The sequence below is a fragment of the Sphingomonas citri genome, from assembly GCF_019429485.1.
Taxonomy (GTDB): domain Bacteria; phylum Pseudomonadota; class Alphaproteobacteria; order Sphingomonadales; family Sphingomonadaceae; genus Sphingomonas; species Sphingomonas citri.
Window position 1 is genome coordinate 1 of record NZ_JAHXZN010000013.1, and the last position, 56944, is coordinate 56944.

At 70.7% G+C, this 56944-nt stretch carries 49 protein-coding genes and 1 pseudogene (1 of these 50 cut by a window edge); 16 read left to right on the plus strand and 34 right to left on the minus strand.

The features are described from left to right. Positions 1-409: 409 nt before the first annotated feature. The 5 genes from KZ820_RS20010 to hisS form a co-directional block, all read right to left on the minus strand. On the minus strand, positions 410-838 hold the full coding sequence (locus KZ820_RS20010) for a CBS domain-containing protein (protein WP_219750580.1): 429 nt from the start codon (positions 836-838) through the stop codon (positions 410-412). A 209-nt stretch (positions 839-1047) separates the two neighbouring features. Continuing rightward, positions 1048-1875, minus strand: a complete 828-nt coding sequence (locus KZ820_RS20015; protein WP_219750581.1) for a DUF4167 domain-containing protein — start codon at positions 1873-1875, stop codon at positions 1048-1050. Between the two features lie 249 nt (positions 1876-2124). Next, positions 2125-2943, minus strand: coding sequence for a peptide chain release factor N(5)-glutamine methyltransferase (prmC, locus tag KZ820_RS20020; RefSeq protein ID WP_219750582.1), 819 nt, complete (start codon positions 2941-2943; stop codon positions 2125-2127). Positions 2944-2982: 39 nt separating this feature from the next. Continuing rightward, positions 2983-4062: a peptide chain release factor 1 gene (gene prfA, locus KZ820_RS20025; protein WP_219750583.1), complete on the minus strand. Its 1080-nt coding sequence runs from the start codon at positions 4060-4062 to the stop codon at positions 2983-2985. Further along, positions 4059-5309, minus strand: coding sequence for a histidine--tRNA ligase (gene hisS, locus KZ820_RS20030; protein WP_219750584.1), 1251 nt, complete (start codon positions 5307-5309; stop codon positions 4059-4061). Before hisS ends, prfA begins: the two co-directional genes overlap by 4 nt. 53 nt (positions 5310-5362) lie before the next feature. On the opposite strand from hisS, the gene KZ820_RS20035 reads away from it, so the two are divergent. The 5 genes from KZ820_RS20035 (at position 5363) to ppa (ending at position 11164) form a co-directional block, all read left to right on the plus strand. Beyond that, entirely contained in the window at positions 5363-6046 is a 684-nt protein-coding gene (locus tag KZ820_RS20035; RefSeq protein ID WP_219750585.1) for a DUF1345 domain-containing protein, read from the plus strand. A gap of 141 nt (positions 6047-6187) precedes the next feature. Beyond that, positions 6188-6745 (plus strand): gluconate 2-dehydrogenase subunit 3 family protein, encoded by a 558-nt coding sequence (locus KZ820_RS20040; RefSeq protein WP_183922900.1) that lies wholly within the window; start codon positions 6188-6190, stop codon positions 6743-6745. A 62-nt stretch (positions 6746-6807) separates the two neighbouring features. Beyond that, positions 6808-8484 carry a GMC oxidoreductase gene (locus tag KZ820_RS20045; protein WP_219750586.1) on the plus strand — a complete coding sequence of 559 codons (1677 nt, stop codon included), beginning with the start codon at positions 6808-6810 and terminating at the stop codon, positions 8482-8484. Positions 8485-8622: 138 nt separating this feature from the next. Further along, a complete protein-coding gene (locus KZ820_RS20050; RefSeq protein WP_219750587.1) occupies positions 8623-10551 on the plus strand; it encodes a M61 family metallopeptidase in 1929 nt (642 codons plus the stop codon). Between the two features lie 34 nt (positions 10552-10585). After that, complete coding sequence (ppa, locus tag KZ820_RS20055) at positions 10586-11164, plus strand: inorganic diphosphatase (protein ID WP_132908226.1); 579 nt, start codon at positions 10586-10588, stop codon at positions 11162-11164. Between the two features lie 260 nt (positions 11165-11424). Here ppa and KZ820_RS20060 read toward each other — a convergent pair whose 3' ends face one another. Genes KZ820_RS20060 through KZ820_RS20080 form a run of 5 tightly spaced genes read right to left on the minus strand, consistent with a single transcriptional unit; the run spans position 11425 to position 13753 of the window. Next, positions 11425-11760 carry a TfoX/Sxy family protein gene (locus KZ820_RS20060; RefSeq protein ID WP_219750588.1) on the minus strand — a complete coding sequence of 112 codons (336 nt, stop codon included), beginning with the start codon at positions 11758-11760 and terminating at the stop codon, positions 11425-11427. After that, positions 11757-12080, minus strand: coding sequence for a DMT family transporter (locus KZ820_RS20065; RefSeq protein WP_219750589.1), 324 nt, complete (start codon positions 12078-12080; stop codon positions 11757-11759). The genes KZ820_RS20060 and KZ820_RS20065 overlap by 4 nt, the downstream gene beginning before the upstream one ends. Position 12081: 1 nt before the next feature. Continuing rightward, on the minus strand, positions 12082-12564 hold the full coding sequence (locus tag KZ820_RS20070; protein WP_219750590.1) for a GNAT family N-acetyltransferase: 483 nt from the start codon (positions 12562-12564) through the stop codon (positions 12082-12084). Next, positions 12561-13463 carry a DMT family transporter gene (locus tag KZ820_RS20075; protein ID WP_219750591.1) on the minus strand — a complete coding sequence of 301 codons (903 nt, stop codon included), beginning with the start codon at positions 13461-13463 and terminating at the stop codon, positions 12561-12563. The genes KZ820_RS20070 and KZ820_RS20075 overlap by 4 nt, the downstream gene beginning before the upstream one ends. Beyond that, positions 13460-13753 (minus strand): PIN domain-containing protein, encoded by a 294-nt coding sequence (locus KZ820_RS20080; RefSeq protein WP_219750592.1) that lies wholly within the window; start codon positions 13751-13753, stop codon positions 13460-13462. The genes KZ820_RS20075 and KZ820_RS20080 overlap by 4 nt, the downstream gene beginning before the upstream one ends. A gap of 127 nt (positions 13754-13880) precedes the next feature. Between KZ820_RS20080 and KZ820_RS20085 the strand changes: the two genes are divergently transcribed. Beyond that, positions 13881-14078, plus strand: coding sequence for a hypothetical protein (locus KZ820_RS20085; protein WP_219750593.1), 198 nt, complete (start codon positions 13881-13883; stop codon positions 14076-14078). Positions 14079-14122: 44 nt separating this feature from the next. Here the strand turns inward: KZ820_RS20085 and ispG are convergent, their stop codons facing one another. Further along, positions 14123-15247 (minus strand): flavodoxin-dependent (E)-4-hydroxy-3-methylbut-2-enyl-diphosphate synthase, encoded by a 1125-nt coding sequence (gene ispG, locus KZ820_RS20090; protein WP_219750594.1) that lies wholly within the window; start codon positions 15245-15247, stop codon positions 14123-14125. 119 nt (positions 15248-15366) lie between these two features. On the opposite strand from ispG, the gene KZ820_RS20095 reads away from it, so the two are divergent. Further along, the gene (locus KZ820_RS20095; protein ID WP_219750595.1) at positions 15367-16533 is read left to right on the plus strand and encodes an acyltransferase family protein; all 1167 of its coding nucleotides are present in this window, start codon (positions 15367-15369) and stop codon (positions 16531-16533) included. A gap of 6 nt (positions 16534-16539) precedes the next feature. On the opposite strand, the gene KZ820_RS20100 is transcribed toward KZ820_RS20095, so the two are convergent. Both KZ820_RS20100 and KZ820_RS20105 read right to left on the minus strand, forming a co-directional pair. Next, a complete protein-coding gene (locus KZ820_RS20100) occupies positions 16540-18114 on the minus strand; it encodes an N-acyl-D-amino-acid deacylase family protein (RefSeq protein WP_219750596.1) in 1575 nt (524 codons plus the stop codon). Beyond that, a complete protein-coding gene (locus KZ820_RS20105; RefSeq protein ID WP_219750597.1) occupies positions 18111-20465 on the minus strand; it encodes a penicillin acylase family protein in 2355 nt (784 codons plus the stop codon). The genes KZ820_RS20100 and KZ820_RS20105 overlap by 4 nt, the downstream gene beginning before the upstream one ends. 492 nt (positions 20466-20957) lie before the next feature. Between KZ820_RS20105 and KZ820_RS20110 the strand changes: the two genes are divergently transcribed. From KZ820_RS20110 to KZ820_RS20120, 3 genes are all read left to right on the plus strand, one after another. Then, positions 20958-23927 (plus strand): TonB-dependent receptor plug domain-containing protein, encoded by a 2970-nt coding sequence (locus tag KZ820_RS20110; protein WP_219750598.1) that lies wholly within the window; start codon positions 20958-20960, stop codon positions 23925-23927. Between the two features lie 85 nt (positions 23928-24012). Next, positions 24013-24903 (plus strand): dienelactone hydrolase family protein, encoded by an 891-nt coding sequence (locus tag KZ820_RS20115; protein ID WP_219750599.1) that lies wholly within the window; start codon positions 24013-24015, stop codon positions 24901-24903. 3 nt (positions 24904-24906) lie between these two features. Continuing rightward, the gene (locus tag KZ820_RS20120) at positions 24907-25512 is read left to right on the plus strand and encodes a glutathione S-transferase family protein (RefSeq protein WP_219750600.1); all 606 of its coding nucleotides are present in this window, start codon (positions 24907-24909) and stop codon (positions 25510-25512) included. Positions 25513-25747: 235 nt separating this feature from the next. Here KZ820_RS20120 and KZ820_RS20125 read toward each other — a convergent pair whose 3' ends face one another. From KZ820_RS20125 to KZ820_RS22270, 10 genes are all read right to left on the minus strand, one after another. Further along, the gene (locus KZ820_RS20125) at positions 25748-26071 is read right to left on the minus strand and encodes a hypothetical protein (protein WP_132908631.1); all 324 of its coding nucleotides are present in this window, start codon (positions 26069-26071) and stop codon (positions 25748-25750) included. A 129-nt stretch (positions 26072-26200) separates the two neighbouring features. Next, positions 26201-27580 carry a D-alanyl-D-alanine carboxypeptidase/D-alanyl-D-alanine endopeptidase gene (gene dacB, locus KZ820_RS20130; protein WP_219750601.1) on the minus strand — a complete coding sequence of 460 codons (1380 nt, stop codon included), beginning with the start codon at positions 27578-27580 and terminating at the stop codon, positions 26201-26203. Next, complete coding sequence (locus KZ820_RS20135) at positions 27577-28461, minus strand: LysR family transcriptional regulator (protein ID WP_132908869.1); 885 nt, start codon at positions 28459-28461, stop codon at positions 27577-27579. The genes dacB and KZ820_RS20135 overlap by 4 nt, the downstream gene beginning before the upstream one ends. A gap of 11 nt (positions 28462-28472) precedes the next feature. After that, a complete protein-coding gene (locus tag KZ820_RS20140; protein WP_373369042.1) occupies positions 28473-29708 on the minus strand; it encodes a dicarboxylate/amino acid:cation symporter in 1236 nt (411 codons plus the stop codon). Positions 29709-29776: 68 nt separating this feature from the next. After that, on the minus strand, positions 29777-30766 hold the full coding sequence (gene dgcA, locus KZ820_RS20145; protein ID WP_219750603.1) for an N-acetyl-D-Glu racemase DgcA: 990 nt from the start codon (positions 30764-30766) through the stop codon (positions 29777-29779). Next, the gene (gene dgcN, locus KZ820_RS20150; RefSeq protein ID WP_219750604.1) at positions 30751-31761 is read right to left on the minus strand and encodes an N-acetyltransferase DgcN; all 1011 of its coding nucleotides are present in this window, start codon (positions 31759-31761) and stop codon (positions 30751-30753) included. Before dgcN ends, dgcA begins: the two co-directional genes overlap by 16 nt. A gap of 122 nt (positions 31762-31883) precedes the next feature. Continuing rightward, a complete protein-coding gene (locus KZ820_RS20155) occupies positions 31884-32789 on the minus strand; it encodes a flagellar motor protein MotB (protein ID WP_219750605.1) in 906 nt (301 codons plus the stop codon). Between the two features lie 19 nt (positions 32790-32808). Beyond that, positions 32809-33672, minus strand: coding sequence for a flagellar motor stator protein MotA (gene motA / locus KZ820_RS20160; protein ID WP_183922857.1), 864 nt, complete (start codon positions 33670-33672; stop codon positions 32809-32811). A gap of 151 nt (positions 33673-33823) precedes the next feature. Next, positions 33824-34171, minus strand: a complete 348-nt coding sequence (clpS, locus tag KZ820_RS20165; RefSeq protein WP_258048384.1) for an ATP-dependent Clp protease adapter ClpS — start codon at positions 34169-34171, stop codon at positions 33824-33826. A gap of 170 nt (positions 34172-34341) precedes the next feature. Next, positions 34342-35037, minus strand: a complete 696-nt coding sequence (locus KZ820_RS22270; protein ID WP_219750606.1) for a phasin family protein — start codon at positions 35035-35037, stop codon at positions 34342-34344. Positions 35038-35203: 166 nt separating this feature from the next. On the opposite strand from KZ820_RS22270, the gene KZ820_RS20175 reads away from it, so the two are divergent. Next, entirely contained in the window at positions 35204-36718 is a 1515-nt protein-coding gene (locus KZ820_RS20175; RefSeq protein ID WP_219750607.1) for a DHA2 family efflux MFS transporter permease subunit, read from the plus strand. 260 nt (positions 36719-36978) lie between these two features. Here KZ820_RS20175 and KZ820_RS20180 read toward each other — a convergent pair whose 3' ends face one another. Continuing rightward, on the minus strand, positions 36979-38052 hold the full coding sequence (locus KZ820_RS20180; RefSeq protein ID WP_219750608.1) for an NAD-dependent epimerase/dehydratase family protein: 1074 nt from the start codon (positions 38050-38052) through the stop codon (positions 36979-36981). Positions 38053-38207: 155 nt separating this feature from the next. Here KZ820_RS20180 and clpB point away from each other — a divergent pair, with 155 nt between their 5' ends. Then, entirely contained in the window at positions 38208-40787 is a 2580-nt protein-coding gene (gene clpB, locus KZ820_RS20185; protein WP_219750609.1) for an ATP-dependent chaperone ClpB, read from the plus strand. Between the two features lie 130 nt (positions 40788-40917). Here the strand turns inward: clpB and KZ820_RS20190 are convergent, their stop codons facing one another. Beyond that, a complete protein-coding gene (locus KZ820_RS20190; protein WP_219750610.1) occupies positions 40918-41724 on the minus strand; it encodes a glycosyltransferase family 2 protein in 807 nt (268 codons plus the stop codon). Further along, positions 41724-42782, minus strand: a complete 1059-nt coding sequence (locus KZ820_RS20195) for a glycosyltransferase family 4 protein (protein ID WP_219750611.1) — start codon at positions 42780-42782, stop codon at positions 41724-41726. The genes KZ820_RS20190 and KZ820_RS20195 overlap by 1 nt, the downstream gene beginning before the upstream one ends. A 56-nt stretch (positions 42783-42838) precedes the next feature. On the opposite strand from KZ820_RS20195, the gene KZ820_RS20200 reads away from it, so the two are divergent. Further along, positions 42839-43645, plus strand: a complete 807-nt coding sequence (locus KZ820_RS20200; RefSeq protein WP_219750612.1) for a glycosyltransferase family A protein — start codon at positions 42839-42841, stop codon at positions 43643-43645. Then, positions 43642-44598 carry a hypothetical protein gene (locus tag KZ820_RS20205; RefSeq protein WP_219750613.1) on the plus strand — a complete coding sequence of 319 codons (957 nt, stop codon included), beginning with the start codon at positions 43642-43644 and terminating at the stop codon, positions 44596-44598. The genes KZ820_RS20200 and KZ820_RS20205 overlap by 4 nt, the downstream gene beginning before the upstream one ends. A gap of 72 nt (positions 44599-44670) precedes the next feature. Here KZ820_RS20205 and KZ820_RS22380 read toward each other — a convergent pair. The 7 genes and pseudogenes from KZ820_RS22380 to dnaK form a co-directional block, all read right to left on the minus strand. After that, positions 44671-44790, minus strand: a pseudogene (locus KZ820_RS22380) (PEPxxWA-CTERM sorting domain-containing protein); the annotation flags it as partial. Between the two features lie 624 nt (positions 44791-45414). Further along, complete coding sequence (locus KZ820_RS20215) at positions 45415-46938, minus strand: efflux transporter outer membrane subunit (RefSeq protein ID WP_219750615.1); 1524 nt, start codon at positions 46936-46938, stop codon at positions 45415-45417. After that, positions 46935-48083 (minus strand): HlyD family secretion protein, encoded by a 1149-nt coding sequence (locus KZ820_RS20220; RefSeq protein ID WP_219750616.1) that lies wholly within the window; start codon positions 48081-48083, stop codon positions 46935-46937. Before KZ820_RS20220 ends, KZ820_RS20215 begins: the two co-directional genes overlap by 4 nt. Then, complete coding sequence (locus KZ820_RS20225) at positions 48080-49732, minus strand: MFS transporter (protein WP_219750617.1); 1653 nt, start codon at positions 49730-49732, stop codon at positions 48080-48082. Before KZ820_RS20225 ends, KZ820_RS20220 begins: the two co-directional genes overlap by 4 nt. Before the next feature lie 295 nt (positions 49733-50027). After that, a complete protein-coding gene (era, locus tag KZ820_RS20230; protein ID WP_308462293.1) occupies positions 50028-50945 on the minus strand; it encodes a GTPase Era in 918 nt (305 codons plus the stop codon). A gap of 23 nt (positions 50946-50968) precedes the next feature. Then, complete coding sequence (gene dnaJ / locus KZ820_RS20235) at positions 50969-52087, minus strand: molecular chaperone DnaJ (protein ID WP_219750619.1); 1119 nt, start codon at positions 52085-52087, stop codon at positions 50969-50971. Positions 52088-52224: 137 nt separating this feature from the next. Continuing rightward, positions 52225-54132 carry a molecular chaperone DnaK gene (gene dnaK / locus KZ820_RS20240; protein WP_219750620.1) on the minus strand — a complete coding sequence of 636 codons (1908 nt, stop codon included), beginning with the start codon at positions 54130-54132 and terminating at the stop codon, positions 52225-52227. Between the two features lie 188 nt (positions 54133-54320). Here dnaK and KZ820_RS20245 point away from each other — a divergent pair, with 188 nt between their 5' ends. Continuing rightward, positions 54321-54602 (plus strand): ETC complex I subunit, encoded by a 282-nt coding sequence (locus KZ820_RS20245; protein WP_219750621.1) that lies wholly within the window; start codon positions 54321-54323, stop codon positions 54600-54602. 343 nt (positions 54603-54945) lie between these two features. Here KZ820_RS20245 and fumC read toward each other — a convergent pair whose 3' ends face one another. Further along, entirely contained in the window at positions 54946-56361 is a 1416-nt protein-coding gene (gene fumC / locus KZ820_RS20250) for a class II fumarate hydratase (protein ID WP_219750622.1), read from the minus strand. Between the two features lie 261 nt (positions 56362-56622). On the opposite strand from fumC, the gene KZ820_RS20255 reads away from it, so the two are divergent. Beyond that, positions 56623-56944, plus strand: partial view of a dicarboxylate/amino acid:cation symporter gene (locus tag KZ820_RS20255; protein ID WP_219750623.1) — the start only. It continues 1001 nt past the right edge of the window; 322 of the gene's 1323 nt are visible here — the first part of the coding sequence; its start codon is at positions 56623-56625; its stop codon lies off the right edge, out of view.

The window sequence follows — 56944 nt, forward strand, 5'->3', positions numbered from 1 at the left end:
ATGGATAACGTGAAGGACACATAGAACAGCTTGTCTGATAACGACGTCCAAGCACCTTGCATGCCCAGACCCCGCAGACCACCGTCCACATGTCCCTTCATCTTTACCTACAATGTCAAAGAGCCGCCGACGAAGAAACCGGACAAACAACCCTCCCCCACCCTTCGATCGGGGAGACCGCTGTCCTTCCTATCTGGCGACCGACCCAGAAGCACCGCCTCAGCAGCAACCCCCGTCCGGTGAAGCGGCATATATGGAGGGCATTCCCACCGGTCAAACACTTTTTGCAATTTTATGTCGCGAAGCACCGCAAATGGCGGAAAACTGCGGTTCTCCGCCACCGCACCGAGCGGCATCCGCGCCGAATCACCGTTCGGTACAGCGCCGCCCGACCATGCCGCTGCCCGAGTCAGGCCTGTTGAATGTAATCGCGCATCGCTGCGGCCTCTGCCTCGATCCGCTCGATGCGATATTTGACCAGGTCGCCGATCGAGACGATCCCGCGCAGCTCGGCGCCGTCGACCACGGGCAGATGACGGATGCGTCGCTGCGTCATGAGCGACAGAGCCGCGAGCACGGGGTCACCTGGCGCCGCGGTGACCGCGGGCGCGGTCATCACCTCACCCACGCGCGCCTGCAGCACGCCGCTGTCGCCACCCGCGAGCAGCCGCACGACATCGCGCTCGGAGAACATGCCGCGCACCGCATTGTCCGCGACGACCGGCAGCGCACCGATGCGGTGCTCAGCGAGCAGCGCGATGGCGCCCGCGACCGTGGTCTCCGGGCTGACCGCGACGAGCGCGACCCCTTTGTCGCGCAGGATGGCTGCGATCGTCATGACCCTCTCCTCCGTCGGGCGGCCCCGACGCGGGTGACCGCTCCTCGCCGCATCATCCTCTCTTCCTGAGGCAATGCAAGCGGCTGGGGTGAAGGAGGCGATCCCGGACGAGCGATGAGCGGCACCTAGACCCCGCCCCGCGCCAACGAAGAAGGGGCCGGCATCCCATCGGATACCGGCCCCTTTCGTTCACCTCGATCGGGCGACAGTCACTCGGCCGGCGAGGCCTCCGCCGCGGCGCGGACGCGTCGGCGGCGCGGCTTGGCAACCGGCTCATCACCCTCCACCGGCTCGGCCGCGGCACCCAGCGCCGGCGGCAGTCGGTCGATGCCGAGCTCGGGCTCGCGTTCCGACTGCGTCGCGGCGCCGCTCACCGCGGCGCCCTCGGCCGCGGCCTCGTCACGCGGCTTGCGCCCGCGGCGTCGGCGCGGTGCGCCCTCCTCGCCCTCGCTCGCGACGACGTCGCTCGCCGGCGCCCCCGTCTCGCGCGGCGCGGCATCGACACTATCCAGGATGTCGCGCTGCGGTCGACGCTCGTCGCGCCGGCCCTCGCGGCGCGGCTCACCCTGGTCGCGCGCCTCGCGGCGCCCCTCATCGCGGCGCCCTTCCTCGCGACGCGGTTCATCGCGGCGGTTGCCGTCGCGCTCGCGCCGCGGCTCCGCCTCGCTGACGCGCTGCTGCTCGTCGGCACGCACCGGCTCGCCCTCGTCGCCGAAATCGTCGCCGTCGTCGAAGCTGTCGAAATCGTCGCGCTGGCGCCGCTGATACGGCTGGTCGTCGGAGCGGCCGCGCTGATCGGCGAGCACCCGGAAATAATGGTCCGCGAACTGGAGGTAATATTCAGTGTTGACGCGGTCGCCGGACATCTGCGCGTCGCGCGCCATGTTGCGGTACTTCTCCAGCAACTGGGCCGCGTTGCCGCGTGCGCGGCTGTCGATCCGGTTACCGCTGTCACGCTGCCCCTGGCCGCCGCCACCCTGACGCTGCTGGCCACCACCACGGCCGCGACGGCGACCGTTCTGACGGTTGTTGATCAAATCACTGTCCTCGTCCTGGAACCAAAACCGGCACTTGCTCCCGATACACGGGTTGCAGTCGTTCCCCGGCGCCGCGCGTGCCGGACACCGCAGGCCTGCCATGCCGCCGGACTGCAGCGGCTGATGACGAAGGGAGGGCCGTGCGCCCATCCAACACAACAAATGTCGTTGAGTTCGCGTGCCCCGACGCAGTCTGTAACGGCTCGGCAGGCGTTCTCAAAGCGAAATATGGGAGGGCAACGCCCCGAATCAAGCCGTGACGACGAGGCAGCGGTCGCGCCCGGCAAGGTCGCGCCGCAACGCCACGCTCAGCCCGGCGGCACGAAACAGCGCGGCGGCGCTCTCGCCCTGATCGGCGCCGATCTCGACGCAGGCGACGCCGCCGTCGGCGAGCAGCGGCGGCAGCTGCGGTGCGATCGCACGATAGTCGTCGAGCCCGTCGGCTCCCGCGAACAGCGCGCCCGCCGGCTCATAATCGCGCACTCCATCGGGAAGATCCGCCCCGACGGCGACATAGGGCGGGTTGGCGAGGACGAGGTCGAAGCGCTCGGCGATCCCGGCGCCCCAATCGCCGTGTCGGAACGCCGCGCGATCCCCGAGCCCGAGCGCGGCGGCGTTGCCACGGGCCTGGTCGAGCGCGGCATCGGAACGGTCGACGCCGAGGCCGGTCGCGCCCGGCCACTCGGCGAGCGCGGCGAGCAACAGCGTGCCGGGACCGGTGCCGAGATCGAGCACGCGGGCCGGGGCTCGATCCGCGAAGTGTGCCAGCGCGGCCTCGAGCAGCGTCTCGCTGTCAGGGCGCGGGATCAGCACGCCGGGGGCGACCGCGAGCTCGATCGTCCAGAAGGCACGCGTGCCGGTGATGTAGGCGACCGGCTCGTGCCGCGCACGTCGCTCGACCAGCGCGGCGAAGTCCGGCGGAACGGTCCAGTCATCGAGCGTGAGCAGCAGCCGCTCGCGCGTGATGCCGAGCGCGTGCGCGAGCAGCAGCTCGGCGTCGAGCCGCGCCGTGTCCGAGAAAGCGAAGCGCGCGGCGGCGTCGCGCAGGGCGCGGCGGGCGGCGATCATCCGCCGCGCCGTGGCATCGCTCCGCCGCGACCCTGCCCGCTACACCGCATCGAGCGTCGCCAGCCGCTCGGCCTCGTCCTCCGCCACCAGCGCGCCGATCAGCTCGTCCATGTCGCCCTGCAGGATCTCGGGCAGGCGGTGGAGCGTCAGGTTGATGCGGTGATCGGTGACGCGCCCCTGCGGGAAATTGTAGGTGCGGATGCGCTCGGAACGGTCGCCCGAGCCGACCATCGCCCTGCGCGTGCCCGAGCGTTCGCTCGCCAGCCGCTCGCGCTCGGCCTCATACAGCCGCGTGCGCAGCACCTTGAGCGCCTTGGCCTTGTTCTTGTGCTGCGACTTCTCGTCCTGCTGGATCACCACCAGCCCGGTGGGCAGGTGCGTGATCCGCACCGCGCTGTCGGTCGTGTTGACCGACTGGCCGCCCGGTCCGGACGAGCGATAGACGTCGATGCGCAGGTCCTTTGCCTCGTCGATCTGTACGTCGACCTCCTCCGCCTCAGGCAGCACCGCCACCGTCGCCGCCGAGGTGTGGATCCGCCCGCCGCTCTCGGTGACGGGGACGCGCTGGACGCGGTGGACCCCACTCTCGAATTTGAGCCGCGCGAACACGCCGGCGCCGGTGACGCTGGCGACCACCTCCTTGTAGCCGCCCGCGTCACTGTCCGACGCCGAGATCAGCTCGACGCGCCAGCCCTGCCGCTCGGCGTAGCGCTGGTACATGCGGAACAGGTCGCCCGCGAACAGCGCCGCCTCGTCGCCCCCGGTCCCGGCGCGCACCTCGAGCATCGCCGAGCGCTGGTCGGCGGCGTCGCGCGGCAGCAGCGCGAGCGCGAGCCGGCGGTCGGCCTCGGCGAGCGCGGCACGGTTCTCGCGCAACTCCTCCTCCGCCATCGCGCGCAGCTCGGCGTCGGCGTCGTCGGTCATGTAGGAGAGGCTCTCGGCCTCCTGGCGCAGGCGGCGCACCTCGCCCGCGGCGAGCGCGACCGGCTCGAGCTCCGCATATTCCTTCGATACCTGGACGAAGCGGTCGCCGTCGAGCGCGCCGCTCGCCATCATCGCGGCGAGCTCGTCGCGCCGCGCCTCGATCTGCCGGATGCGGTCGAGCGAGATCGCGGTCATGCGGCGTCTATGGCGGCGTTCAACACCGCCGCCACCGCGGCCATCTCGTCGTGTTCAGCGCCGGAACCTCGCTGCTGAAAGCTCAGGGTATCGCCGTTCCGCCTCAGCGTGACGACCTGGCGGGGGCTCATCTTCACCGCGCGATCGAACCGCTTCTTCACGCTACCGGTCACCACGGCCTCCGATCGGATGCCGGCCTTACGGAGCGCCGCCGTCGCACTGGACGCGAATGGCTCCAACCCGGCCTCCTCCGCGACCACGACAACGGCCAACGGTTCCGCCGCGGGCTCGTCCAGCAGCATCGCCAGCCGCTCCACGCCCGCGGCCCAGCCCACGCCCGCGGTCGCCGGCCCGCCGAGGCTCTCGACCAGCCCGTCGTAGCGCCCGCCCGCCAGCACCGTGCCCTGCGCGCCGAGCCGGTCAGTGACGAACTCGAACGCGGTGTGGCGGTAATAATCGAGCCCGCGCACCAGCCGCGCGTCGCGCTCCCACTTCACGCCGGCGGCGTCGAGCCCCGCGGTCACCGCGTCGAAGAAGGCGCGCGCCTCCTCCGTCAGATACGCGTCGATGTCCGGCGCGCTGTCGGCGACCGGGCGGTCGCGCGGATCCTTCGAGTCGAGGATCCGCAGCGGGTTCTTCTCCAGCCGCGTCAGGCTGTCCTCACTCAGCTCGCCGCGATGTGCCGCGAAATGCGCCACCAGCGCGGCGCGCCACGCGTCGCGCGTCGCGGCGTCGCCGAGCGTGTTGAGCTTGAGCGTCACGCCCTCGGCGATGCCGAGCTCGTGGAGCAGCTGGTCGGCGAGCGTCAGCAGCTCGACGTCGGCGGCGGGCTCGGGCGCGCCGAGGATCTCGGCGTCGATCTGGTGGAACTGGCGGTAGCGGCCCTTCTGCGGCCGCTCGTAGCGGAACACCGCCCCCGAGGTGACCAGCTTGAGCGGCGCATATTGCTGCCAGCCGTTGCTGATATAGGCACGCGCGATCCCGGCGGTGAACTCGGGGCGCAACGTGAGCATGTCACCCCCCTTGTCGGGGAAGCTGTACATCTCCTTCGACACCACGTCGGTGGTCTCGCCGATCGAGCGCGCGAACACCTGCGTGTCCTCGAACACGGGCACCTCGACACGCTCGAAGCAATAGAGGCGACGGACGCGGTCGAAGGCGTCGAGCACGTGCGCGAAGCGGCGCTGCTCGCCGCGAAAGATGTCCTGGGTGCCGCGGACACGGGCGGGTGGCTGGATACGGCTCATGATGGGTCGGCGTATCTAGGCGAGCGGTCGCGCGAGCGCTAGCCAATCGTCGCATGAGCACCGACCCGTCGCGCGACTCCGCCGCCCACCCGCTGCCGCCACGCTGGTGGGGGATCGGCCGCAAGCTGGCGCCGCCGCGGTTCGTGCTGTTCGTGCTGGTCTTCGCGGGCGCGCTCGCCGCGGCGATCCCGCACCTGGGCAAGGGCCGCGGGGTGATGGCGGCCTTCGACATCGCCGCCCTCACCTTCCTGGTGTCGCTGGTGCCGCTGTTCCGCCACGACACGCCCGCGCAGATGCGCCGCGCCTCGCGCGCCAACGATGCCAATCGCGCGCTGCTGCTCGCGGTCACGGGCGCGGTGACGCTGGCGATCCTGGTCGCGGTCGAGTCGGAGCTGAAGGGCAATGAGAGCGGCGCGGGCAAGCTGTTGGTGATCGGCACACTCGTGCTGGCGTGGCTGTTCTCGAACATGGTCTACGCGCTGCATTATGCGCACCTGTTCTACATGCCGGCCAAGGCGGGCGGCGACTCGAAGGGGATCGACTTTCCCGGGACGAGCGCGCCCGATTACTGGGACTTCCTCTACTTCAGCTACACGCTGGGGATGACCTTCCAGACCTCGGACGTGACGGTCGCCTCGGCCAACGTGCGACGCGTGGTGCTGGGGCAGTGCCTCGCCGGCTTCGTCTTCAACCTCGGAGTGATCGCCTTCAGCATCAACGTCTTGGGTTCGAGCTGAGTCGCCCCATGCTTTGTGGTACCGCTACCGTTAGCGCATTGACGCCGCCGCCCTGACGTGGAAACATCCGCCTCAACAACCTGATGGGGTGGGAGAGGATATGCGCGTCACTCACGGACGCCGCGCGCGCGGAGCGCACGCATGATCGATCGTCGCCAGGCACTCGCGGGCGTGGTCGCGGTTTTCGGCGCGAACCTGTTCGCCCCGCTCGCCCGCGCCGCCGCCTACCAACCCAACCCGGTGATCAACACCGGCCCGCCCGCGCCGGTCTTCACCGCCGCGCAGCGCGCCACGGTCGCGGCGCTCAGCGAGCGCGTGCTGCCCACCACCGACACGCCCGGCGCGATCGCCGCGGGCGTGCCGGAATATATCGAGCATATGATGGGCGACTGGGCGGTCGACGACGACCGCGCCACGATCCTCGGCGGGCTCGCCGCGATCGACGCGCGCAGCATGGCCGACTATAAGGTGCCCGCCGCCAAGGCGACCGCTGCGCAGCAGGACGCTCTGCTGACGCTGGCGATGAACGACCAGCTGACCGGCGGGCTGCCCTTCTTCACCGCGTTCCGGCAGCTCGTGATCTCGGGCTATTACACCTCCGAGGTCGGGATCACGCAGGAGCGGCATTATCTGCCAGTCCCCGGCGACTATGACGGCGCGTATCCGTACGCCAAGGTGAAGCGCATCTTCTCGTCCTGAGCCGCGCGGCGGCAGGTGCCGCCCCGGCCTACCCGACCCTCGATACCGCGGACTAGAACATCATGGCAGCAACTGATCGCTTCGACGCCATCGTCATCGGCTCCGGCGTGAGCGGCGGCTGGGCCGCCAAGGAGCTCACCGAGAAGGGACTGCGCGTCCTGATGGTCGATCGCGGCCGCATGGTCGAGCACGGCGAGGACTATCCGTTCGACGGCAAGCCCGCCTATGAGGTGCCGGCGCGCGACAAGATGCCGGCCGCACTCGCCAAGCGCGACTATTTCGCGCTCAACGGCTGGGTCTCGCCCGCGACCCAGCCCTTCTTCATCAACGACCGGCTCAACCCGTACGACTATGACGCGCCCAACAAGTTCAACTGGGTGCGCCCCTCGGTGGTGGGCGGCAAGTCGCTGACCTGGGGGCGGTGGAGCTTCCGCTGGAGCGACGCCGACTTCACCGCCAACAAGCGCGAGGGCGTCGGCACCGACTGGCCGATCCGCTACGACGACGTCGCGCCGTGGTACGAATATGTCGAGAAGTACATCGGCGTCTCGGGCGGCAAGGAGAACCTGCCCTACCTGCCCGACAGCGAGTTCATGCCGCCCTTCCCGATGAACGTCGCGGAGGTGTGGCTCAAGGAGCGGCTCGAGCGTGAGTTCCCGGGGCGCAAGCTGATCAACGCGCGGCTCAGCAACATCACCCAGGACAAGCCCGAGCAGAACCGCTCGCGCTGCCAGAAGCGCGCGCAGTGCAGCCACGGCTGCAGCTATGGCGCCTATTTCTCGACCCAGGCGGTGACGCTCCCCGCGGCGCGCGCGACCGGGCGGCTGACGCTGCGCTCGGACACCTGGGCGACCAACCTCGAATATGACCCGCAGCGCAAGCGGGTGACCGGCGTGCGGCTGGTCGACGCCAACACCGGGCGCGCCGAGGTGGTGAACGCGCGCATGGTGTTCCTCTGCGCCTCGGCGATGAGCTCGATGCACGTGCTGCTCAACTCGCGCCCGGCGGACAGCGAGCGCAGCTGGTTCCACTCCAACGGCGCGCTCGGCAGCGGCGTGATGGACCATATCTTCCGCGTCGGCGTCTCGGGGGAGATCCCGGGCATGACCGACCTGATCGAGTACGGCCGGCGCCCGGGCGGCGTCTATGTCCCGCGCTTCCGCAACCTCGTCGCGGAGGAGCTGCCGTTCAAGCGCGGCTACGGCTATCAGGGCCAGGCGTTCCGCCAGGCCGCCGCGCCCGAGGGCTTCGGCGCCGGGATGAAGCACGGCATGCGCGAGTACGGCCCGTGGCGCTTCTCGATGGGCGCGTTCGGCGAGTGCCTGCCGTACGACGACAATCGCGTGATGCTCAACTTCAGCAAGACCGATCGCTTCGGCACCCCGCTGCTGCGCTTCGACGTGACGTTCCGCGACAATGAGATCAAGATGATGGACGACGCGCTCGAGCAGGGTCAGCTGATGCTGCGAAAGGCCGGGCTGACCAACGTCACCGGCGGGCGCGGCAAGCACGTCCCCGGCGAGGCGATCCACGAGATGGGCGGCGCGCGCATGGGGCGCGATCCGGGTACGTCGGTGCTCAACGGCTTCAACCAGGCGCATGATGCGCCCAATCTGTTCGTCACCGACGGCGCGCAGATGGCATCGGTGTCGTGCGTCAACCCGTCGCTCACCTTCATGGCGCTGACCGCGCGCGCCGCCGACCATGCGGTCAAGCAGATGAAGGCCGGGATGATCTGATCCGCGCGGGGCAGCGGCGCGCAGCGCTCCGCCGCCCCGAACCGTCACCCTCGCTGACCTTTTTTCTGCCTCGGGGCTGGACGAGCGCCGCGCGTGCTCGCTACGCCCGATGTGACAACAGCACATCGGGACGCCGTCATGATCCGTCGCTATGCCGCAGCCGCGCTGCTGGCCTCCACCGTCCTCGCGCCGCTCGGCGCCGCCGCGCAGGTGCCCGCGGGCAACAGCGCGCCGCAGCCAGTGCCGTTCGAGGACACGATCCCGGCGCCGCGCGATACGCCCTATCCCGGCACGATCCGGCTCAATGTCGACGCGACCGACACCACGCGCGGCATCCTCAGCGTCACGGAGACGATCCCGGTGGCGCAGCCGGGCCATCTCGTCCTGCTCTTCCCCAAGTGGCTGCCCGGCGCGCACAGCCCGCGCGGCGAGATCGAGAAGCTCGCCGGGCTGATCGTCACCGCGAATGGCAAGAGGATCGAGTGGACGCGCGATCCGGTCGACGTCTTCGCCTTCCACCTCGACGTCCCTGCCGGGGCGCGCAGCGTCGAGGCCAAGTTCCAGTTCATCTCCGCGACCGCGGCCAACCAGGGCCGTATCGCGGTGACGCCGACGATGATCTCGCTCCAGCCCAATTCCGTGAGCCTCTATCCGGCGGGCTGGTTCACGCGGCAGATCCCGATCCAGATGACGGTGAAGTACCCGGACGGCTGGACCGCGGCGGGTGCGCTCAGGGCGAAGACGACGGGCTCGACCTACGCCTATGAGACGACCAACTACGAGGTGCTGGTCGACAGCCCGATGCTCGCCGGCCGCTACGGCAAGACCTGGCCGCTCTCGTCCAAGGTCAACCTCAACGTCTTCGCCGACGATCCCGCCGAGCTCGCCGCCACGCCCGAGCAGATCGCGGGGCACCAGCGGCTCGTCGACCAGGCGGTGAAGACCTTCGGCGCGCAGCATTACGATCATTACGAGTTCCTGCTCTCGATCACCGACCAGCTCGGCGGCATCGGACTGGAGCACCACCGCTCGAGCGAGAACGGCGTGTTGCCGGGCTATTTCACCAAGTGGGACGACGGCCCCGGTCGCCGCAACCTGCTGCCGCACGAGTTCACCCACAGCTGGGACGGCAAGTTCCGCCGCGGCGCGGACCTGTGGACGCCCGACTTCCGCACCCCGATGCGCGACTCGCTGCTGTGGGTGTACGAGGGCCAGACGCAATTCTGGGGCTATGTCCTCCAGGCGCGCTCGGGGCTGGTGAGCAAGCAGGACACGCTCGACCAATATGCCGCGATCATGGCGCTGTACGACAGCCAGCCGGCGCGACAGTGGCGCGACCTGGTCGACACCACCAACGACCCGATCATCTCGTCGCGCCGGCCCAAGGGCTGGACCAGCTGGCAGCGTAGCGAGGATTATTACAACGAGGGACTGCTCGTCTGGATGGACGTCGACTCGCTGCTGCGCGAGAAGTCCGGCGGCACCAAGTCGATCGACGATTTCGCCCGTGCCTTCTTCGGCGTGCGCGACGGCGACTGGGGCGAGCTGACCTACACGTTCGACGATGTCGCCAAGACGCTCAACGGCATCGTGCCGTGGGACTGGGCGGGCTATCTCCAGCGCCGCCTCACCGAGCATGCCAAGGGCGCGCCGATCGAGGGATTCGCGCGAAACGGTTATCAACTGACCTATAGCGAGACACCGACGCCCTCGTTCAAGGCCGCCGAGACGAGCGCGCACAGCACCAACCTCACCTACTCGGGCGGGCTGTCGCTCGACGCCACGGGCAATCTCACCGGCGTCACCTGGGGCAGCGCCGCCTTCGACGCGGGGCTCACCGTGGGCGATCAGGTCGTCGCGGTGAACGGCGACGCTTACTCGGCCGACAAGCTCAAGGCCGCGATCACCGCCGCCAAGACCAGCAAGGCGCCGATCCAGCTGATGGTTAAGGCCTCGGATAGATTCCGCAGTGCAGCGCTCGACTATCACGGCGGGCTGCGCTACCCCCGGTTGCAGAAGATCGGCACCGGCGACGGTGGCCTCGATCGTCTCCTGACGCCCCGCTGACCCGCGGGGCGTTGCCGCAAGTAAGGGGAAGCGCATGCGTATCGATCTCATTCCCGTTGGCAAGGATCCGCCCGACGATCTCAACGTCGTGATCGAGGTGCCCACCGGCGGCGAGCCGGTGAAGTACGAGTTCGACAAGGCCTCGGGCGCGCTGTTCGTCGATCGCATCCTGCACACCCCGATGCGCTACCCCGCCAATTACGGCTTTGTGCCGCACACGCTCTCGCCCGACGGTGATCCGCTCGACGCGCTGGTCGTGGCGCGCTCGCCGTTCATCCCGGGCTGTGTCGTGCGCGCGCGCCCGATCGCGGTGCTCAACCTGGAGGACGAGGCCGGCGGCGACGAGAAGTTGGTCTGCGTGCCGGTCGACTCGACCTTCCCTTATTACGCCAACGTCGGCGAGAAGGACGATCTGCCCGAGATCGTCTTCCAGCAGATCGAGCACTTCTTCACCCACTACAAGGACCTGGAGAAGAAGAAGTGGGTGCGCATCGGCACGTGGGGCGGCCGCGAGGAAGCGCGTCGCATCACGCTCGAGGCGATCGCCCGCTACAACGAGGCGAAGGCCGAGGGCGAGGAACCGCACGACCACGACGTGCCCGGCCGCGACTGAGCGGCGGCGAGGAGTAGGCGGGGACGGCGGCCGAACGGTCGCTCAGGGCCGTGCCGCTCTCGTCGGTTCTCTTTCTTCCGCTCGCTGCTCCTCCCGTCATCCCCGCGAAGGCGGGGATTCATAGCCGCTGACGCTGCGGCTCCATCGGAGACCCGAACCGTCATCCCCGCCTTCGCGGGGATGACGGTTCGGGTGCGAGGCGAGAAGGTATCGAGCATACGGCGTCGTCCCGCGCAACGACCGCTTCGCCCGAAGGTGACCTACCCCGCGGCGCGTCGCCCCGCCGCTAGACCCAGCATCGCCCACTGCCGCATCGCATCCGGGTCGTCATGGACGTCCTCGGGCGCGCGGCGATAGTTGATCGACGCGCTCCTGCCCGCACGCGCATAGCGGAAGCGCTCGCACCCTGCCGCGTCCCACGCTGCGTCGCTCGCAGCGTCGGCCTTGAACCACGGCGCGCCGTCTCCCGTGACCAGCGCGAAGATCACGCCGTCGAGGTAGAGCGCCGCCCCACCCATCATCCGCCGGTGCGTCACCTCACCGAGCGGCGCCATCGCCTCCACGACCCAGTCGACCAGGCCGCGGTCGAACGTCATGCCCCCGGTCCGAGCAGCTTCAGCCCGGCGATGCACGACACCGCGCCGAGGATCAGCAGCAGCCGCAGCGGGGTAGCGGCTTCGCCGTACCAGAGGATGCCGATCAGCACGGTGCCGAGCGCGCCGATGCCGGTCCACACCGCATAGGCGGTGCCCATCGGGATCGTCCGCACCGCTCCTTCGAGCAGCAGCATCGACAGCGACACCGATACGAGGAAGCCGAGCGTCCAGCCGAGATGGCGGAAGCCGTCGACGTTGCGAAGGCACGTGGTGAAGCCGACCTCGAAGAGACCGCCCGCGACCAGCCAGATCCAGGCCATCTCAACCGCGCCCCGCGAGCCTCACCAGCGCCTCGCCCTCGACCCGCTGCGTCGTCCACTGATCGAGCGGCGCGGCACCCTTGGCACGGTAGAAGTCGATCGCCGGTGTATTCCAGTCGAGCACGGTCCACTCGAAGCGCGCGCAGTCGCGATCGAGCGCCACGCCCGCGAGCGCGCGCAGCAGCGCCGCGCCAGCCCCGCTGCCGCGCGCCTCGGTGGTGACGTAGAGATCCTCGAGCCACAGCCCGCGCCGGCCGGTCCACGTCGAGTAGGTGAAGAAGTACAAGGCGAAGCCGATGGCCTCGCCGTCGCGCTCGGCGATCAGCGCCGCGGCCGCCGGATCGCTGCCGAACAGCGCCTCCGCCATCATCGGCTCGGTCGCCAAGACCGCATCCGGCTCGCGCTCATAGGTGGCGAGCTCGCGAACGAAGCGCAGCATGGTCGGTACGTCGGCGGGCGTGGCGGGTCGGATCGAGACGGTCATGACGCTCCCTCTAGCGCGCCGCGCGGCACCGCGCGACGTCTCGCGGCGTAGAGACAGGCACCGACGATCACCGCCGCGCCCGCCAGCGTGGTGGTGGCGACCCGCTCGCCGAACACCGCCCAGCCGAGCAGCGCGGCGTAGACGAAGGACGTGTACTCCGTCGTCGCGAGGAAGCCGGTCTCCCCGTGGGCATAGGCCCAGCCGAGCAGGAACAGCGAGCCCGTCGCCAGCGCCGCCGCGACCACGATCTGCCACCAGTGCGTCACCGGCGGCACCGTCGCCAGCCAGGGCGCGGCGAGCCCGAGCAGCGTCGCGAGCACCGCCGACTGGACGAAGGCGATCTCGCGTGCGTCGGCGACCTGGCTCTGCAGCCGCGCGACCACCAGATTGCCGGCATAGAGCACCGCCGAGGCCAGGATCGCACCCGCGCCGCTCAGCCCGTCGGGTCCGAGCGCCAGCCGTGCATGTCCCGCCAGGATCACGCCAACGCCGGCGAGCGCCACCAGCGAGGCCACGACCACGCGCGTGCCGACGCGCTCGTGCAGGAACAGCGCGCCGAGCAGCAACGCGAGTAGCGGTGCCACATAGGTGAGCGCTATCGCCTGTGCCATCGGCACCCGCGCCAGCCCCCAGAAGAACAGCAGCGCCATCGCGGTGGTGATCGCGCCGCGCAGCACATGCAGCCGCAGCGCGCGGGCGGTCGGCCGCCGCCCGCCGCCGAGCCGCCACACCGCGCCGCCGATCAGCGCGGCGACCAGCGCGCGCCACAGCAGCGCGTTGTAGACGCCGAGCGCGAGCGTCAGCGCCTTCATGAAGGCGTCCATGATCGAGAACAGTCCGATCCCCGCCGCGGCCACCGCGAAGGCGAGCGCGGGCGAGAGAGCGCGCGCGGCGGTCAACGGATCAGACGCACGTCGAGGCCGAGCGCGGAATCGATCGCGGCCAGGCGCCGGTCGCCGGTGAGCACGGGAACATGGTGTCGCTGCCCAAGCGCTGGGCACGCGCGATCACCTGACGACGCCCCGATCGACCGGGTCGACGCCCGCGACCACCCCGCGGCGAACGCGTCGTCCAGGTCGAACGACACCACCTCGACGTCGTGGCTGCGAATGATCTCCAGCACCTGCTCCACGCTCGCCTGACGCTCGACGCCGCGCGCGCAGCATTCCGATACGTTCACCGCCGACACCAGGCTCGCCGGACCACCGCGACAACGATCTCTGCGCCGGGTTCGCCGAGCATCAATGCCATGATGGCCGCCCCGTCGACGACGACTCTCATTCCGCGCCCCAGTCGGCGCGACGCTCTCGCAGGGATTGCTCGACGCTGTACTCATCGCCGAAGATCGCCCGCGCGCGCCGCCGCGACTCACGCACCGATTGCTCGAACGTCATGATCGAGAGGCGAACCGACTCGTCCTTGTCCAGGATCGGCGTGTCGCCGTGCTCGATTCCGAACTCTCGACGCAGGCCGGCGGGATGACGATCTTGCCGCCCGCGATCACCTTCGCGTGATAGGTCATGTCAGGCCCTCCAGGACCTGTCCTATAGCATCGGACCTATTCCGCCGCGAGCGCGGCTGCCGCGTCGCGCGCCTCGATCTCGGCCGCCTTGGCCTCGACCAGCCGGACGATATGCTCGACCATCTCGGCGTCCTGGACGTGATGGTCGGTCACGCCGGAGAGATACACCATGTGGCGCCCGTTGCCGCCGCCGGTGATGCCTATATCGGTCTCGCGCGCCTCGCCGGGGCCGTTCACCACGCAGCCGAGCACGCTCAGCGACATTGGCGTGCGGATATGCTGGAGCCGCTCTTCCAGCGTCTGGACGGTGCGAATAACGTCGAAGCCCTGCCGCGCGCAGCTCGGGCAGCTGACCACGCGCACGCCGCGGTTGCGAATGCCGAGCGCCTTGAGGATCTCGAAGCCGACGCGCACCTCCTCCTCGGGCTCGGCCGAGAGCGAGACGCGGATCGTGTCGCCGATGCCGAACCACAGCAGCGAGCCCATGCCGATCGACGACTTCACCGTGCCGCCGATGAGCCCGCCCGCCTCGGTGATGCCGAGGTGGAGCGGGCAGTCGACGGCGTCGGCCAGCTGCTGGTAGGCCGCCACCGCGAGGAACACGTCGGACGCCTTCACCGCCACCTTATATTCGTGGAAGTCGTGGTCCTGGAGCAGCTTGATATGGTCGAGCGCGCTCTCGACCAGCGCCTCGGGGCAGGGCTCGCCATATTTCTCCAGCAGGTCCTTCTCGAGGCTGCCCGCGTTCACGCCGATGCGGATCGCGCAGCCATTGGCCTTGGCGGCGCGCACCACCTCGGCGACCCGCTCGGACGAGCCAATGTTGCCCGGGTTGATCCGCAGGCACGCCGCGCCCGCGTCCGCCGCCTCGAGCGCGCGCTTGTAATGGAAGTGGATGTCCGCGACGATCGGCACCTTGGCGGCGCGCACGATCTGGCGCAGCGCATCGGTCGAGGCGAGGTCGGGGCAGCTGACGCGGACGATGTCGGCGCCGGCGTCCTCGCAGCGGCGGATCTGGTCGACCGTGGCGCGCACGTCCTCGGTGGGCGTGTTGGTCATCGTCTGCACGGTGACCGGTGCGCCACCGCCGACGGGGACGTTGCCGACCATGATCTGGCGGCTCTCTCGGCGCGCGATGTCGCGCCACGGACGAATGGACATGGCGCTCCATATACATGCGCGGCGTGACGGTTGGAAGGCGGGCGCTCGCCCGGCGCTCCGCGGGACGGCCGAACCACCCCGCCTCGCGTAACCGTCACGTTAATGCTAGTCGCGCCGCGATGCAGCGGCATTACGGCCTCGACTGGCTCCGCATCGGGGCGTTCGCGATCCTCATCCTCTACCATGTCGGGATGGTGTTCGTGCCGTGGGACTTCCACGCCAAGCTGCCGGGCGCCTGGTGGGTGGCGGTGCCGATGATGGCGTCCAACCCGTGGCGGCTCGCGCTGCTGTTCCTCGTCTCCGGCTACGCCAGCCGCGCGCTGATGATCCGCAACAAGAAACCGTGGCGGTTCGCGCGGCAGCGCTCGCTGCGGCTGCTGGTGCCGCTCGCCTTCGGGGTGGCCGTCATCGTGCCGGTACAGCCCTGGGTCGAGCTCGGCGAGAAGTTCGGCTATCCGCACGGCTTCCTGTACTTCTACTGGCACGATTACTGGCGCTTCGGGATGCTCGGGCCGCTCCTGCTGCCGACCTGGAACCATCTGTGGTTCGTCGGCTATCTCTGGGTCTACACGCTCGTGCTGGCACTCGCCGCCGGACTGTTGCCCGCCACCGTCACCGCGACGGCGCAGCGCGGCTTCGCCTGGGTGATGCGCGGGCCGGCGCTGCTGGCGTTGCCGATCGCCTGGATGGTGCTGGTCAACTTCGTCCTGTTCCCGGGCGCACGCGAGACCCACGCGCTGGTCGACGATTGGGTCGCGCATGCCAGCTACTTCCCGGCGTTCCTGTTCGGCTACGCGCTCGCCTGCGCCCCGGCCACGCTGGCCGCCTTCGTGCGCCAGTGGAAGCCGGCGGCCGCGCTCGCGCTGGCCGCCTATGCGCTCGTCGCCGGAATCGAGATCCGCTGGCCGGGCAACACCATGCCCGCGCCCTGGGGCAATATCTTCTCGATCGCGCGCGCGGTCGAGGGGTGGAGTGCCGTCACGGCGCTGATCGGCTATGCCGACTCGCACTGGAACCGCGACCAGCGCTGGCGCCCGATGCTGACCGAGGCGGTGTTCCCCTTCTACATCGTCCACCAGTCGATCATCGTGCTCGCCGCCGACTCCTTGCGCCCGCTGGCGCTGCCGGGCTGGGCCGAGTTCGCGCTGCTGGTGGCCGCGACGGTGGCGGGCTGCTGGGCCTTCTACCTGACCGGCCGCGCGATCGGCCCGCTGCGCCCGCTGATCGGGCTGCGTCGCCACGCCTCACGCCGCACCCATGTCGATCCGCGCCCCGCGCTGGTGTGAGCCGGCTCAGCAGCCGCGCGGCGGCGCGCGCAGCAGCACGCGCCCGGCGAGCGCACCCGTCGACCTGCCGTTCACCAGCGCCACGCGCCCGTTGACCAGCACGGCGGCCACGCCCGCGCTCGGCACGCGGGGGTGGAGGTAATCCGCGCGCGGCGCGTAGCGGGCCGGGTCGATCACCGCGATGTCCGCGGCATAACCGGCGCGTAGGTAGCCTCGCCCGGCCAACCGGTAGATATCGGCGGTCGAGCCGGTCGAGCGCCGCACGAAGGCGGCCAGGGTGATCACGCGGCGCTGGCGGACGTAGACCTGGTATTTGCGCGGGAAGGTGGCGAACTGGCGCGGGTGGCCGTCCGACCCGTCCGAACTGGTCACCACCCAGGGTTGGCGCATGATGAGGTCGACGTCGCGGTCGACCATGTTGAAGCTCGCCACCGCCGCCCCCGCGGGGTCGGTCCGCGCGGCATTGGGCATGCGCAGGATGCGGAGCGCGGCGTCGATCGGGTCGACCCGCCACGCCGCCGCCACCTGCGCGAGCGTCCGCCCGGTCCAGGGCTGGCCCGCGCTGGTGAGCAGCAGCGAGGCCGCTCCGCCGCGCCGGCGGAGATTGGCCTGCATCTCGGGCCGGAGCCGCGTCATCGCGGCGGGATCGTCGAAGCGCGCGATCATGGCGCGGTAGCCGCCGTCGAGCGCCCAGCCCGGCACCAGCGCGGCGTCCACCGCCGAGCCCGAGGCGAGCCAGGGATATTGATCCGCGGTGACTTCCTGCCCCGCGCGCCGCGCCGCCTCGATCAGCGCGACCAGGGCGGGCGCCTGGCCCTGCACCGCGACCCCGAGCGCCTTGAGATGCGCGATATGCACCGGCATGGCCGCCTCGCGCCCGATCCGCAGCGCCTCGCGGGTCGAGTTCATCAGGCCGATCGAATAGTCCGACTCGTCGCGCTGGTGCGTGTCGTACACGCCGCCGCGCGATCCCGCCTCGCGCGCCACCGCGATCACCTCCTCGGTGCTGGCGTATCGCTGCGGTGCGTAGAACAATCCGGTCGAGAAGCCGGTCGCGCCCTGGCACATCGCGTCCGCCACCAGCCCGCGCATCTTGGCCAGCTCGTCGGCGTCGGGCGCACGCGCCGACGCGCCTAGCACCCGGCGGCGCACCGCGCCGAAGCCGACGAAGGGCACGGTGTTGGTGCCGATCCCCTTGGCGGCGAGCGCGCGCGCGTCGGAGGCGACGTCGGGCGTGCCATAGCCGTCGACCCCGGTGACGATCGTCGTCACGCCCTGCGCGAGCCAGGCGACGTTGGCCCGCACGCTGGCCTCGGGCGAGCGGAGGTAGGTGTCGGGGTGCGTGTGCGCGTCGATCAGCCCGGGGGTTACCAGCCTGCCACGCGCGTCGATCACGCGCTTCGCCGCGCCGCGCCGCGGCGGGCCGACATAGCTGATCCGGTCACCGGTTACCTCGACGTCACCGCGGAAGGGCGGGGCATCGGCGCCGGTGAAGATCGTGCCGCCGCGGATCGCGACGTCGGGCAGCGCCGACGCGGGAGCCGCGCCGAGCAGCAGCAGTGCCAGCAGCGCGCGCCTCACCGCGGCCCCGCGGGCAACAGCGTCCGCCGCGTCGCGAGCTGCGCGTCGACCGCGGCGCGCCCGAATAGCATCGGCAGCATCCGCCCCGCGATCCAGGGCGCGTATTGGTCGCGATAGTGCGGCGAGGCCGGCGCGTTCGACTGGCCGGGCAAATTGAGCATCAGCGAGCGGTCCCAATCCCCCACGTCGATCACCTGGAGATAGCTCGCCCCGCCGCGGGTGCGCCAGTCCGGCCCGTCGCCGAGCCAGCGCGCCATCACGGTATAGCCGTCCCCGCCCGAGCCGCCGTCCTCGATCGGAGGAAAAGCGGCGGCGATCGCGGGGATGCGCGACAGCGGGTGGCGGATCGTCACGCGGTGGAGCCGGTCCCAGCGCCACGTCCGCGCGTCCGGCCCCATCAGCACGACGGCGCGGTCCCAGGCGCTCGCCAGCGCGGCGGCGAGCAGCGCATCGCGCGCGGCGGCTGGATTCGCGCCGAGCCGCTGGTCGGGGTGCGCGAGCAGGTCGAGCAGCACCGACGGCGCGATCTCGGTGACGAGGTGGCGCGCGCGCGTGGGCACGATCGCGGCGAGCAGGCGCTGGCCGAGCTCGCGCCACAGAATCTCGAACAGCGCGGCCGCGGCGCTGTCGCCCTCGACGCGCGCGTCCCAGCCGCGCAGCAGCGTCGCGGCGGGCGATCCCCCCGCCGGCAGCAGCGTGAGCAGCTCCCGCGCGGGCGCGGAGAACGTGTCGTGCTGGAGCGCGACGCTGTCGGCGAGCGTGTGGCGCGGCTGCGTGGCGAGCACCGCGGCGATCCGCTCGTAGCGATAGGGATCGCGGAAGGAGCGCGCCGGGATGCGGTCGCGCGGCCAGCCGGCGGGCAGATTGTCCTGGTTGGCGGAGGCGAACCAGCCCGCGGGCGGGTTGTAGACGCTCGGCAGCGCGCGATAGTCGCGATAGCCGGTCCAGTCGTAGCGGCCGTCCCCCGGCACCGGCAGCAGCCCGTCGCCGCGCCGGCGCTGCGGCACGAAGCCGATCACCTGCCAGCCGTGATTGCCGGCAATGTCCGCGTAGTGAAAATTGGTCGGCGAGGGATGGAGTTTGAACGCCTTCTTGAGCCCCTGCCAGTCGCCGGCGAGATTGATCGCGATCATCGCGAAGGCGCCGCTCGCACCCGGCTGCATCGCGATCGAGCCGAGCGCGGTGGCGCGGTGCTTCGCCGGATCGTGGCTCACCACCGGGCCGTGGACCGAGTGGCGCAGCGTCGCGCGGTGCGGCGCTGCGCCCTTGACTGGGATCGCCACCGCGCGCGTGTCGAACGCCTTCCACCCGCCGGCGTGGCGGTAGCGCTCGGGGTCGCTCGGGTGGAGCTCGAGGACGAACAGATCCTCCTGGTCGATGTGGAAGTTGGTGCGGCCGAACGCGAACCGGTCGGTATGCCCCTGCATGATACCGGGCAGGCCCGGCGCGCCGCCGCCGATCACGTCGAGGCCGGGCGCGCTGAGATGCGCGACGTGGCGCGGGCCGAAGCCGCCGAGCCCGAGATGCGGATCGTTGGCGAGGATCGCGCGCCCGGTGGCGCTGCGCGAGGGCGCGATCGTCCAGGCGTTGCTGCCCGCGTTGGCGGCGTCGAGCCGCTCGCCGCGCGTCGGCGTCTCGGGGCCGAAGGGCAGGCCGCCGAGGTTGAGCGCGCTGAGATCGTCGTCGCTCACCGCGGCGACGTCGAGCCCCTGGGGCACGCGCAGCACGCCCGCGGGGCGGAGCGGCGCCATGATCGCGTCGAGCTCGATCAGCCCGAGCGCGGCGAGCTGGGCGCGGCGCAGCTCGTCGTCGGTGTTGCCCGCCGAGGCGCCGCGTGCGAGCACGAAGTCGCGAACGTCCCAGCGCAGCGGCGCCACGCCGAGGATGCGGTATTCGGGCGGAAGCAGCGTCGGATCGGCGGTGACCTCGGCGACGCGGGCGTTGACCCCGGCGACATAGGCGCGCGCGCAGGCAAGGATCGCGGGGGGGATCCGCGCCAGCTCGGCGGCGAGGTCGCCGCGATAGTGGAACAGCCGCGCGGTGGCGTCGTGCGGCGCGAAGTCGCCGCCGAACGCCTCGGCGAGCCGGCCGAGCTCGCGGCGATGAGCGAGGTCGATCTGGAAGAGACGGTCGCGCGCGACGACATAGCCTTGGCCGAAGAAGGCGTCGGGGATGGTCTCGGCGCGGATATGCGGAACGCCGTAGACGTCGTCGCCGATCTCGATCGGTGCGGTGAGACCGGCGGCCAGGGTGCGGAACGACGCGGTCGTGGTCTGCGCGCGTGCGCGCCATGTCGGAGCGAGTGCGAGCGTCGCGGCGCTGCGGAGCAGGAAGGAGCGACGGTCGAGCATTGGATCTCCCTGTCGTGCCGGCGGCGAGCGGGCTGACGCTACACGCGCCGGGGAGGGCGCGCGAGCCGAGATCGGTGCCGGGGGCATAGGTCAGGGCTATGGTGGGTCGCGGCGTGCTGCGGGTCCTGTTCGCGTGAGGGGCTGTTTGTGCTTCCGCGCACGCGGGAGCTCAGGGCGTCGCGCGCCACGCGCGGTTGTTCTGCTCGGCCCTGGGTTCCCGCTTCCGCGGGAACACGGTACGCGCGGAACGCTGCCGGCGCCTCGCCCATCCGAGCGTTCCACCTGGGACCCATGCCCCGCGTCTATGCCGCTCACAACGCTGCGAAACGACGCAGCGCTTGACGCTTCCCGCCGCGCCGCTTCACCTTCGGCGCCGATACCCGACACGCCCGGCGCTCGAACGACCGCGGCCGCGGGGGTCGCGCAGGAGGCGACGGCGGGCCGCGCGGCCCGGCCGAACGCAGCGGCCCTGACGGGTCATAGGGGGCAGAGATGACAGAACAGCGGCACATCGGGCGCGGCGCGCTCCTGGCGGGATGGGCCGGCGGCGCGCTGCTGGCGGTGCTCGCGTTCCCCGCCACCGCGCAGACCGTGCCGGCGGAGCAGACGCCGCCCGCGGGCGAGCTCGCCACGGCGCAGACCGAGGCCGCCGCGCTGGAGGGCGGCGCCGACGTGGTCGTCACCGGCTCGCGCGTGCTGCGCAGCGGCTTCGAGGCGCCCACCCCGCTCACCGTGCTGAGCCAGGAGGAGATCCAGAACGGCTCGCCGAGCAACAACATCGCCGACTTCGTCAACCAGCTGCCCGCGCTCGCCGGCTCGACCCGCCCGGCCAACTCGCGGCTCAATCTCAGCAGCGGCCAGGCCGGGATCAATGCGCTCAACCTGCGCAACCTCGGCGAGACGCGCACCCTGGTGCTGCTCGATGGCCGCCGCTCGGTCGCCTCGACCATCACCGGGCTGGTTGACGTCAACACCATCCCGCAGGCGCTGGTGAAGAGCGTCGAGGTCGTCACCGGCGGCGCCTCCGCCGCTTACGGCTCGGACGCGGTGGCGGGCGTCGTCAACTTCGTGCTCGACAAGCAATATGAGGGCATCAAGGTCAGCGCCGACAGCGGCGTGACCGACAAGGGCGACGGCTACAATTACTCGCTCGCGGTCACCGGCGGGCTCAGCTTCGCGGGCGGGCGCGGGCACCTCGTCGTCAATGCCGAGCTGGCGCATCGCGACGGCATCTTCCAGGTCGACCGCGACTGGAACGCGACCGGCTATGTCCGCATCCAGGATCCGAACTGGACCGCGACCAGCACCACCCCGCAGTTCCTGATCCGCCGCCAGGTCGGCGCGGTCAACTCGACCCCGGGCGGGATCGTCACCGCCTCCTCGGGAGGCGCCGCCAACCGGCTGCGCGGCTATTATTTCGGCGCCGGCGGCGCGGTACAGCGGTACAATTACGGCGCGCTCACCTTCCCAGCGCCCGGCGGCAGCGCTGCGCCGACGCTGACTCAGGGCGGCGACTGGCAGGTCAACGACACTGGGCGCCGCATCGGGCTCGACCCGGAGGACGACCGCCACGGCGTGTTCGCGCGCGCCGGCTTCGAGGTGGCGGACGGCGTGGAGCTGTTCGCCGAGGGTTCGTACAACCGCCAGCGCGTCTTTTTCAACGCCGGCCCGAACCTCTCGACCGGCATCACCTACCAGCGCGACAACGCCTTCCTCCAGAACACGCTCGGCCCAGCGCTGCTGAACGGGATCAACACCGTCACGGTCGCGACCTCCTCGGCCGACCTGCCGTTCCGCGCGGTCGACAACCGCCGGGAGGTGCAGCGCTACGTCATCGGGGCGGAGGGCAAGACCGAGGCGTTCGGCCGCCCTGCGACCTGGAACATCTACGGCCAGTACGGTCGCGCCGACCTGCGCGAGCAGCTGCGCAACGTCATGAACCTGGCGCGCATGAACGCCGCGACCGACGCGGTCTTCGCCGGCGGCACGATCGCCTGCCGCGTCAACACCGACGCGAGTCCTACCAATGACGCGCCCGGCTGCGTCCCGCTCAACCGGCTCGGCGTCGGCGTCGCCGATCCCGCCGCGGTGCGCTACGTCCTCGGCGATCCCTATCGCGACGAAGTGGTGGAACAATGGGTGACCGGCGCCAACGTCGCGTTCAACCCGTTCGCGACCTGGGCGGGCGATGTCAGCCTCGCGCTCGGCGCGGAATATCGCCGCGAGAAAATCAGCGGCTACGTCCCCGCCGAGTTCCAGCCGGTAATCACCCAGACCAGCACCGCCAACGCCTGGTCGGTCGGCAACTACCTTCCCACCAACGGCAGCTATGACGTGAAGGAGGCGTATCTCGAGACGGTGGTGCCGCTCGGGCTCGGACTGGAGCTCAACGGCGCGGCGCGCGCGACGCGCTATTCTACCGCCGGGTACGTCACGACCTGGAAGGCGGGGGCGACATGGCGACCGATCGAGGACATCCGCTTCCGCGTCACGCGCTCGCGCGATATCCGCGCGCCCAACCTCAACGAGTTGTTTCAGGCCGGTGCGGCCAACAGCGACTCGGTGCGCAACCCGGCCTATACCGCCGACGGCGCCAACGGCCCGGCCAGCTTCGGCTATTCCGCCACCGCGACCGGCAACCTCGACCTGCGACCGGAGAAGGCCGATTCGTGGAACGCCGGGGTGGTGCTGACGCCGCGCTGGGTGCCGGGCCTCAACCTGTCGGTCGATTATTTCCGCATCGACGTCGATGACGCGATCAGCAGCTTCAGCGCGCAGAACATCATCGACCTGTGCCAGCAGGGCCAGCAGCAGTTCTGCGGCGCCTTCGCGCAGGACCCGGTGCGTTCGACCCCGACCCAGCCGTACCTGCTGTTCCGCACGCAGCCGTTCAACGCCGCCCGTCAGCTCGTCCGCGGGGTCGACATCGACGCGTCCTATCGCACCGCGCTCGATTCGCTCGGCATCTCCGCACCGGGCGCGCTGACGCTGCGCGGCGTGGCGACGCGCTACATCGACAATCTGCTCGACACCGGCGTGCCGGGGCAGGTGGTGCTCAACTCGGTGGGGGTGAACGGCGGGCAGGCGAGCACGCCGACCTGGCTATATCGCGTCAGCGCCGGCTATGACGGGCCGGGCTTCTCGATCACCGGGATCGGCCGCGGGGTGAGCGCCGGCCGCTACGCCGCCAACGGGATCGAGTGCCAGACGAACTGTCCGCTCTCGACGACGCAGTTCCCGACCTATGATGACAATCACGTCTCCGGGCTGTTCTATGCCGACCTCAACCTGACCGCCAAGGTGCCGATGGCGGGCGCCGAGGCGCAGCTCTTCGTCAACGTGACCAACGTCTTCGACCGCTGGCCGCTGCTGCTGCCCGAGACGGGCCTGGCAGCGAACAGCACCTACAGTGACCTGCTCGGTCGCGCCTTCCGTATCGGCATCCGGATGCAGACGCGCTGAGGCGACGCGGGGCCACTCGCGCATGGCCCCGCCGCCCTCGCCTCGCTAGGCTCGCGCGAGAAGCGACGAATCATTGGAGCGGGCGATGGACCGGAACGACCCTGGGCTGCGCGACGCCGCGGTGCGGCTGTACGACGACTTCACCCACGAGCATCGCGATCGCCGCACCCTGCTGCGCCAGATGACCGCGTTGGCGGGCTCGGTCGCGGCGGCGGAGGCGCTGATCCTCGGCATCTCCGCCAGTCCCGCCGCCGCGGCGCAGGTGGACCCCGCCGACAAGCGGCTGATCACGCGCAAGGGCGGCTTCGGGCTCGCCGGTGGGGGCAGCGTCAACGGCTATTTCGCCGCGCCGCGTAAGCCCGGGCGCAAGCTCGGCGCGGTGATGGTGATCCACGAGAACCGCGGGCTCCAGCCGCATATCGAGGACGTCGCGCGTCGCCTGGCGCTCGCCGGCTTCTTCGCGCTCGCGCCCGACTTCCTGTCCAGTGCGGGCGGTACGCCGGCGGACGAGGACAAGGCGCGCGAGCTGATCGGCCGGCTCGACTATGACGCGACGATCGCCACCGCGGTGGCGGTGGTGAAGCGGCTCGGCCAGCGCGCCAACGGCAACGGCAAGGTCGGCATCGTCGGCTTCTGCTGGGGCGGCGCGCTGGTCGACCGGGTCGCGCTCGCCGCCGGGCCGGCATTGGCCGCGGGGGTAAGCTACTACGGTCCTGCCCCGGAACCGGCCGAGGCGGTCAAGCTCCAGGTGCCGCTGCTGCTCCACTACGCCGGCAAAGACACGCGCGTGGCGCAGACCGCCGAGCCCTGGGTCGACGCGCTGCGCGCTGCCGGCAAGCCGTTCGAGGCCTTCACGTACCCGGGGGTCGACCATGCCTTCAACAACGACACGTCGGCAGAGCGCTACGACAAGGCCGCCGCCGATCTCGCCTGGCAGCGTACCATCACCTTCCTCCACCAGCATCTGGACGCCTGATCGATGACGCTCACCTTCTTCACCCACCCGCGGTCGCGCAGCCGCAGCGCGCGCTGGATGCTCGAGGAGATCGGCGCGCCGTACGAGCAGGTGGTTATCGACTTCGACAGGAAGCCGGCCGCGCTGCTCGAGGCCAACCCGCTCGGCAAGGTGCCGGTGATCGTCCATGACGGGCAGGTGGTGAGCGAGGCGGCGGCGATCTGCGCCTATCTCGCCGAGGCCTTCCCCGAGGCGGGACTGGCGCCGCGCGGGAACGAGCGCGCGGCCTACTATCGCTGGCTGTTCTTCACCTCGGGGCCGCTCGAGGCGGCGATGGTCGACAAGGCGCTGGGCGTGCAGGTGCCGCCCGAGCGCGAGGGAATGGTGGGCTATGCCAGCTTCGCGCGCGCGGTCGACGCGTTCGAGCGCGCGCTGGAGGGGCGCGACTATGTCGCGGGCGACCGCTTCACCGCGGCGGACGTGTTCGTGGGCAGCGCGGTGGGCTTCTTCACCGGCTTCGGCCTGCTGGAGCCGCGCGAGACCTTCATGGCCTATCTCGACCGCGTTCGCGCGAGGCCGGCGTGGCAGCGCGCCAACGACATCGACGACGCGCTGCTGAAGGGGAAGTAGGGGGGCGTTGCTTCCTCGGTGTTCCCCGGCGAAAGCCAGGACGGGGGTGGAAAGCCGCTTGTAAGCGCCGACAACAGCCTTTCGTCATCCCGGCCTTGAGCCGGGATCCCTGGCGCCGCACACGCGCCGACGAAGGCGTGCGCGGAAGGATGGATCCCGGGCTAAGGCCGGGATGACGGGCGAGCGGCCCCAGCCGAAAGGCCCGCCGCCTCATTGGGTAGCGGGCCTCGCGTGGTCAGCGATAGCGGCGCCGATCGTGCTTGTCGTAGCGTACACGCGCGCTCAGCGCGTCGAAGCGGCGGTCGAGATCGCGACGCTCCCATTGCGACAGGCCGTCGCGGCGATAGCGCCCCTCCAGCGCGGCGAGCTGACGCGACTCGCGCCGCAGCCCGCGCGCCTCGTTGCGGTTGAGCGCGCCCGATCGGATGCCCTGGTCGATGCGCTGGTCGAGCCGCGCCTGGCGCTGGTTGATCGACTGCCACGGCGCCGCGCTGGCGATCCCCGGCACCACGACGGCGGCGAGCCCGAGCCCGGCGATCACGGTCTTGAGACGGTTCATGTCACGCTCCTTTTCACTCGGCCGCTTCGGCGCGGCCCGGTGATGAGAGAGATAGACGGCGTCCTTCGCGAAACTGTCCCAGCGAACGAGCGAAAGTGTAACCGACTGTCGCGCCGCCGTCCGCTCCGTTCAGTTTCGCGCCGCGATCTCCACCAGCGCGCGGTCGATCGCGCGCGTCGCCGAGGCGTCGTCCGCCATGTCGTTGGCCAGCGCGGAGAAGGTCAGCGTCCGCCCGCTCGCCGCGACGAGGAAGCCGGACAGCGCGTTGGCGGCGTTGAGCGACCCCGTCTTGGCGAACACCTTGCCCGCGAGCGGCGTGCCCGCGAAGCGTCGCGCGAGCGTGCCGTCGACCGCGCCGACCGGCAGCGTGTCGCGGAACGCCGCGCCCCAGGGTTGCGCCTGCGTCCAGCGCAGCAGCGCCACCGCGGCGCGCGGGGTGATGCGGTCGTAGCTGGACATGCCCGAGCCGTCGGCGAACTCGGTCGCGGCGCGCGCCACGCCGGCGCGGTCGAGCATCGCGCGCACCGCGGCCTGCCCGTCCGCCACCGATCCGCTGCCGCGCACCGCGCCGACGCGGCGCAGCAGCAGCTCGGCGTGGAGGTTCTGGCTCGCCTTCATCGTCGCGCGCAGGTCGTCGGCGAGCGGCGGCGGCGTCAGCCGCGCGAGCGCTGCGGGTTCGGGCGTTCGCGCGACGGGCACGCCGCCGCGTCGTGCCGGATCGTCGGCGTCGCTGAGCGATCGGTGCCGCACCGCCACGCGCCCGGTGACGCGCACCCCCGCCGCGCGCAGCAGCGCCGCGAGCCGCCACGCCGCGCGATGCGCCGGATCGTCGACCGCGACCGCCAGCGTCGTCGGCGCGCCCGCCGGGATGGTGCCGACAATCCGGAGCAGGTCGCTGCCCGGAAGGCGCGTCGCGCCGAGCGACGCCCGCGTACCGCCGGTGACGACTCGCGAGTCGAGACGGTAGTAACCGTCGCCGCGCACCGTCGCGGCGGCGCCGTCGCGCGCGCCCGGCGTCACCGTCACCGCGACGACATTGTCGTCCACCGTCAGCGCCGAGATCGCGGTGCCGTAGCGCCCCGCCATGTTGTTCCAGCTCATCCCCGCTGGCCAGCGCTCGTCGGGGAAGGCGGTGTCGTCGCCGATCACGTCGCGCACGACGCGGGTGCGCGCCGCGACCGCGCGCGCCAGCTCGGCGAGGCAGTCGACGCGACAGTCGGGCGCGCTCGACAGCCGCGCGTCGCCGTGCCCCGCCAGCACGACATCGCGCCCCTCGAGCCGCACCGTCGCGCCGCCGGCCGCGTCGGGTGCCGCGAGGTCGAGCGTGGCGAAGGCCGCCGCGGCGGTGAAGAGTTTGGCGTTGGAGGCGGGGACGAAGCGCTCGTCGGCGCGCTCGGCGACCAGCTCGCGCCCGTCGGCGTCGACCACCAGCAGCCCCAGCCGGGTACCCGGCGGCAGTTCGCCGGGCGCGGCGGCGAGCAGTGCCAGCGCGAGCAGCGCGCGCCTCATCGCCCCTCGATCACGTCGGAGAGCAGCGCGAGGAACTCGCCCGCCAGCGCGCTCGGCGGGCGGTCGAGCAGGTGGATGGCATGGACGTCGAAGGTCAGCGGCGGCTTGAGCGAGCGCGTCGCCAGCCCCGGCTGCATCGCCGCGTCGGCGGTGAAATTGTCGACCACGGTCAGCCCCACGCCCGCGCGCACCAGCGCCGCGGCGATGTAGAAGGTGCGCGCCGAGGCGATGTCGTCGAGCTCGAGCCCGAGCCGCTCGAGCTCGTCGGTGAACAGCCGCCCGATCGGCCCGCTCGCCGCCAGCGTGATGAAGGGATGGCCCGCGATCCGCGCCAGCTCGATCCGCGGCGGCGCGGCGGGCAGATCGTGCTCGCGGTACAGCACCACCAGCTCGCCCTCGCCGAGCCAGCTCTGCCCCAGCGGTGCGCCGCGCGGCACCTCGTTGGCGATCGCGATATCGCATTCGCGCTCGTACAGCTTGCGCAGCAGGTCGTCGTGATGGACGGTCTGAAGGTCGAAGCGAGCGCGCGGGTGGCGGCGCAGGAAGCGCGCCACCGCGATCGGCAGCACGCCCAACGCGAGGCTCGGCAGCGCCGAGATGCGCAGCGTCGTCCCCGCGCCGGCGCGCAGGTTGCGTCCCGCCTCGCGCAGCGCGCGGACGCGGTCCTGGATCTCCGCCACGTCGCCGAACAGCGCGTGCGCGTCCTCGGTCGGCACCAGCCGGCCGCTGACCCGCTGGAACAGCTCGAAGCCGAGCAGCGACTCGGCGTGACGCAGCGTCTTCGACACCGAGGGCTGCGACACCGCGAGCGCGCGCGCCGCCGCGCTGACCGAGCCGTTGACATAGACCGCGTGGAAAATCTCGATATGCCGCAGATTCATCGACATGGCGTCTAGCCCGCGGGGGGCGGCGCGGCCAGCGCGGCGCGTTCCTCGGCGCGCGCGACCAAGGCGGTGACGGTGAGATTGGCCGAGGCCGAGGGCACGGTGCGCGTCATGTCGAGGAGCCGGTCGAACGGCAGCACCAGCCCGACCACCAGCGCGGTCTGTTCGGCACTCACGCCCACCGCGGAGAGCATCGCGGCGAGCATGAACAGCGAGGCGGAGGGCACCGGCGCGGTGCCGAACGCGGCGAGCGCGCCGGTCAGCCACATCACCACCAGCATCGTCATGTCGGGCACGACGCCGAGCGACTGGAGCGCGAACTGGCCGAGCAGCCCGACGTAGAGCGCGGTGCCGTCCTTGCCGACGCTCGCGCCGAGCGGCAGCACCGTGCCCGCGATCGCGCGCTCGATCCCGAGCCGGTCGGTGGCGACGCGCAGCGCCACCGGCAGCGTGGCCGACGAGGAGGCGGTGGAGAACGCCACCACCAGCGCGTCGGCGCTGCCGCGGAAGAAACGCGCCACGTCGCGCCGCACCACGAGGCGGAGCAGCGCGGCGTGGAAGGCGATCTGCACCAGCGCGCCGAGCACCACCGCGAGCGCGAGCCAGCCGACATGGACGAACACCGCCGCCCCCCCGCTCGCCACCGCGTTGGCGACCAGCGCGGCGACGCCGAACGGGGTCAGCTCCATCACCCCGCGCACGATCTGGAGCAGCACCGCGGCTAACCCTTGGAGCAAAGCGGTCACCGGCCGCCCCGCCTCGCCCGCGACGACGCTGCCGGTGCCGAGCAGCACCGCGACGAGGATGATCGCGAGCATGTCGCCGCGCGCCAGCGCCTCGACGATGTTGGTCGGCACGATCGCGAGCAGCTGCTCGGCCGGCGTCGGCGGCGTGCCGAGCGCGTGCGGCGCGACCCCGGCGAAGCGCACGCCCGCGCCGGGGCGCAGGATGAGCCCGCACGCCATGCCGAGCGCGACCGCCGCCAAGGTGGTCGCGGCGAACCAGCCGAGCGCGCGCCCGCCGATCGGCCCGAGCCGGCGCGGATCGCCGAGCGCGGCGATCCCCGCGGCGATGGTGACGAGCACGACGGGGACGACGAGCATGCGGATGAGCCGCACGAACAGCTCGCCGACCAGCCGGATCGCGGCCGCGCCCTCGGGCCAGAGCGCGCCGAGCAGCACGCCGAGCGCGAGGCCGCCGAGGACGCGCTGCCACAGCGGGACGGCGAACCAGCGCGCGGTCATGCGCAAGGCTGATCGGAAGCGCGTGCGACGCTCACGCGCGCGGGCGCTCTCATCCTGGCCGCCGCCCCTCACGCGCCACCCCAGAACCCCGCCACGGGCGGCGACAGCACGCCGTCGCGGTCGCTCACTCCGCCGGGATAATCGTCCGCCAGCCACAGCGGCCCGTCGAGGTCGACGAAGGCCGCGCCGCCGGCGAGCAGCAGCGCGGGCGCGATCCCCAGCGACGAGCATACCATGCATCCCACCATCAGCCCGAAGCCGCGCGCCTCGGCCGCATGCGCCAGCGCCAGCGCGGCGGTGAGCCCACCCGCCTTGTCGAGCTTGACGTTGACATGGGTGTAGCGCCCGGCGAGCCGGTCGAGGTCGTCGATCGTGTGGAGCGACTCGTCCGCGCACACCGGCACGCTCGGCCGCCGCGCCGCCAGCACCTCGTCCTCGCCGGCGGGGAGCGGCTGCTCGAGCAGGTCGACCCGCTGCGCCACCAGGAAAGCGTCGAGCCCGGCGAGATCGGCGGCGCCCCAGCTCTCATTGGGGTCGACGATCAGCCGCGCGTCGGGCGCGGCGGCGCGCACCGCGGCGATCTGCGCCTCGGGCGCGGCGCGGTCGACCTTGACCTTGAGCAGCGGCGCGCGCGCGTGCCGCGCCGCCACCGCCGCCATCGCGGCGGGTTCGTCGATCGCGATCGTGATCGCCGAGGCGACCGGCGCCGCCGTCGCGACCCCGGCAAGCGCCGCCACGCTGCTGCCCGCGACGCGCGCCTCCAAGTCCCACAGAGCGGCGTCGAGCGCGTTGCGCGCCGCGCCCGGCGGCAGCGCGCGCGCCAGTTCCTCGCGGCTCGCGCCGCCTTCCACCAGCGGCGCTGCCCGAGCCAGCGCGACGAGCGAGTCGGCGCTCGTCTCGCCGTAACGCGCGTAGGGGACGCCCTCGCCACGGCCCACGTGAGCGCCCTGCGTCACCGTCACCGTCACCACGTCGGCCGCGGTCTTGCTGCCGCGCGCGATGCGGAAGGGTGCGCGCAGCGGGTAGGAGTCGTGGCGGGCGATCAGGGTGCGAAACATGTGAGCATCTCGTCGGCGATCGGCGAAGCGCCGAGACGATAGGGGTCGGTGCACGGCAAGGCCAGCCGTGCCGCGGTCTCCTCGCACAACCGCCGCGCCGCAGCCTCGTCGAGCGCCGCGGTGTTGAGCGCGACCCCGACGGCGCGCACGTCGGGGCTGGTCAGCCGCGCCACGGCGAGGTTGGCGGCGAGACACTCCTCGAGCGTCGGCAGCTCGTAATGGGGCAGGCCGCGCATATGTGCGCGCGACGGATCGTGACACAGCAGCAGCGCGGCGGGCTGCGCGCCGTGGAGCAGCCCGGTCGACACGCCGGCGAACGAGGGGTGGAACAGCGAGCCCTGCCCCTCGATCAGGTCCCAGCCGTCATCCGCGCGAGCGGGCGCCAACGCCTCGATCGCGCCGCTGATGAAGTCCGCCACCACCGCGTCGACCGGCACGCCCTCACCCGCGATCAGGATGCCGGTCTGGCCGGTGGCGCGGAAGTCGGCCGTGATACCGCGTGCGCGCAACTCGTCGCGCAGGCAGAGCGTGGCGTACATCTTGCCGACCGAGCAGTCGGTGCCGACCGTGAGCAGCCGCTTGCCGGCGCGGCGCTTGCCATCGCCGACGCGGAGGTCACGCGGCGGATCGCGCACGTCGTGGAGCTCGACCCCCGCCGCCGCGGCCGCCGCGACCAGCCGCGGGTGGTCGCGCAGCCGCTGGTGGAGTCCGGCGGCGACGTGGAGCCCCGCCGCGATCGCCGCCAGCGCGTCCTCGACCAGGTCGGGCGCGAGCGTGCCGCCGGCGTTGGCGATGCCCAGCACCAGCGTGCGCGCACCCGCCGCGCGGGCCGCCGCCGGGTCGAGCCGCGGCAGCCCGAGCGTCAGCGGACTGTCGTCGTGGCGCCACTCGCCGACGCAATCGTCGCGGCGAAAGGCGGCGAGCCCGCGCGAGGTCTTGATCCCGACGGAATCGTCGGAATGGCCGAGGTACAGCAGATAGGGGGCGGGGATCATCGCGCACCTGCTCGCGGGAAGGGAGCAGCGAGCCTAGCGGCGCCGCGCCGCGCCGCCAGTGACGTGCGCGGCTCGGCCTATAACGCGCGGCTATGCGGCGACGGGGAACGCCCCCGCGCGCCTCAGTCGCCGAAGGTGCCGGCCCGGTACAGCAAGGTGATCGCGACGCGGCGGTTGCGCGGGTCCTGCGGGTTGTCCGCCACCATCGGCTCGCGGTCTGCCACGCCCTCGATCCGGTTGAAGCGTGCCTCGGGCAGCCCCGCCAGCGCGAGCCGGCGACGCGTCGCCTCGGCGCGCCCCGAGGACAGCATCCAGTTGTTCATCGCCCGCGGGTCCCCCCAGGCGAGGCTATCCGTATGCCCGCGGATCATGATCGGGTTGGGCATGTCCTTGATGCCGCGCGCCACCAGCCCGATCAGCTCGGCCGCCTCGGGCTCGAGCGCGGTCGTGCCAAGCGCGAACATCGAGTAATCGGCGTCGTCGACCAGATCGATTCGCAGCCCCTGCGGCGTCATCGTGAAGCGGATGTGCTTGGCCAGCCGCGCCAGCTCCTTGGTCTCGGCGATGCGCTTCATCACCTCGTCGCGGAGCTTGGCGAAGTTCCTGGCATCCTCCTTCGTCGCCTGCGCGGCGCTGCGCAGCGATCCCTTCGGGCCGAAGCCCTTCACCTCGGCGTTCTGCGGCGTCGAGGTGACGATCGCCACCGCGCGGATGTCCGACATGCCCGCCTTCGGGCCCATCTTCATCTTGGAGGTGAGCGACTCGCCGCCGAACAGCCCGTTGCCGCCGATGCCGACGCGCTTCTTGTCGATCAGCGTCGGCGCGAAATAGTCGGCGATGCCCTTGCGCTGCTTCTCGGTGGTGGCACCGAGGAGCCACAGCAGCAGGAAGAAGGCCATCATCGCGGTGACGAAATCGGCGTAGGCGACCTTCCACGCGCCGCCGTGGTGTCCGCCGCCGCCCTCGATGTAGATCTTCTTGTAGATGATCTTCGGCGGGACGTTCGCGCCGTGCGGGGCTTTGGCCATGGCTCAGTCGCTCCCCGCCTTACTTGCCGCGCAGGCCGTCGAACACCTCGGCGAAGCCGGGCTGGTTCTTGTGGTCGATTCCCGAGCGCGCCGCCTCGATCACCAGCGGCTGCGGGTGGCCGTGCAGCGAGGCGATGATGATCTGCTTGACGACATGGTAGATCGCGCCGTCCGCCGCGATCACCTGCTGGAGCCTGCTGGCGAGCGGGTTGACGATGCCATAGGCCAGCAGCACGCCCATGAAGGTGCCGACCAGCGCCGAGCCGATCATCCCGCCGAGCACCGAGGGCGGCTTGTCGATCGAGCCCATCGTCTTCACGATGCCGAGCACCGCGGCGACGATGCCCAGCGCCGGCAGCGCGTCGGCGAGGCTCTGCAGCGTGTGATGCGGTCCCTCGACCTCGTGATGGTGGGTCTTGATGGCGTTGTCCATCACGTCCTCGACCGCGTGAACGTCGAGCGTGCCCGACGACACCACGACCAGGCGCAGCGTGTCGGCGATCAGGTTGACCAGCGTATGATCCTTGAGGAGCTTGGGGTATTCGGCGAAGACGGCGGACGACTTGGGGTCCTCGACGTGCGGCTCGAGCGCGATCGGGCCTTCCATGCGCAGCATCTTCATCAGCTTCGACACCAGGAAGATGACGTCGAGATAGTCCTGCTTCTTGTACTTGGGGCCCTTGAAGACCTTGGCGATGCCGCCGCCCATGGCCTTGAGCTCCTTGCCCGAGTTGCCGATGATCAGCGCGCCGGCGGCGGCGCCGCCGATGATCAGCATCTCGTGCGGGATCGCCTCGAACACGGGGCCGAGCGCACCGCCGGTGATGGCGAAACCGCCGAACACCATGCCGAGAAGGATAACCAGGCCGATACCCGCGAACATGCGATTCCCCGAAGACAGCTAATGTCTGAGGTCGCTGGTTAACCGTGCAGCGGTGGAGAAGTGGTTACCATGCCGGCGCTTCGCGGCAGAGCGGGGGTCAGCGTGGCCGCGGGAACACAGCGCGGCGCGGGGGAGATGGGGAACTAGACGCTCAGGCCTTCTCGAGCGTGCACTGCAGCGGGTGCTGGTTCTGCCGGGCGAAGTCGATCACCTGGCTGACCTTGGTCTCGGCGACCTCGTAGCTGAACACGCCGCAGACGCCGACGCCCTTCTGGTGGACGTGGAGCATCACCTGGGTGGCCTGCTCGGTCGACATGCGGAAGAAGCGCTGCAAGCAGAGGACGACGAACTCCATCGGCGTGTAATCGTCGTTGAGCATCAGCACGCGATAGGGCGTCGGCTTCTTGGTGCGCGCACGCGTGCGAGTCGCGACGCCGAGACCGGTCCCGCCGTTCTCCGCGTCATTGTCCTCACCCACCATGCGCGGGTCGACCGTCATCGAGACATCGTGCTGCTGCATCGCCACGCGGCGGGATATGGCATCGACTCGGGCGAGGGCAAGCCCGCGGCGCAGGGAATCGCCGCCGCGGCGGTGGCAGCCGAACGCGAGCGGGCGGCCGCGTCGCCGCGACCGCCCGTCCGTACCGCTGAACGCGGGATCGTGCCGTGTCAGGCGACCGACTTGATCTTATCGGCCGCGAGCGCGAAGCGGTTCTGCAGCGGCTTGGCGACGTCGCCCGCCAGCTTCAGCGTCGCCTCGGTCGAGCGCGAGGCCTCCTTGACCATCGCGTCGAACGCGCCGCGCCAGTAATCGGCCTGGAGCTGCATCAGCTCGGTGGGCGACTTCACCGAAGCGAACGACTGGACCGTGGTGGCGGTGCTGTCGAAGCGCTCGCGCACGAACGCCGCGGCCTCATGGCCCATCGCCTCGAAGCCCTGCGCCGCGATCCGGCCGGACTCGAGCATCGCCTCGACGTTGCCCTTGCCGAAATCGGCCATGTCCTCGGCCACCTTGCGACCCTTCTCGAAGGTCGAGCGGGCCTGCTCGCCCGTCTTGGCGAACGCCGAGCGGGTCTCTTCCTGTGCCTTGTCGGCGAACGACGTCATCGTGTCGGTCATCTCGCGTTCCTTCGCTGCGATCGGGGCCGCGGCTTCTGCCGACGGCGTCGGGCCGGCGGTCTGCTCTACCGGCGGCTGGGGCTGACCGGCGGTGTCGTCCGCCGGCAGGGTGGCCGCGTCGACGGTCGCCGGCGCGGGTGACGCCGCCACGGCGAGCGCCGGTGCAGCTGTCGAGGAGGCCGCCGCGGCGGCAGGCTGGGAGCGCTTGGGCGCGCGCGCGCGCCGGGCCGACGATGTCTCCGCCACGGCAGGCTCCGAAGCGGAAAGGGTCTCATCCACCATCAGGATCGCTCCTCTTGTTGCACTGCACAATAGTGACGATCGTCACGACAATCAAGCATTTTGTGCGATGCGACAATAGCACCGCCGATGCGGTTGATCGCGGCGGCGGGGAGGCGCACTAGCGTCCGCGATGAACCTCCTGCCACCGCTGCTCCGCCCCCGTCGCCGCGGCATCGCCTCGGTCAACTCGGAGGTGCGCGACGGCATCGTCCCCGCCGGCGACGCGGTGGCGACGACCGCCGATCACGACGGCGGCGAGCCGCACAACCCGCGCTATCGCACCGTCGCGATGATCATCGCCTGCGCGATGTTCATGGAGAATCTCGACGCCACGGTGCTCGCCACCGCGCTGCCGACGATGGCGCGCGACTTCGCGGTGCGCGCGCCCGAGATGAGCGTCGCGCTCACCTCCTACCTCGTCGCACTGGCGATGTTCATCCCAGCCTCGGGCATGGTGGCGGACCGGTACGGCGCCAAGAACGTGTTCCGCGCCGCGATCGGCGTGTTCGTGCTCGGCTCTCTCGCCTGCGGGCTAGCGCCGACGCTGACGACGATGGCGCTGGCGCGCTTCGCCCAGGGGATCGGCGGCGCGATGATGATGCCGGTCGGCCGGCTGGTGCTGCTGCGCTCGGTGGCGAAGCGCGACATGGTGTCGGCGATGTCGTGGCTCATCATGCCCGCGCTGATCGGCCCGATTATCGGGCCGCCGCTGGGCGGGTTCATCGTCGACTATCTCGACTGGCGCTGGATCTTCTGGCTCAACCTGCCGATCGGCGTGATCGGCATCCTGCTGGTCGGGCGCTTCATCGTCGACGTGCGCGAGCCGGCCGTGCACCGCTTCGACTGGCCGGGGTTCGTGCTCTCCGCGGTGGCGCTCGGCTGCCTATTGTTCGGCTTCGAGCTGGCCAGCCGCCAGGGCGAAGGCACGCTCGCCGCGACGCTGATCACGGTCGGCACGGGCGCGGCGTGGCTCTACTGGCGTCACGCGCGGCGCACCGACCATCCGATCCTCGACCTCTCGCTGATGCGCGTGCCGACCTTCCGCCTCTCGGTGCTGGGCGGCTCGCTGACGCGGATCACCCAGGGGGCGCAGCCGTTCCTTCTGCCGTTGCTGCTGCAGCTCGCCTTCGGGCTGAGCGCGGCGCAGAGCGGCTCGATGACGCTCGCCACCGCGATCGGTTCGTTCGGCATGAAGGGGGTGGCGCCGCGGCTGCTGCGCCGCTTCGGCTTTCGCACCAGCCTGGTCTGCCTCGGGCTGCTCGCCACCGCCAGCTACGCGATGTGCGGACTATTTCGCCCGGACTGGCCGCTGCCCGCGATCTTCGCGGTGATGCTGGTGTCGGGCTTCCTGATGTCGTTCCAGTTCACCGCCTACAATACGATTGCCTATGACGAGATCGCCAAGGAGCGGATGAGCGCGGCGACCAGCTTCTACTCGACCTTCCAGCAGCTGATGCTGTCGCTCGGCATCTGCGCGGGGGCGACCGCGCTGCACGTATCGATGGCGGCGGCGGGGCGAATGCGTCCCGACTTCCCGGACTTCACCGCGGCCTTCTGGACGGTGACCGCGATCTCGTTCTGCGCGCTGTTCGTGAACCTGCGCTTCGATCCGAAAGCGGGGGCGGAGATCAGCGGGCGGGGGTGATGGGAGCGGTGCGCCGACCATCCCGAACCACCCCGACCAACGCCGGGGTCGAGGTGGGACAGCGGTCGTGAGATCCACCAACCTTCCCTAACTGGACCCCGGCGTTCGCCGGGGTGGTGCTGATGGCGAGGAGAGGTGCTTCCTCCCGTCTTACCCCGGCGCAGGCCTGGGGCCCAGTTGGGGGCAGCAAGTGAGTCCCACCGCCGCTATCCCAGCTGGCCCCAGCCTGCGCCGGGGCGCAGGAGAGAAGCATGTCTCTCTCACATGTCCGGCTCGATCCCCCGCTCCAGCCGACCGCGCGCATAGTCCAGCGCCCGCCCGATGCCGTCGTCGAGCGCGATCGTCGGGCGCCAGCCGAGCTCGTCGCGGATGCGCGACGAGTCGCTGTAGCGCTCCGCCACGCCGACCGGCTTGCCCGCGGTGCCGATCACCGAAGCGTCATATCCCTCGATCGCCACCATGCGGCCGGCGAGATCGAGGAAGCGCGTCGGCGTGCCGGTGCCGATGTTGAACGCGCGCGCGTCCCTCACCCCGCGGCATACCAGGACGCAGGCGTCGCAGGCATCGTCGATATGGACGAAGTCTCGCGTCTGCTCGCCCGAGCCCCAGACGCGGACCGGGTCGCGCCGCGCCGCCACCCGCAGCGCGATCGCCGGGAAGGGATAGACGACGTCCTGGTCCTCGCCATAGCCCGAGAAGGGGCGGACCACGCCGACGCTCAGGCCATACTTCTCATGCGCGATGCGGCCGAGATACTCGCCGGTCAGCTTGCTCCAGCCATAGGTGTAATCGGGCAGGCCGAGCCGCTTGTCGAAGGAGATGTCGTCCTCGCGCAGCGCGCGGCTCTCGCCGGCCTCCTGCAGGTCGATCGGATAGGCCGCGCTCGACGAGGCGTAGAGGATCCGCTCGGGGCGCGCTTTCTTGGCGGCCCAGAGGAAGAAGCTGCTGTCGACCGCCAGGTCGATGCCGACCGCGAGCGGGTCGTTGTCGATCACGTTGCGCCCGCCGACCACCGAGGCGAGATGGTAGATCTCGTCGAAGCGCGGCAGCGGCGCGAGTCCGAGCGACGGCGTCATCCCCAGCTCGGCCTGCGCCACCGCGACGAAGTCGGCGCGGATCAGCCGCACCTGCTGGTCGAGCCCGACCAGCTCGTGGCGCTGTACCCCACCTTCCTCGCCGAGTGGGCGCAGCCGCGGCACCTCCCACTGGGCCGGCGGCTTGCCGGTGGAGAGATCGTCGATGATCCACAGCTCGTGTCCGCCCTCGCGTGCGAGCCGCGCGACCAGGTGCCGGCCGACGAAGCCGCAGCCGCCGGTGATGAGGATGCGCGCCACGATGGTCTCCTGAGCTGCGGTTCACCACCTCGGCCGTCGCCGAGGTGGCAGCGATGTGGCGCGGCCGTGCCACCCCAGCCCAGCTCCTGCAACCCACCCCCTTGTGTTGCCTGAAAGCCACACCATCTCTCGGGAAAGAACAACAGGGCGTCACGATGAACCTCGAGAAATTCACTGACCGCGCCAAGGGCTTCCTCCAGTCGGCGCAGACCGTCGCGATCCGCATGAGCCACCAGCAGATTGCGCCCGAACACCTCCTCAAGGCGCTGCTCGAGGACGAGCAGGGCATGGCTGCCGGCCTGATCAAGGCCGCCGGCGGCGACGCGCGCCGCGCGGTGAGCGAGACCGACCTCGCGCTGTCCAAGCTGCCGTCGGTCTCCGGCCCGGGCGCGCAATCCTCGCCCGGCCTCTCCAACGATGCGGTGCGCGTGCTCGACCAGGCCGAGCAGATCGCGCAGAAGGCGGGCGACAGCTATGTCACCGTCGAGCGGCTGCTCGTCGCGCTGGCGCTGAGCCTCAACACCGCCGCGGGCAAGGCGCTCCAGGCCGCGGGGGCGAAGCCCGAGGCGCTCAACCAGGCGATCAACCAGCTGCGCGGCGGCCGCACCGCCGACACCGCCGGTGCCGAGGACCGTTACGACGCGCTCAAGAAGTTCGCGCGCGACCTCACCGAGGCGGCGCGCGCGGGCAAGCTCGACCCCGTGATCGGCCGCGACGAGGAGATCCGCCGCACCATCCAGGTGCTGGCGCGCCGCACCAAGAACAACCCGGTGCTGATCGGCGAGCCCGGCGTCGGCAAGACCGCGATCGTCGAGGGGCTCGCGCTGCGCATCGCCAACGGCGACGTGCCCGACGGGCTCAAGGACAAGACGCTGATGGCGCTCGACATGGGCTCGCTGATCGCGGGCGCGAAATATCGCGGCGAATTCGAGGAGCGCCTCAAGGGCGTGATCGACGAGGTGAAGGCGGCCGAGGGCGCGATCATCCTCTTCATCGACGAGATGCACACGCTGATCGGCGCGGGCAAGTCCGAGGGCGCGATGGACGCGGGCAATCTGCTCAAGCCCGCTCTGGCGCGCGGCGAGCTCCACTGCGTCGGCGCCACCACGCTCGACGAATATCGCAAGCACGTCGAGAAGGATCCGGCGTTGCAGCGGCGCTTCCAGCCCGTCTTCGTCGGCGAGCCCACGGTCGAGGACACGATCTCGATCCTGCGCGGGCTCAAGGAGAAATACGAGCTGCACCACGGCGTACGCATCACCGACGGCGCTCTGGTCTCGGCGGCGACCTTGTCGAACCGCTACATCACCGACCGCTTCCTGCCAGACAAGGCGATCGACCTGATGGACGAGGCCGCCAGCCGCATCCGCATGGAGGTGGAGAGCAAGCCCGAGGAGATCGAGTCGCTCGATCGCCGCATCCTGCGGCTCAAGATCGAGCGCGAGGGGCTCAAGCGCGAGACCGACTCCGCCAGCCTCGACCGGCTGGAGACGCTGGAGGACGAGCTCGCCAACCTCGAGCAGCAGTCCGCCGAGCTGACCGCGCGCTGGCAGGCAGAGAAGGACAAGATCGCGGGCGAGGCCAAGCTCAAGGAGCAGCTCGACGCCGCGCGGCTCGAGCTGGAGCAGGCGCAGCGCCAGGGCGATCTCGCCAAGGCGGGCGAGCTCTCCTACGGGCGCATCCCCGCGCTGGAGAAGCAGCTCGCCGAGGCGCAGGGCCAGACGCAGGGCGCGATGCTGCGCGAGGAGGTCACCGCCGACGACATCGCCGGGGTGGTCAGCCGCTGGACCGGCGTGCCGGTCGACCGCATGCTCGAGGGCGAGCGCGAGAAGCTGCTGCGCATGGAGGAGGTGCTCGGGAAACGCGTGATCGGCCAGGCAGAGGCGGTGCGCGCGGTCTCCACCGCGGTGCGGCGCGCGCGCGCGGGCCTGCAGGACCCGAACCGCCCGCTCGGCTCGTTCCTGTTTCTCGGGCCGACGGGTGTCGGCAAGACCGAGCTGACCAAGGCGCTCGCCGAGTTCCTGTTCGACGATCCCAGCGCGATGGTGCGGATCGACATGAGCGAGTTCATGGAGAAGCACGCGGTCGCGCGGCTGATCGGCGCGCCCCCGGGCTATGTCGGCTATGAGGAGGGCGGCGTGCTCACCGAGGCGGTGCGGCGCCGGCCCTATCAGGTCGTGCTGTTCGACGAGGTGGAGAAAGCGCACGGCGACGTGTTCAACGTGCTGCTCCAGGTGCTCGACGACGGCCGGCTCACCGACGGCCAGGGGCGCACGGTCGACTTCTCGAACACGCTGATCATCCTCACCTCGAACCTGGGCAGCCAGTATCTGGCGAACCTCGACGAGGGCCAGCCGGTGGAGGCGGTCGAGCCGCAGGTGATGGAGGTGGTGCGCGCGCACTTCCGGCCCGAGTTCCTCAACCGTCTCGACGAGGTGATCCTGTTCCACCGGCTGGGGCAGGCGCACATGGGGCCGATCGTCGACATCCAGGTCGCGCGCGTCGGCAAGCTGCTGGCCGAGCGCAAGGTGTCGCTGGAGCTGACGGACGCGGCGCGGGCGTGGCTCGGCCGGGTCGGCTATGACCCGGTGTATGGCGCGCGCCCGCTCAAGCGCGCGGTGCAGCGCTACCTCCAGGACCCGCTCGCCGAGGCGATCCTGCGCGGCGAGGTGAGGGACGGGGCGACGGTGCGGATCGACGAGGGCGACGGCAAGCTGGTGCTCGAGATGGCGTGAGCCGCTGATCCTCTCCCCGCGCAGATCCTCCCCGCTCGCGGGGAGGAGGACCGCCGCGTGTCAGCGCGGTCATGGAGGGGGCTCTCCGCTCACGCGCCGGCTCGCGTGGGGATAGCTCCCTCCGTCAGCGCTACACGCTGCCACCTCCCCGTGCCGGGGAGGATCGAGGCTTATCCTCCCATGTCTTCTCGCGCAGGTTGAGGTGGCTCAGCTTCCGCTGCGCCAGTCGCGGGCCCAAGAAGCGGTAGAAATACCAGTTCTTCGCCGCAGCCGGTGTGAGATGGTAGAGTAGCCGCTCCGCCAGCGTCCAGCGCACGCGACGGCGATCGCCGCGGCGATCCGAGGGTATGCACCACAAATCGTAAGGGTAGACCACGCTCCCCTGCTGCACCACGCGCTGCATGATCTCGTGGTCCATCAGCACGTACGGCCAGTACCGCTCGGCATAGCCGCCCGCGGCGACCAGCGCCCGGGTGCGGAAGGTCTGGCCGAAGCCGCCCGTGTGGGTCTGCTTGGGCCACAACCGGCTCACGATCTGGTTGTGCCGCCGCTTGCGACGTGCCTTCGCCGGATCGAGCGGCACGTCCGTCGCCATCGCCGCCGCCACCCGCGGGTCGGCGTCGAGCGCCGCCTGCGCGGTGGCGAGATAGCCCGCCGGGTAGAAGGTATCGGCGTCGCCGAACGCGACGAACTCGGTGCTGATCGCCGCCATCGCGCGCTCCAGCGCGACGATCTTGCCCGGGCGGGGCTCGCTGAGATGGACGAGCTCGATGCCGTCACTCGCGAAGGCGCGCGCGATCGCGGCCGAGGCGTCGGTCGAGCCGTTGTCGACCAGCACCAGCCGGAAGGGCCGGAGCGTCTGCGCGGCGAGGCTGGCGAGCGTGTCGGCGAGGTACGCTTCCTCGTTGTAATAGGCGATCACGAAGGTCCAGCGCATCAGCGCGCCTCCGCCAGTCGCAGCAGCGTACGACACGACGGGGCGCTCGACCGCGGCCCGTGCGTCGCCAGCACATGCGCGCGCGCCGCCCTGCCCATCTCCGCCATGCGCCGCTCGTCGCGCAGCAGCGCCGCCACCAGCGGGCGATAGTCGCGCTCGGTGATGCGCAGCCCGCAGTCGTCGGGCAGAACGTCGGCCCCGATCCGGTCGGCGAAGGCCACTACCGGCCGCGCACATGCCATCGCCTCGGGGATGGCGCGTGGAAAATAGTCGCGCCGCCCGGCGTGGAAGAAGAGTCCGGTCTGCGCCAGCAGATCGGGAATGCGCGCGTGCGGCACGTGGCCGAGCCAGTCGATCGCAGGATGGCGCCGCTTCATCACCGTCTCCTGCGGCCCCCCGCCCGCGACCGCGACGCGATGCTGGCGCGACAGCGCCCCCACCTCGGCGAAGCTCTTCCATCGCGTCACCCGGCTGACCGAGAGCAAATCCCAGGCGCGCTCGGCCGCCTGGGGCCGGAACAGCTCGGTGTCGATCGTCTTGGGCAGCCGTTCCATCCGCTCGCGCGGGATCGCGCGGCGCAGCCAGCCGCCCGCGGCCAGCGCCTCCTCCTGCACCGCGCTCTCGGTGAGCAGCAGGCTGGCGTGCGGCACCAGCCGGCTCCAATAATCGCCGCCGATGATCAGCGCGAAGCGCCGCCGGTCGGGGCGTAGGCAACGGTCGAAGAGGCGATAGCCCGCGCCGCCGTTGGTGCCGATCAGCACGAACAGATCCGCCGGATCCGCGCGTGCCGCCGCCACCATCGCGTCGCTATAGTGATCGCGCGACTTCGCCTCGCCGCCGCTGCGCGCGAACAGTCGCACCGTGTACGGCAGCCCGATCGGCGCCGCCGGGCGGTGCTCGGCGGCCGCCTCGGCCACGCCCCACAACTCGACATCCGCCCCCATCGCGGCTAACAGCGCGGGCATCCGACGGTCGCGATTGTCCCATCGCAGCCACTCCGCCGGATCGGCGACGCCGTGGTAGGTCGGATAGGTGAGGACGAAGATGATGCGTGTCATGGGCCCGGGTCGCATGCCCGTACCAGCGCCGACGCGCGCTGCCTAGGTTGAGGCCCGTGAACGACTTTCTCACTCCCTACCGCGCCGTCCGATCGTTCGACGACGTCGGGCCGCGCGTCTCGTGCCTGATGGTCACCGCCGACCGCCGCCGCCTCACCGAGCGTTCGGTCGACTGCTTCCTGGCGCAGACCTATCCCAACCGCGAGCTGGTGATCGTCGACGACGGCAGCGAGGATTACGCGCCGATCCTCGCGCGCATCCCGGCCGACCGGCTGATCCACCACCGCCTGCCCAAGAACCCCGCGACGACGCTCGGCGAGCTGCGCAACCTCTCGCTCGATCTCGCGCGCGGCGAGCTGATGGCGCATTGGGACGACGACGATTGGTTCGCGCCGCAGCGACTGGCGCGCTCGGTCGAGACGCTGGGCGACAAGGCCGCGGTCTGGGCCGAGGCGACGCTGATGCACCTCGACGATCCCGCCTGGCTCGATCGCCCCTATCTCAGCTGGTTCAAGGGCGGCGCGCCCAGCACGATCGTCCACCGCCGCCGCGACGACATCCGCTACCCGAAGGAGCGCAAGGGCGAGGACAGCACCTTCCGCGACGCCTGGCTGCGGCTCGGCACCGCGTTGATCCCGAAGCGCGAGGCGCATCTGCTGATCCGCTGCTTCCACGGCAGCAACACCTGGGACCGCGGCCATTTCGAGCGGCGGCTGGCGCTGCGCCCGGCGCAGATCGCCGAGTGGAAATTGCGCCAATGGACCGGCACGACCGCGGGCTATTCCGCCTTTCGGCTGACCCCCGAACAGCGCGCCGCGTTCGACGCTTATGTCGCCCAGTCGCGCGCGCTGGGGCTGTTTTGAGCGAGACGGACGCGCCGCCCGCGACCGGGTGGCGGGCGTGGGGCGAGCGGCCGTGGGTGCGCCGCCTCGGCTGGGCCGCGCGGCTGCTGTTCTTCGCCGGGATGGTCACCTGGATGGTGCTCAAGGTGAACGCGATCGGCTGGGGCCAGGTCGCCCGCTCACTGCCGACGAACCCGCTCTTCTACCTGCTGTTCGTCGTCACCTTCCTGGTGCTGCCGGCGTCCGAGATCGCGGTGTTCCGCACGATCTTCGCGCGCCCGCTGCCCGGTGCCTTCCCGGTGCTGGTGCGCAAGCGCATCCTCAACAGCGCGCTGGTCGGCTATTCGGGCGAGCTCTACCTGTTCGTGTGGCTGCGCCGCGTCATCGGGCTGCGCAGCAAGACGATCGCGATCGGGCTCAAGGACAATGCGATCCTCTCGGCGGTGTCGTCGGGGCTGGTGACGCTGCTGCTGCTGCTCGGCTTCGCCGCGGCGGGCAACGGGCGGCGCATCGCGGCCTGGCTCGATCCGGGTCCGGCGCTGCTGATCGCCGGCGGCGTCGGCGCGGTGTTTCTCGCGCCGCTGCTGTTCCGGCTGCGGCGTCAGCTGATCGCGATGCCGCTGCCGCTCGCGGCGCGCGTGCTCGCCATCCACGTGGCGCGGATCGCGGGCGTGGTGCTGCTCCAGGCGACGCAATGGGCCGTGGTGCTGCCGCAGGAGCCGTGGAGCGTGTGGCTGGTGTTCCTCACCGCGCAGATGGTGATATCGCGGCTGCCGATCGTTCCCAACCGCGACCTGCTGTTCCTCAGCGCCGCACTGGAGATGAGCGGCACGATCAACGGCCCGCGTGAGGCGATGGCCGGGCTGCTGCTCGCCGGCGGCGCGCTGACGCAGGGGAGCAATCTGGCGTTCTACCTGCTCACCGCGTTGTGGAAGCAGCCTGAGGTGGAGGATGAGCGGAGCGAGGCGGCGTGATCAACGCCGCTGTGGGCGAGAGGGTAGCACGCCGTAATATGCCACCCTCCCCGTCGTCGCGCCGCGCCGACCTCAGGCTGCGAAGCGCACCGTCGACGTGCCGCGCCGATAGCGCAATGCCGCACCCACGAGCGCGAAGCCGACGATCATCATTGCCCATGTCGCGGGTTCCGGAACCGGGCCGTTGACGTTGAACAGGTAGCGCGACGTTTCGCCAGACCGGTAAGAGGTGAAGACCGCGGTGTACTTCACGTTAGTCGCAAGTTCTTGCTGTAGCCAAGGGTTAAGGTTGCCACCGGAATCATCGTTCGCACCGATGACGGCCCGGCTTGCGTCGCTCGGATCAGACCCGCCCGCCAGCAGATAGAGGAACAGGTCCTTGCCCGGATCGAGGGCAACAAGGTGCAGATCATACGGGCCGTTCTTGTCGACGACAAAGTCAAACGTATCGTAGAAAAAACCTTCTCCACGTGGTGAGCCGGAACTCTTTCCGCTTTCCGTAGAGCCAGTATGACTCAGCGACAGCGCCATCGCTGGTGTCGCCAAAATACCGAAAACCGCATAAACGAGTGCTACACTGGATTTTCTCATGTTTTGCCCTTTCCTCTAGGGCTTGACGTTGTACTTGCCTTGGCATGAGCGGGCAAATCGTTGCGATCTTAGCTGTAAGACCACGTTCCACATACTTTCCATAGATTTGAGCGGCTGGTTCGCCTCGATATCGTTAATTAATATCGTCACGCAGCTCATTTCGGCGAGGCAACTGGTCGCCAAGAAGCGATGTCAGTTGCATGGCAGACAGCGGCCATGCCGTCGTCATCGCACCACCGCGGCCACCTCCGCCGGTGTCCACCCGCCGCCCATCGCCTGGTACAGAGCGACATAGCTCGTCAGCCGGTCGGCACGCGCCTGCACCAGCGACAGCTCGGCGGTGAGCAAGGTGCGCTGCGCGTCGAGCTGCTCGAGATAGGCCGAATAGCCCGCGCGATAGCGGTTGGTCGCATTCTCCAGCGCGCCGCGCGACGCCGCCGCCTGGGACGCCAGCGCGTCGGCCTGCTCGCCCGTGCGGCGCACCCCGACCAGCGCGTCGTCCACCTCGCGGAACGCTACCAGCGCGGCGCGGCGATAGGCATAGGCCGCCTGGTCGCGCCGCGCCGTGGCGACCTGCTCCTGCGCGCGCAGCCGCCCGCCGTCGAAGATCGGCCCCAGCACGCTCGCGCCCAGCGAGAAGATCACCTCGGGCTGCGCCAGCGCGGTCGAGAGGACGAGGTTGCCCGCGCCCGTCAGCGACAGGTTGGGCAGCATCGCGGCGCGCTGACTGTCGAGCGTGCGGTCCGCCGCCACCAGCGTCTGCTCGGCCTGGTAGAGATCGGGGCGACGGCGCAGCAGCTGCGCGGGTAGCCCACCCGGCAGCGGCGGCGTCGCCAGCCGGTCGAGCGCCAGCCCGCGTGCCACCGCGCGCGGCGAGTCGCCGGTCAGCAGCGCCAGCGCATTCTCCTGCCGCGCGATCGCCAGCTCGGCGGCGGGGACGAGCTGCTGCGTGGCGGCATATTCCGCCTGCGCCTGGCGGTACTCGAGCCGCGAGGAGTAACCCGTCTCGTAGCGCCGCCGCGCGATCCGCAGCGCCTCGGCGCGCGCCGCCAGCGTCGCGCGCGCTATCGCCAGCCGCTGGTCGAGCGCGCGCAGCGTGACATAGCCCGAGGCGGCGGTGGTGGCGGTGGCGAGCCGCACCGTGTCGCGCGCCGCCGCGGTGGCGAGCAGCTGCGCGCGCGCGGCGCGGCTCGCCTGGCGCAGCCGCCCGAACAGGTCGAGGTCGTAGCTGAGCTGCACACCGGGCTGCACCGCGGCCGAGCGCGCGGTGGTGCCGAGTGCGCTGATCGACTGGCCCTGAGTCTCTGGCACGGTGCCGCCGAGCTGCGGCGTGAGCTGCGCGCGCGCCAGCGCCTCCGCGGCGCGCGCCTCCTCGACCCGCGCGGCGGCGGCGAGCACGTCGAGGTTGTTCGCCAGCGCGTGCTCGACCAGAACGGTGAGCACCGGGTCGCCGAAGCCCTGCCACCAAGCCGCGCTGACCGGCGATGCGTCGGGCGCGGTCAGCGCGCTGCGCCAAGCCGGCGGCGGCGTGACGGTGGCGTCGGGCGGCGCGGCGCGGCGCGGGCCCGGCAGCGCGCAGCCGGCGACGAGGAGCGGGAGGAGGAGCGCGCGGACGGCGCGGGCGGCGGAGCGACGCGTACACGCTACGCTGATGGGTCCGATCCGCTTCTCCGAACTTCTAGGAGGTGAGGGTAAGACGGCGCCGCCAACGCCCTTTCCGCCTAGCACCTGACCGCTAGCCTCGCTCATCGCGGCGTCGGCGTGCCGGCGGTGTCGACGCGCGCCTGCACCGACATGCCCGGACGCAGCCGCGCCGCCAGCGCCTGCCCCGGATCGATCCGGATCCGCACCGCGATCCGCTGGGGCACCTTGGTGAAATTGCCGGTGGCATTGTCCGATTTGAGCACCGCGAACTCGCTCCCCGCCGCGGGCGAGATTCGCTCCACCCGGCCCGACAGCCGCGCGTTGGCGAGCGCGTCGACGGTGAAGCTGGCGCGCTGCCCCACCGCGATCCGCGCCGTCTGCGCCTCCTTGTAGTTGGCGATCACCCAGGTCTCGGCCGGCACCAAGAACATCAGCTGCGAGCCCGCGGTGACATATTGGCCGACGCGCACCCCCACCTCGCTCAGCCGACCCGCCTCGGGCGCGCGGATCACGGTGTTGGCGAGATCGATCCGCGCCAGCCGCAGCGCCGCCTGCGCGCCCGACACGCCCGCCTCCTGCCCGCCGCGCCCGACCGCGACGGTGCGGATGTCCTGCCGCGCGATCTCGCGCGCGGCCTGCGCCTGCTGGAGCTGGGCCTGCGCCTGGCGCAGCGTGGCGAGCGTCTGGTCGCGCTCGCGCAAGGAGACCGAGCCGTCTGTGACGAGGTCGTTGACCCGATTCATGTCGGCCTGGGCGCGGAGCAACTGCGCGCGCGCGTTGGCCAGCGCCGCTTCCTGTCCGCCGAAGCTCGCCTCGCGGCTCGCCGCGGCCTGGACGCTGTTGGCCAGCGTCGCCCGCGCGTTCTCGACCTGCGCCTCGGCCTGGTCGACGCGCTGCGCGTAGATGCGCTGGTCGACCACCACCAGCGGCTGTCCGGCGCGGACCGTCTCGAAGTCGCGCACCAGCACCTGCGTGACATAGCCCGACACCTGCGGCGCGATCACCGTGGTGCGGCCGCGGACATAGGCGTTGTCGGTCGACTCATAGTCGCTGGTGAACGGCCACATGCGCCACGCCGCCAGCACCGCCAGCACGCCCGCGAGCGCGAGCAGGCTGATCAGCAGCGTCGCGGTGGTGGACAGGCGCGGCGGGCGCCAACCCGAGCCGGCCGGCACGGCCGCGGCGGGTTCCTCGGCGGCGCGCTCCTCCGTGACGGGGCCGGCAGCGACGGGCGAGCGGGGGTCGGTCATGCGATACTCACGCGACGCGCGCGCCACTCGCGGCGCAGCAGGAGGAAGAGAAGGTACAGGAAGGTCAGCGCGGCGAGTACCGCGATCAGCCGGAACATGTCGTCATAGGCGAGGACGTTGGCCTCGCGCGTCGCGGCCTGCGCCAGCAGCGCGCCGCCCTCCGCCGAGCGCAGCCCGGTGTCGCCGACCACGCGTGCCACCCCCTTTGCCCCGGCGGCGAGCCGCGCCTGAACCTGCGGGTCGGTCGGGTCGACCAACTGGACCAGCGCGGCGCTGTTCGCCTTCTCGCGGACGATCTGATAAGTGCCGAGGATCGCCGCTCCGGCCAGGCCGCCGATCGAGTTGAGCACGCCGAACAGCGCGATGAAGCTGATCACGTGCCCCGTCCCTTCCTTGAGCGCGCGGGTCATGCCGAACAGCAGCGACGGGCCGAGGAAGAAGGCGCCCGCGAAGGCGATCACCGCCTGGGTGAGATACAGCTGCGGCGCGCGCGTCAGGCTGGTCGAGGAGGAATCGACCCAGGCGGCCACCGCCACCAGCCCGATCGCGAGCATCACCGGGTGCGCCAGTCGCTCGACGTTGAGCGTCACCGCACTGACGATGAAGCCGCCCGCGGTGGCGAGGAAGATGATCGTGAAGAACGGCCCCAGCTGGTCGTTGTTCTGCCCCAGCACGGTGAGCAGCCCGACCGCCCCATAGGTCTGTTCGGACAACACGATCCGGGCCATCAGCGTGACCACCGCGAAGCGCAATATGTCGGCGCTGCCGAGCCAGCGCGTGTTGATCAGCGGGTTGGCGCGGTGGTGCTCGATCACCAAGGCGGCGGCGAGCATCGGGATCGCGGCGAGCAGCGCCCAGCCGATCCAGCGCGCCTCGGTCCACCACACGTAGCGGCCCAGCCCGAGCACCGCGGCGAACAGCGCCATCGCCCCGGCGTAGAGCGCGAAGGTGAGGAAATCGAGCTTCTCGAAGGCGGGCTGGCGCGTCGTCGGCGGCAGGCGGAAGACGGTCACCGCGGCGAGGCTGAGCGCGGCGAGCCCGAGCTCGAACAGGTACAGCGTGCGCCACTGGCTCATCGCCAGCAGCTCGGGCGAGAACAGCCGAGCCAGCGGCGTCGCGCATTGCGGCGCGCCGATGCCGAGGACGATCGCGCGGAGCCGCCACTTCGCCGGCACCGCCTGCATGAAATAATAGAGCGCGAAGGTGGAGAGCGGCGCCGCGGCCAGCCCGCTCGCGGCGCGTACCGCGATCGCCGAGGCGAAGCCGTGGACGAAAAGATGCGCGAAGGTCACCGCGACATAGATGCCGATGAACAGCATCGCGAACGGGCGCAACCCGAACTGCTGTCGGAACTTGATCAGTAGCAGGTTGATGCTGACGTTGGTCATCACGTAGACCGTGGGCAGCCAGGCGATCTCGGACGCATCGAGCCCCAGCGCCCCCGCCAGCGTCGTCGTGTTGGCCGCCACCAGCGCGTTGCCGAACCCCCCGGTGAGCCCCACCAGCGTGCCGACCAGCGCATAGGTGAGACGGCGGCGCAGCGGGTGCTCGGGCGAGCCGGGCGAGCCGGGCATCGCCGGGCGCTCGTGCGGGGCGAACTCCCAGCGTTCCTCGCTCACGAAGTCGCGCAGCCGCGTCAGCACCGCCATGGCGTCGTCCCGTGCACCCCCTTCGCGGCCTGTCACCGGCCGATGACGGGTAGGACGCACCGGGCGGCGGCAAGTTCATCCGGAAGGGGCGCCAACCAACCCATCCCCCTCCCGTGCGTCGTCCCCGACTAGTTCCGAGATCCACCGTTCCGCGAGCACCACGGCCGTCGAACGCGCGGCACGGTGGATCCCGAAAAAAGGCCGGGATGACGGTAGGGGGGAAGAGGCGGGCCGACCCGACCACCGCGGTCCCGGTCGCACTTTCGCTACCGCCGCGCCGCCGCACGCCCCGCCGTCACTCCACCCAGTCGAGCCCGATGTCGCGGTAGACGCCGCGGTCCTCGTCCCAGCCCGGCTTGACCTTCACGTGAAGGTAGAGGTGGACCGGCCGGTCGAGCAGCACCGCAAGCTCGGCCCGGGCGCGCGCGCCGATCTCGCGGATGCGCGCACCGCCCTTGCCCAGCACGATCGCGCGCTGGGTCACGCGCTCGACCAGGATCTGCTGGTGGATCTCGGCCGAGCCGTCGTCGCGCTCGCTGAACTTCTCGGTCTCGACCACGCTGGCGTAGGGCAGCTCGGCGTGCAGCTGGAGGTAGAGCTGCTCGCGCGTCACCTCGGCCGCCAGCGCGCGCTCGGACGCGTCGGACACCTGGTCCTCGGGGTAGTGCCACGGCCCCGAAGGCATCGCCGCCGCCAGCGCGCGCTTGAGCTGGGGCAGGCCGTCGCCGGTCTGCGCCGAGACGAAGAAGGTCTCGGCGAAGGGCAGCATCGCGTTGAGCTTCTCCGCGTGGATCAGCAGCTTGGGCTTGTCGGCGAGGTCAACCTTGTTGAGCACGAGGTAGATCGGCTCGCGCCGCTCCTTGAGCGACCCGACGATCTCGGTCACCTTGGGGCCGAGTCCGCCCTTGCCGTCCACCACCAAGGCGATCACGTCGGCGCCCTCGGCGCCGCCCCACGCCGCCGCCACCATCGCGCGGTCGAGCCGGCGGCGCGGCTCGAAGATGCCGGGTGTGTCGACCAGTAGCAGCTGCGTCTCGCCCTCGAGCGCCACGCCCATCAGCCGCACGCGCGTGGTCTGCGCCTTGGGGCTGACGATCGCCACCTTCTGGCCGACCAGGGCATTGACCAAGGTCGACTTTCCCGCATTGGGCGCGCCCACCACCGCGACCAGCCCGCAGCGTGTCGCTGGCGAATGTTGCGAATGTTGAGTCACCGGCGCGTTTCCGTCCACGCCGCTCACTCGCCCGCGAACGCGTTCTTCAGCCGCGAGAAGAAGCCTTGGCTCTGCGGGCATTCGTCACCCGTCTCGGTCTCGCGGAACTCCTCGAGCAGCGCGCGCTGGCGCGTGCTTAGCTTGGTCGGCGTCTCCACCTCGACCTGGATCACCAGGTCGCCGGTGCCGCGGCCTTGCAGCACGGGCATGCCCGCACCGCGCTGGCGCAGCTGCTTGCCCGACTGGATGCCCGCGGGGATCTTGACCTCGTGGCGCTTGCCGTCGAGCCCGGGGATCGACATCGTCCCGCCCAGCGCCGCGGTGGTGAAGCTGATCGGCGCGCGCGCGAACAGGGTGGTGCCCTCGCGCTCGAAGATCGCGTGGCGCTTCACATGGAGGAAGATGTAGAGGTCGCCCGGCGGTGCGCCGCGCGCCCCCGCCTCGCCCTCGCCGGTGAGGCGCACGCGCGTGCCCTCGTCGACGCCCGGCGGCACGTTGACCGCGAGAGTCTTGGTCTTCTCGACGCGGCCTTCGCCGCGGCAGTCGGCGCACGGATCGGTGATCACCTCGCCCGAGCCGTGGCACAGCGGGCACGCCCGCTCGACCACGAAGAAACCCTGCTGCGCGCGCACCTTGCCGTGGCCGTGGCAGTGCTGACAGGTGTGCGCGTGGGTACCCGGCTTGGAGCCGGTGCCGTGGCAGGAGTCACAGGCGGCGGAGATGTCGACGGTGATCTCCGTCTCCTTGCCGTGATACGCCTCCTCCAGCGTGATCTCCATGTCGTAGCGCAGGTCGGCGCCGCGGCGCACCTGCCGCCCGCCGCCGCGCTGGCCGCCCATGAACTCGCCGAACACGCTCTCGAAGATGTCGGAGAAGCCGGCGAAATCCTGCGCACCGCCGGCACCGCCGCCGCCGTTCTTGAAGGCGGCATGGCCGAAACGATCATAGGCCGCGCGCTTCTGCGGGTCCTTGAGGCAGTCATAGGCCTCGCTGACCGCCTTGAACTTGGCCTCGCTGTCCTTGCACCCGGCGTTCTTGTCCGGATGGTATTTCATCGCAAGCTTGCGATACGACGATTTGATCGTCGCCGCGTCCGCGGTCCGCTCGCAGTCGAGCAGCTCGTAATAGTCGATCTCGGTCATGCCACGCCCCCGCGCCTATCGCCGTCACCCCGGCGAAGGCCGAGGTCCAGTGCCGCGCGCGGTCTCGTCTGCGGCGCTGGATACCGGCCTGCGCCGGTATGACGGGAGAGGTTCATGTCAGTTCACTCCGGCGCGGATCACGCCTTGTGGTCGTCGACTTCCGAGAACTCGGCGTCGACCACGTCGTCCTTCGGCGCATCGGCCTGCGCGGTCTCGCCCTGCGGCGCGGCCTCGCTCTGCTGCTGCTTCTCGTAGATCGCCTGGCCGAGCTTCATCGCGACCTGCGCCAGCGCCTGGCTCTTCTCGTTCATCTGATCGGGATCGTTCGACTCGACCGCCTTCTTGGCGGCGTCGATCGCGCCCTGGATCTCACCGCGGAGCGACTCGTCGACCTTGTCGCCATTGTCGGCGAGCTGGCGCTCGGTGGTGTGGATCAGCGACTCGGCGTTGTTCTTCGCCTCGGCCGCCGCGCGGCGCTTCTTGTCCTCCTCGGCGAACGATTCGGCGTCGCGCACCATCTGGTCGATGTCCGCGTCGGAGAGACCGCCCGAGGCCTGGATGCGGATCTGGGTCTCCTTGCCGGTGCCCTTGTCCTTGGCCGAGACGTTGACGATGCCGTTGGCGTCGATGTCGAACGTCACCTCGATCTGCGGCACGCCGCGCGGCGCCGGCGGGATGCCGACCAGGTCGAACTGGCCGAGCAGCTTGTTATCCGCCGCCATCTCGCGCTCGCCCTGGAACACCCGGATCGTCACCGCCTGCTGATTGTCGTCGGCAGTGGAATAGACCTGGGTCTTCTTGGTCGGGATCGTGGTGTTGCGATCGATCATGCGCGTGAACACGCCGCCGAGCGTCTCGATGCCGAGCGACAGCGGGGTGACGTCGAGCAGCAGCACGTCCTTGACGTCGCCCTGGAGCACGCCCGCCTGGATCGCCGCGCCCATCGCGACCACCTCGTCGGGGTTCACGCCGGTGTGCGGGTCCTTGCCGAAGAACTGCTTCACGATCTCGCGCACGCGCGGCATGCGCGTCATGCCACCTACCAGCACCACCTCGCTGATGTCACCTGCGGAGACGCCCGCGTCGGCCAGCGCCTTCTTGCACGGATCGAGCGTGCGCTTGATCAGGTCCTCGACCAGCCGCTCCAGGTCGGCGCGGGTGATCGTCTTGACGAGGTGCTTCGGGCCGTTCTGGTCGGCGGTGATGAAGGGCAGGTTGACCTCGGTCGACTGCGCCGACGACAGCTCGATCTTCGCCTTCTCCGCAGCCTCCTTGAGGCGCTGCAGCGCGAGCTTGTCCTTGGTGAGGTCGATGCCCTCGTCCTTCTGGAAGCCCTGCGCGAGATAGTCGACGATCTTGTTGTCGAAGTCCTCGCCGCCGAGGAAGGTGTCGCCGTTGGTGGCCTTCACCTCGAACACGCCGTCGCCGATCTCGAGCACCGACACGTCGAACGTGCCGCCGCCGAGGTCATAGACCGCGATCGTCTTGCCGTCCTGCTTGTCGAGGCCATAGGCCAGCGCCGCCGCGGTCGGCTCGTTGATGATGCGCAGCACCTCGAGGCCCGCGATCTGGCCGGCGTCCTTGGTCGCCTGGCGCTGCGCGTCGTTGAAGTAGGCTGGGACGGTGATCACCGCCTGGGTGACGGTCTCGCCGAGGTAGGACTCGGCGGTCTCCTTCATCTTCTGCAGCGTGTAGGCGCTGATCTGCGACGGGCTGTAATCCTTGCCGCCGGCGTTGACCCACGCGTCGCCATTGGCGCCGCGCACGATCTTGTACGGGACCAGCTCGGTGTCCTTCTTGGTGACGGGATCGTCGAAGCGGCGGCCGATCAGGCGCTTCACCGCGAAGATCGTGTTGTCGCCGTTGGTGACGGCCTGGCGCTTCGCGGGCTGGCCGATCAGCCGCTCGCCGTCCTTGGCGAAGGCGACGATCGACGGCGTGGTGCGCGCGCCCTCCGCATTCTCGATGACCTTGGCCTTGCCGCCTTCCATCACGGCCACGCACGAATTGGTGGTGCCGAGGTCGATCCCGATAACTTTTGCCATGAGTGCTTTGCCTAGCCCCTGCGTTGACGTGTATTGATGCGGCGGCGCCCCGTTACGGCAGCGCAACCGCGATGACGAAGCGCGATATAGGTGCGGCGTCGCGCCCCGCAAGATTGCGGCACCGGTGTGGCGGGGCGCGGGCGGGAACGATTGCCTGACTCGCGCGTGTCACGTAGGGAGGCCCGACCATGCAGACCGCCCGCATCTACCAGCGCCCGAAGAACGCCATGCAGTCGGGCAAGGCCCGCACCGATCACTGGCAGCTCGAGTTCGAGCCGGGCGAGCCCAAGAAGCCCGACGCGCTGACCGGCTGGGCCGGCAGCGGCGACACGCGCGACCAGGTCAAGCTGGGCTTCCCGACGTGCGAGGCGGCGGTGGCCTATGCCGAGCAGCAGGGGCTGCGCTACACCGTGATCCCGACCCCGACCAAGACGCTGAAGCTGCAGAGCTACGCGGACAACTTCCGGTAGGTGCGGGGGGAGGGGCTAACCTCCCGCGTCGCTGCTCGCGCCTTCCCGCGGCTGTGAAGGATCCGACGTCTAGTTCGCGCCGGGTCGACTCATCGTCGAGAGCGGCGCTCTTCTCTCGCCGTCAGCCTCGCGTCCCTGCCGCCCTCCTCCCGCCTCCCCGTCATCCCCGCGGAGGCGGGGATCCAGACGCGCGGACTTCTCGATAGAGGCGCGACGTCAGCGTTTATGGAGGCCCGCCTTCGCGAGGATGACGCAAAGAAGGCGGTGCCATCGGCGCGTGACAAGCGGTCGCATTGAGCCACCACCTATCCCGTCGTGCCAAGCAAACGCGACCCCGGCGCCCTCACCGCTCGCCCAGCATCGCCTCGGGCCGCACCACCCGGTCGAAGGTCTCCGCGTCGACCAGCCCAAGTTCCAGCCCGGCCTCGCGCAGCGTCAGCCCGCGCTCGTGCGCGTGCTTGGCGATCTTGGCGGCATTGTCATAGCCGATCTCGGGCGCGAGCGCGGTGACCAGCATCAGCGAGCGCTCGACCAGCTCGCCGATCCGCGCCTCGTTGGCGCTGAGCCCGTCGACGCAGCGCAGCGCGAAGCTCTCGCATCCGGTCGCCAGCAGATCGATCGAGCGCAGCACCGCGGCGCCGATCATCGGTTTGAACACGTTGAGCTCGAGGTGCCCCTGCGCGCCGCCGACCGTGACCGCGACGTGGTTGCCCATCACCTGCGCCGCCACCATCGTCAGCATCTCGCACTGGGTCGGGTTGACCTTGCCCGGCATGATCGAGCTGCCCGGCTCGTTGGCGGGCAGGTCGAGCTCGCCGAGGCCACTGCGCGGGCCCGAGCCGAGCAGGCGAATGTCGTTGGCGATCTTGGTGCACGCCACCGCCAGCGTGTTGAGCGCGCCGGAGAGGTGAACGAGCGGGTCGTTGCTCGCCAGCGCCTCGAAGAGATTCTCCGCCGGCGCGAACGCCACGCCGGTGATCGCGGCGAGCTCGGCGGCCACGTCGCGCGCGAACTTGGCAGGCGCGTTGAGCCCGGTGCCGACCGCGGTGCCGCCCTGCGCGAGCCGGTCGGTGCCCTGCTCCACCGCGGGCTCGATCCGCCGCAGGCAGCGGTGCAGCTGGTGCGCGTAGCCGGAGAATTCATCGCCGAGCGTCAGCGGCGTCGCGTCTTGGAGATGGGTGCGGCCGATCTTCACCAGCCCGGCCCACTCGCGTGCGCGCGCGTCGAGCGAACCGTGCAGTCTCTCGATCGCAGGGATCAGCCGCCGGCGCACCGCGAGCGAGCAGGCGACGTGAAGCGCGGTGGGGAAGCTGTCGTTGGACGATTGTCCGCGGTTGACGTCGTCGTTGGGATGGACCGGCGCCTTGCCGCCGCGCTGGCCGGTGAGGATCTCGTTGGCGCGGCCCGCGATCACCTCGTTGACGTTCATGTTGCTCTGCGTGCCGCTGCCGGTCTGCCAGATTACCAGCGGAAATTGGTCGTCGAGCAGCCCCTGCGCGATCTCCTGCGCCGCGGCCTCGATGGCGTCCGCCTTCTCGGCGGCGAGCCCGTGGCGGCGGTTCACCCGCGCCGCCGCCTGCTTCACCAGCGCGAGTGCGCGGACGATCTCGATCGGCATCCGCTCGCGCGCGCCGAACGGGAAATTCTCGAGACTGCGCTCGGTCTGCGCGCCCCAATAGGCGGCGGCGGGCACCTCGATCGCGCCGATCGAGTCGGTCTCGGTGCGCGTGGCGGCGAATTCGGTGGGGGCGTCGGTCATGCCGGCTCAACTCGCCGGCGGCCGCGACGTTGCGCGACACGTCAGCGGCACCGACCCGCTGCGGCGCGCGAACTTCGGCACGGGGGGCCTCGCGCCGCCGCGGAAACCCGCACGGCAGGTCATCGCGATGTCACCGCCGAGAACGCGATCCGCCAGCATTTCCGCGGGTTTGAGGCGAAGCGACTGCGACGCTGGCGCGATCGCCCGACGGGATTATCCTAGGATGACGAGACGTCCGACCGCCGGACGCAGGAGAGGCCCATGACCGTCATCCCCGCCGCCGCGCCGCCCGCCGCGCCGCGCCCCTTCTACCAGCATCTCTACGTCCAGGTGCTGATCGCGATCGTCGCGGGCGCGCTGCTCGGCCATTTCCAGCCGACGCTCGGCGCCGCGCTCAAACCGCTCGGCGATGCCTTCATCAAGCTGGTGAAGATGGTGATCGCACCGGTCATCTTCCTCACCCTGGTGAGCGGCATCGCGGGGCTGAGCGAGCTCCGCTCGGCCGGGCGGATCGCGCTCAAGGCGTTCGGCTATTTCCTCTTCTTCTCGACGCTGGCGCTGGTGGTCGGGCTGATCGTCGCCA

What these genes read in the sequence shown, in the direction of transcription:
- KZ820_RS20135 (WP_132908869.1), bottom strand. Translation starts at nt 28,461, where the DNA reads ATGAATCTGCGGCATATCGAGATTTTCCACGCGGTCTATGTCAACGGC.
- dacB (WP_219750601.1), bottom strand. Translation starts at nt 27,580, where the DNA reads ATGAGGCGCGCGCTGCTCGCGCTGGCACTGCTCGCCGCCGCGCCCGGC.
- KZ820_RS20245 (WP_219750621.1), top strand. Translation starts at nt 54,321, where the DNA reads ATGCAGACCGCCCGCATCTACCAGCGCCCGAAGAACGCCATGCAGTCG.
- motA (WP_183922857.1), bottom strand. Translation starts at nt 33,672, where the DNA reads ATGTTCGCGGGTATCGGCCTGGTTATCCTTCTCGGCATGGTGTTCGGC.
- KZ820_RS20115 (WP_219750599.1), top strand. Translation starts at nt 24,013, where the DNA reads ATGGACCGGAACGACCCTGGGCTGCGCGACGCCGCGGTGCGGCTGTAC.
- clpS (WP_258048384.1), bottom strand. Translation starts at nt 34,171, where the DNA reads ATGACGGTCGACCCGCGCATGGTGGGTGAGGACAATGACGCGGAGAAC.
- KZ820_RS20050 (WP_219750587.1), top strand. Translation starts at nt 8,623, where the DNA reads ATGATCCGTCGCTATGCCGCAGCCGCGCTGCTGGCCTCCACCGTCCTC.
- KZ820_RS20060 (WP_219750588.1), bottom strand. Translation starts at nt 11,760, where the DNA reads ATGACGTTCGACCGCGGCCTGGTCGACTGGGTCGTGGAGGCGATGGCG.
- KZ820_RS20225 (WP_219750617.1), bottom strand. Translation starts at nt 49,732, where the DNA reads ATGGCGGTGCTGACGCGGCTGCGCGACTTCGTGAGCGAGGAACGCTGG.
- KZ820_RS20035 (WP_219750585.1), top strand. Translation starts at nt 5,363, where the DNA reads ATGAGCACCGACCCGTCGCGCGACTCCGCCGCCCACCCGCTGCCGCCA.
- KZ820_RS20195 (WP_219750611.1), bottom strand. Translation starts at nt 42,782, where the DNA reads ATGACACGCATCATCTTCGTCCTCACCTATCCGACCTACCACGGCGTC.
- KZ820_RS20155 (WP_219750605.1), bottom strand. Translation starts at nt 32,789, where the DNA reads ATGGCCAAAGCCCCGCACGGCGCGAACGTCCCGCCGAAGATCATCTAC.
- hisS (WP_219750584.1), bottom strand. Translation starts at nt 5,309, where the DNA reads ATGAGCCGTATCCAGCCACCCGCCCGTGTCCGCGGCACCCAGGACATC.
- KZ820_RS20190 (WP_219750610.1), bottom strand. Translation starts at nt 41,724, where the DNA reads ATGCGCTGGACCTTCGTGATCGCCTATTACAACGAGGAAGCGTACCTC.
- KZ820_RS20010 (WP_219750580.1), bottom strand. Translation starts at nt 838, where the DNA reads ATGACGATCGCAGCCATCCTGCGCGACAAAGGGGTCGCGCTCGTCGCG.
- KZ820_RS20125 (WP_132908631.1), bottom strand. Translation starts at nt 26,071, where the DNA reads ATGAACCGTCTCAAGACCGTGATCGCCGGGCTCGGGCTCGCCGCCGTC.
- dgcA (WP_219750603.1), bottom strand. Translation starts at nt 30,766, where the DNA reads ATGTTTCGCACCCTGATCGCCCGCCACGACTCCTACCCGCTGCGCGCA.
- dnaK (WP_219750620.1), bottom strand. Translation starts at nt 54,132, where the DNA reads ATGGCAAAAGTTATCGGGATCGACCTCGGCACCACCAATTCGTGCGTG.
- dgcN (WP_219750604.1), bottom strand. Translation starts at nt 31,761, where the DNA reads ATGATCCCCGCCCCCTATCTGCTGTACCTCGGCCATTCCGACGATTCC.
- KZ820_RS20040 (WP_183922900.1), top strand. Translation starts at nt 6,188, where the DNA reads ATGATCGATCGTCGCCAGGCACTCGCGGGCGTGGTCGCGGTTTTCGGC.
- KZ820_RS20120 (WP_219750600.1), top strand. Translation starts at nt 24,907, where the DNA reads ATGACGCTCACCTTCTTCACCCACCCGCGGTCGCGCAGCCGCAGCGCG.
- KZ820_RS20095 (WP_219750595.1), top strand. Translation starts at nt 15,367, where the DNA reads ATGCAGCGGCATTACGGCCTCGACTGGCTCCGCATCGGGGCGTTCGCG.
- clpB (WP_219750609.1), top strand. Translation starts at nt 38,208, where the DNA reads ATGAACCTCGAGAAATTCACTGACCGCGCCAAGGGCTTCCTCCAGTCG.
- KZ820_RS20140 (WP_373369042.1), bottom strand. Translation starts at nt 29,708, where the DNA reads ATGACCGCGCGCTGGTTCGCCGTCCCGCTGTGGCAGCGCGTCCTCGGC.
- ispG (WP_219750594.1), bottom strand. Translation starts at nt 15,247, where the DNA reads ATGTCCATTCGTCCGTGGCGCGACATCGCGCGCCGAGAGAGCCGCCAG.
- ppa (WP_132908226.1), top strand. Translation starts at nt 10,586, where the DNA reads ATGCGTATCGATCTCATTCCCGTTGGCAAGGATCCGCCCGACGATCTC.
- KZ820_RS20045 (WP_219750586.1), top strand. Translation starts at nt 6,808, where the DNA reads ATGGCAGCAACTGATCGCTTCGACGCCATCGTCATCGGCTCCGGCGTG.
- prmC (WP_219750582.1), bottom strand. Translation starts at nt 2,943, where the DNA reads ATGATCGCCGCCCGCCGCGCCCTGCGCGACGCCGCCGCGCGCTTCGCT.
- KZ820_RS20215 (WP_219750615.1), bottom strand. Translation starts at nt 46,938, where the DNA reads ATGAGCGAGGCTAGCGGTCAGGTGCTAGGCGGAAAGGGCGTTGGCGGC.
- KZ820_RS20220 (WP_219750616.1), bottom strand. Translation starts at nt 48,083, where the DNA reads ATGACCGACCCCCGCTCGCCCGTCGCTGCCGGCCCCGTCACGGAGGAG.
- KZ820_RS20175 (WP_219750607.1), top strand. Translation starts at nt 35,204, where the DNA reads ATGAACCTCCTGCCACCGCTGCTCCGCCCCCGTCGCCGCGGCATCGCC.
- fumC (WP_219750622.1), bottom strand. Translation starts at nt 56,361, where the DNA reads ATGACCGACGCCCCCACCGAATTCGCCGCCACGCGCACCGAGACCGAC.
- KZ820_RS20110 (WP_219750598.1), top strand. Translation starts at nt 20,958, where the DNA reads ATGACAGAACAGCGGCACATCGGGCGCGGCGCGCTCCTGGCGGGATGG.
- KZ820_RS20070 (WP_219750590.1), bottom strand. Translation starts at nt 12,564, where the DNA reads ATGACCGTCTCGATCCGACCCGCCACGCCCGCCGACGTACCGACCATG.
- KZ820_RS20105 (WP_219750597.1), bottom strand. Translation starts at nt 20,465, where the DNA reads ATGCTCGACCGTCGCTCCTTCCTGCTCCGCAGCGCCGCGACGCTCGCA.
- prfA (WP_219750583.1), bottom strand. Translation starts at nt 4,062, where the DNA reads ATGACCGCGATCTCGCTCGACCGCATCCGGCAGATCGAGGCGCGGCGC.
- dnaJ (WP_219750619.1), bottom strand. Translation starts at nt 52,087, where the DNA reads ATGACCGAGATCGACTATTACGAGCTGCTCGACTGCGAGCGGACCGCG.
- KZ820_RS20065 (WP_219750589.1), bottom strand. Translation starts at nt 12,080, where the DNA reads ATGGCCTGGATCTGGCTGGTCGCGGGCGGTCTCTTCGAGGTCGGCTTC.